Origin of the sequence: Mesorhizobium sp. M0761, from assembly GCF_040320205.1 — a bacterium.
Taxonomy (GTDB): Bacteria; Pseudomonadota; Alphaproteobacteria; order Rhizobiales; family Rhizobiaceae; genus Mesorhizobium.
On the sequence record NZ_JAMYPF010000005.1, the window covers coordinates 343,963 to 400,696 of the forward strand.

At 63.6% G+C, this 56,734-nt stretch carries 49 protein-coding genes, 1 pseudogene and 1 riboswitch (1 of these 51 cut by a window edge); of the genes and pseudogenes, 17 read left to right on the forward strand and 33 right to left on the reverse strand.

The window, feature by feature from the left end:
* Together NKI32_RS11330 and NKI32_RS11335 are read left to right on the forward strand one after the other, a co-directional pair.
* Positions 1 to 91: the 3' portion of an NAD(P)/FAD-dependent oxidoreductase gene (locus NKI32_RS11330; RefSeq protein WP_352447207.1), read on the forward strand. 1,022 nt of this gene lie to the left of the window's left edge; only the last 91 of its 1,113 coding nucleotides appear in the window; its start codon lies beyond the left edge, outside the window; it ends in the stop codon at positions 89 to 91.
* Positions 92 to 162: 71 nt separating this feature from the next.
* Positions 163 to 2,217, forward strand: coding sequence for an ABC transporter ATP-binding protein/permease (locus NKI32_RS11335; protein WP_023752420.1), 2,055 nt, complete (start codon positions 163 to 165; stop codon positions 2,215 to 2,217).
* 74 nt (positions 2,218 to 2,291) lie between these two features.
* Here NKI32_RS11335 and NKI32_RS11340 read toward each other — a convergent pair whose 3' ends face one another.
* The 5 genes from NKI32_RS11340 to NKI32_RS11360 all read right to left on the reverse strand — a co-directional run bounded on the left by NKI32_RS11340 (position 2,292) and on the right by NKI32_RS11360 (position 12,443).
* On the reverse strand, positions 2,292 to 3,803 hold the full coding sequence (locus NKI32_RS11340) for a malonate--CoA ligase (RefSeq protein WP_353002637.1): 1,512 nt from the start codon (positions 3,801 to 3,803) through the stop codon (positions 2,292 to 2,294).
* A gap of 230 nt (positions 3,804 to 4,033) precedes the next feature.
* Positions 4,034 to 4,771: a GntR family transcriptional regulator gene (locus NKI32_RS11345; protein WP_023668851.1), complete on the reverse strand. Its 738-nt coding sequence runs from the start codon at positions 4,769 to 4,771 to the stop codon at positions 4,034 to 4,036.
* A gap of 494 nt (positions 4,772 to 5,265) precedes the next feature.
* Positions 5,266 to 5,943 (reverse strand): ribulose-phosphate 3-epimerase, encoded by a 678-nt coding sequence (rpe, locus tag NKI32_RS11350; RefSeq protein ID WP_353002638.1) that lies wholly within the window; start codon positions 5,941 to 5,943, stop codon positions 5,266 to 5,268.
* Positions 5,944 to 6,319: 376 nt separating this feature from the next.
* Entirely contained in the window at positions 6,320 to 10,177 is a 3,858-nt protein-coding gene (locus tag NKI32_RS11355; protein ID WP_353002639.1) for a DUF7929 domain-containing protein, read from the reverse strand.
* Positions 10,178 to 10,187: 10 nt separating this feature from the next.
* Positions 10,188 to 12,443: an NHL repeat-containing protein gene (locus NKI32_RS11360; RefSeq protein WP_353002663.1), complete on the reverse strand. Its 2,256-nt coding sequence runs from the start codon at positions 12,441 to 12,443 to the stop codon at positions 10,188 to 10,190.
* A 202-nt stretch (positions 12,444 to 12,645) separates the two neighbouring features.
* Between NKI32_RS11360 and NKI32_RS11365 the strand changes: the two genes are divergently transcribed.
* Entirely contained in the window at positions 12,646 to 14,238 is a 1,593-nt protein-coding gene (locus tag NKI32_RS11365) for an ABC transporter substrate-binding protein (protein WP_023696926.1), read from the forward strand.
* Between the two features lie 6 nt (positions 14,239 to 14,244).
* Positions 14,245 to 15,108 carry a hypothetical protein gene (locus NKI32_RS11370; RefSeq protein ID WP_023696925.1) on the forward strand — a complete coding sequence of 288 codons (864 nt, stop codon included), beginning with the start codon at positions 14,245 to 14,247 and terminating at the stop codon, positions 15,106 to 15,108.
* 6 nt (positions 15,109 to 15,114) lie between these two features.
* On the opposite strand, the gene NKI32_RS11375 is transcribed toward NKI32_RS11370, so the two are convergent.
* From NKI32_RS11375 to bcoG, 7 genes are all read right to left on the reverse strand, one after another.
* Positions 15,115 to 16,056, reverse strand: coding sequence for an alpha/beta hydrolase (locus NKI32_RS11375; RefSeq protein WP_023696924.1), 942 nt, complete (start codon positions 16,054 to 16,056; stop codon positions 15,115 to 15,117).
* A 226-nt stretch (positions 16,057 to 16,282) separates the two neighbouring features.
* Positions 16,283 to 17,065, reverse strand: coding sequence for a carnitinyl-CoA dehydratase (locus tag NKI32_RS11380; protein WP_023696923.1), 783 nt, complete (start codon positions 17,063 to 17,065; stop codon positions 16,283 to 16,285).
* Positions 17,058 to 19,136 carry an acetate--CoA ligase family protein gene (locus tag NKI32_RS11385; RefSeq protein ID WP_023702509.1) on the reverse strand — a complete coding sequence of 693 codons (2,079 nt, stop codon included), beginning with the start codon at positions 19,134 to 19,136 and terminating at the stop codon, positions 17,058 to 17,060. The genes NKI32_RS11380 and NKI32_RS11385 overlap by 8 nt, the downstream gene beginning before the upstream one ends.
* A gap of 3 nt (positions 19,137 to 19,139) precedes the next feature.
* A complete protein-coding gene (locus tag NKI32_RS11390; RefSeq protein ID WP_023668860.1) occupies positions 19,140 to 20,303 on the reverse strand; it encodes an acyl-CoA dehydrogenase family protein in 1,164 nt (387 codons plus the stop codon).
* Positions 20,304 to 20,308: 5 nt separating this feature from the next.
* Complete coding sequence (locus tag NKI32_RS11395; RefSeq protein WP_353002640.1) at positions 20,309 to 21,403, reverse strand: carnitine 3-dehydrogenase; 1,095 nt, start codon at positions 21,401 to 21,403, stop codon at positions 20,309 to 20,311.
* 2 nt (positions 21,404 to 21,405) lie between these two features.
* Positions 21,406 to 22,029: an HD domain-containing protein gene (locus NKI32_RS11400; RefSeq protein ID WP_027049243.1), complete on the reverse strand. Its 624-nt coding sequence runs from the start codon at positions 22,027 to 22,029 to the stop codon at positions 21,406 to 21,408.
* A gap of 14 nt (positions 22,030 to 22,043) precedes the next feature.
* Complete coding sequence (gene bcoG, locus NKI32_RS11405; RefSeq protein ID WP_027049242.1) at positions 22,044 to 22,967, reverse strand: 3-dehydrocarnitine:acetyl-CoA trimethylamine transferase BcoG; 924 nt, start codon at positions 22,965 to 22,967, stop codon at positions 22,044 to 22,046.
* 76 nt (positions 22,968 to 23,043) lie between these two features.
* On the opposite strand from bcoG, the gene NKI32_RS11410 reads away from it, so the two are divergent.
* On the forward strand, positions 23,044 to 24,024 hold the full coding sequence (locus tag NKI32_RS11410) for a GlxA family transcriptional regulator (protein WP_023725900.1): 981 nt from the start codon (positions 23,044 to 23,046) through the stop codon (positions 24,022 to 24,024).
* A 61-nt stretch (positions 24,025 to 24,085) separates the two neighbouring features.
* Here NKI32_RS11410 and NKI32_RS11415 read toward each other — a convergent pair whose 3' ends face one another.
* Together NKI32_RS11415 and xylA are read right to left on the reverse strand one after the other, a co-directional pair.
* The gene (locus NKI32_RS11415; protein ID WP_023702513.1) at positions 24,086 to 24,289 is read right to left on the reverse strand and encodes a hypothetical protein; all 204 of its coding nucleotides are present in this window, start codon (positions 24,287 to 24,289) and stop codon (positions 24,086 to 24,088) included.
* Between the two features lie 205 nt (positions 24,290 to 24,494).
* Positions 24,495 to 25,820 (reverse strand): xylose isomerase, encoded by a 1,326-nt coding sequence (gene xylA, locus NKI32_RS11420; protein WP_023725901.1) that lies wholly within the window; start codon positions 25,818 to 25,820, stop codon positions 24,495 to 24,497.
* Positions 25,821 to 25,933: 113 nt separating this feature from the next.
* On the opposite strand from xylA, the gene NKI32_RS11425 reads away from it, so the two are divergent.
* Positions 25,934 to 26,296: a nuclear transport factor 2 family protein gene (locus NKI32_RS11425; protein ID WP_023668867.1), complete on the forward strand. Its 363-nt coding sequence runs from the start codon at positions 25,934 to 25,936 to the stop codon at positions 26,294 to 26,296.
* A 188-nt stretch (positions 26,297 to 26,484) separates the two neighbouring features.
* On the opposite strand, the gene xylB is transcribed toward NKI32_RS11425, so the two are convergent.
* From xylB to NKI32_RS11440, 3 genes are all read right to left on the reverse strand, one after another.
* Positions 26,485 to 27,939, reverse strand: coding sequence for a xylulokinase (gene xylB, locus NKI32_RS11430; protein ID WP_353002643.1), 1,455 nt, complete (start codon positions 27,937 to 27,939; stop codon positions 26,485 to 26,487).
* Between the two features lie 81 nt (positions 27,940 to 28,020).
* On the reverse strand, positions 28,021 to 29,346 hold the full coding sequence (locus tag NKI32_RS11435) for a tetratricopeptide repeat protein (protein WP_353002644.1): 1,326 nt from the start codon (positions 29,344 to 29,346) through the stop codon (positions 28,021 to 28,023).
* A gap of 24 nt (positions 29,347 to 29,370) precedes the next feature.
* Entirely contained in the window at positions 29,371 to 29,994 is a 624-nt protein-coding gene (locus tag NKI32_RS11440; protein ID WP_023696914.1) for a LysE family translocator, read from the reverse strand.
* Positions 29,995 to 30,223: 229 nt separating this feature from the next.
* Between NKI32_RS11440 and NKI32_RS11445 the strand changes: the two genes are divergently transcribed.
* The 6 genes and pseudogenes from NKI32_RS11445 (at position 30,224) to NKI32_RS11470 (ending at position 34,750) form a co-directional block, all read left to right on the forward strand.
* Positions 30,224 to 30,991: a L,D-transpeptidase gene (locus tag NKI32_RS11445; RefSeq protein WP_023668871.1), complete on the forward strand. Its 768-nt coding sequence runs from the start codon at positions 30,224 to 30,226 to the stop codon at positions 30,989 to 30,991.
* Positions 30,992 to 31,090: 99 nt separating this feature from the next.
* Positions 31,091 to 32,257, forward strand: a complete 1,167-nt coding sequence (locus NKI32_RS11450; protein WP_353002646.1) for a diphosphate--fructose-6-phosphate 1-phosphotransferase — start codon at positions 31,091 to 31,093, stop codon at positions 32,255 to 32,257.
* Positions 32,257 to 33,021, forward strand: a complete 765-nt coding sequence (locus NKI32_RS11455) for an MBL fold metallo-hydrolase (protein WP_031196287.1) — start codon at positions 32,257 to 32,259, stop codon at positions 33,019 to 33,021. The genes NKI32_RS11450 and NKI32_RS11455 overlap by 1 nt, the downstream gene beginning before the upstream one ends.
* Before the next feature lie 15 nt (positions 33,022 to 33,036).
* Positions 33,037 to 33,267 (forward strand): annotated as a pseudogene (locus NKI32_RS11460) (PDZ domain-containing protein); the annotation flags it as partial.
* Between the two features lie 134 nt (positions 33,268 to 33,401).
* Positions 33,402 to 34,013, forward strand: coding sequence for a sulfite oxidase-like oxidoreductase (locus NKI32_RS11465; RefSeq protein WP_023684287.1), 612 nt, complete (start codon positions 33,402 to 33,404; stop codon positions 34,011 to 34,013).
* Positions 34,010 to 34,750, forward strand: a complete 741-nt coding sequence (locus tag NKI32_RS11470; RefSeq protein WP_023745160.1) for an FAD-binding oxidoreductase — start codon at positions 34,010 to 34,012, stop codon at positions 34,748 to 34,750. Before NKI32_RS11465 ends, NKI32_RS11470 begins: the two co-directional genes overlap by 4 nt.
* Positions 34,751 to 34,795: 45 nt before the next feature.
* On the opposite strand, the gene NKI32_RS11475 is transcribed toward NKI32_RS11470, so the two are convergent.
* The 8 genes from NKI32_RS11475 to NKI32_RS11510 form a co-directional block, all read right to left on the reverse strand.
* Positions 34,796 to 36,262 carry a nucleotidyltransferase family protein gene (locus NKI32_RS11475; RefSeq protein ID WP_023745159.1) on the reverse strand — a complete coding sequence of 489 codons (1,467 nt, stop codon included), beginning with the start codon at positions 36,260 to 36,262 and terminating at the stop codon, positions 34,796 to 34,798.
* Positions 36,262 to 36,954, reverse strand: a complete 693-nt coding sequence (locus NKI32_RS11480; protein WP_245261955.1) for a glycosyltransferase family 2 protein — start codon at positions 36,952 to 36,954, stop codon at positions 36,262 to 36,264. Before NKI32_RS11480 ends, NKI32_RS11475 begins: the two co-directional genes overlap by 1 nt.
* Entirely contained in the window at positions 36,939 to 37,691 is a 753-nt protein-coding gene (locus NKI32_RS11485; RefSeq protein ID WP_023684291.1) for a glycosyltransferase family 2 protein, read from the reverse strand. The genes NKI32_RS11480 and NKI32_RS11485 overlap by 16 nt, the downstream gene beginning before the upstream one ends.
* A gap of 33 nt (positions 37,692 to 37,724) precedes the next feature.
* On the reverse strand, positions 37,725 to 38,468 hold the full coding sequence (locus tag NKI32_RS11490; protein WP_023745157.1) for a glycosyltransferase family 2 protein: 744 nt from the start codon (positions 38,466 to 38,468) through the stop codon (positions 37,725 to 37,727).
* Complete coding sequence (locus NKI32_RS11495; RefSeq protein ID WP_353002648.1) at positions 38,465 to 39,514, reverse strand: serine kinase; 1,050 nt, start codon at positions 39,512 to 39,514, stop codon at positions 38,465 to 38,467. The genes NKI32_RS11490 and NKI32_RS11495 overlap by 4 nt, the downstream gene beginning before the upstream one ends.
* Positions 39,515 to 39,665: 151 nt before the next feature.
* On the reverse strand, positions 39,666 to 40,088 hold the full coding sequence (locus tag NKI32_RS11500; protein WP_023696905.1) for a PqqD family protein: 423 nt from the start codon (positions 40,086 to 40,088) through the stop codon (positions 39,666 to 39,668).
* A gap of 161 nt (positions 40,089 to 40,249) precedes the next feature.
* Entirely contained in the window at positions 40,250 to 41,350 is a 1,101-nt protein-coding gene (locus NKI32_RS11505; protein ID WP_023696904.1) for an FAD-binding oxidoreductase, read from the reverse strand.
* 37 nt (positions 41,351 to 41,387) lie between these two features.
* Positions 41,388 to 42,635 carry an aromatic ring-hydroxylating oxygenase subunit alpha gene (locus NKI32_RS11510; RefSeq protein ID WP_023823862.1) on the reverse strand — a complete coding sequence of 416 codons (1,248 nt, stop codon included), beginning with the start codon at positions 42,633 to 42,635 and terminating at the stop codon, positions 41,388 to 41,390.
* Between the two features lie 117 nt (positions 42,636 to 42,752).
* Positions 42,753 to 42,954: riboswitch (cobalamin riboswitch) on the reverse strand.
* A 500-nt stretch (positions 42,955 to 43,454) separates the two neighbouring features.
* On the opposite strand from NKI32_RS11510, the gene NKI32_RS11515 reads away from it, so the two are divergent.
* From NKI32_RS11515 to NKI32_RS11525, 3 genes are all read left to right on the forward strand, one after another.
* The gene (locus NKI32_RS11515) at positions 43,455 to 43,661 is read left to right on the forward strand and encodes a DUF680 domain-containing protein (RefSeq protein ID WP_023668885.1); all 207 of its coding nucleotides are present in this window, start codon (positions 43,455 to 43,457) and stop codon (positions 43,659 to 43,661) included.
* 66 nt (positions 43,662 to 43,727) lie between these two features.
* On the forward strand, positions 43,728 to 43,931 hold the full coding sequence (locus tag NKI32_RS11520) for a DUF680 domain-containing protein (RefSeq protein ID WP_023668886.1): 204 nt from the start codon (positions 43,728 to 43,730) through the stop codon (positions 43,929 to 43,931).
* Between the two features lie 71 nt (positions 43,932 to 44,002).
* Positions 44,003 to 44,236, forward strand: a complete 234-nt coding sequence (locus NKI32_RS11525; protein ID WP_023715518.1) for a DUF680 domain-containing protein — start codon at positions 44,003 to 44,005, stop codon at positions 44,234 to 44,236.
* Positions 44,237 to 44,308: 72 nt separating this feature from the next.
* Here the strand turns inward: NKI32_RS11525 and NKI32_RS11530 are convergent, their stop codons facing one another.
* The 5 genes from NKI32_RS11530 to NKI32_RS11550 all read right to left on the reverse strand — a co-directional run bounded on the left by NKI32_RS11530 (position 44,309) and on the right by NKI32_RS11550 (position 50,918).
* Positions 44,309 to 45,421: an ABC transporter ATP-binding protein gene (locus NKI32_RS11530; RefSeq protein ID WP_023668888.1), complete on the reverse strand. Its 1,113-nt coding sequence runs from the start codon at positions 45,419 to 45,421 to the stop codon at positions 44,309 to 44,311.
* Positions 45,422 to 45,487: 66 nt separating this feature from the next.
* Positions 45,488 to 47,152, reverse strand: coding sequence for a beta-galactosidase BglA (gene bglA, locus NKI32_RS11535; protein WP_353002649.1), 1,665 nt, complete (start codon positions 47,150 to 47,152; stop codon positions 45,488 to 45,490).
* A 5-nt stretch (positions 47,153 to 47,157) separates the two neighbouring features.
* Complete coding sequence (locus NKI32_RS11540) at positions 47,158 to 48,312, reverse strand: carbohydrate ABC transporter permease (RefSeq protein WP_023823864.1); 1,155 nt, start codon at positions 48,310 to 48,312, stop codon at positions 47,158 to 47,160.
* 1 nt (position 48,313) lies between these two features.
* Positions 48,314 to 49,327 (reverse strand): carbohydrate ABC transporter permease, encoded by a 1,014-nt coding sequence (locus NKI32_RS11545; RefSeq protein WP_023668891.1) that lies wholly within the window; start codon positions 49,325 to 49,327, stop codon positions 48,314 to 48,316.
* A 235-nt stretch (positions 49,328 to 49,562) separates the two neighbouring features.
* Positions 49,563 to 50,918: an ABC transporter substrate-binding protein gene (locus NKI32_RS11550; RefSeq protein WP_023668892.1), complete on the reverse strand. Its 1,356-nt coding sequence runs from the start codon at positions 50,916 to 50,918 to the stop codon at positions 49,563 to 49,565.
* A gap of 364 nt (positions 50,919 to 51,282) precedes the next feature.
* Here NKI32_RS11550 and NKI32_RS11555 point away from each other — a divergent pair, with 364 nt between their 5' ends.
* Both NKI32_RS11555 and NKI32_RS11560 read left to right on the forward strand, forming a co-directional pair.
* The gene (locus NKI32_RS11555; RefSeq protein ID WP_023684299.1) at positions 51,283 to 52,305 is read left to right on the forward strand and encodes a substrate-binding domain-containing protein; all 1,023 of its coding nucleotides are present in this window, start codon (positions 51,283 to 51,285) and stop codon (positions 52,303 to 52,305) included.
* A gap of 166 nt (positions 52,306 to 52,471) precedes the next feature.
* Entirely contained in the window at positions 52,472 to 53,818 is a 1,347-nt protein-coding gene (locus NKI32_RS11560; protein WP_352807313.1) for an NAD(P)/FAD-dependent oxidoreductase, read from the forward strand.
* A 25-nt stretch (positions 53,819 to 53,843) separates the two neighbouring features.
* On the opposite strand, the gene NKI32_RS11565 is transcribed toward NKI32_RS11560, so the two are convergent.
* From NKI32_RS11565 to NKI32_RS11575, 3 genes are read right to left on the reverse strand one after another with little or no spacing between them, the layout of a single operon-like run.
* A complete protein-coding gene (locus tag NKI32_RS11565; protein WP_353002650.1) occupies positions 53,844 to 55,253 on the reverse strand; it encodes a S8 family serine peptidase in 1,410 nt (469 codons plus the stop codon).
* Positions 55,243 to 55,911 carry a hypothetical protein gene (locus tag NKI32_RS11570; protein WP_023690251.1) on the reverse strand — a complete coding sequence of 223 codons (669 nt, stop codon included), beginning with the start codon at positions 55,909 to 55,911 and terminating at the stop codon, positions 55,243 to 55,245. The genes NKI32_RS11565 and NKI32_RS11570 overlap by 11 nt, the downstream gene beginning before the upstream one ends.
* Positions 55,912 to 55,925: 14 nt before the next feature.
* Complete coding sequence (locus NKI32_RS11575; protein ID WP_023683483.1) at positions 55,926 to 56,492, reverse strand: sigma-70 family RNA polymerase sigma factor; 567 nt, start codon at positions 56,490 to 56,492, stop codon at positions 55,926 to 55,928.
* Positions 56,493 to 56,734 lie beyond the last annotated feature (242 nt).

Here is a 56,734-nt window from a genome sequence, read left to right on the forward strand (position 1 = left end):
GATCGTCAATCTGTTCGGCATCGAGAGCCCTGGCCTTACCGCCAGCCTCGCCATCGCAGAACATGTCGTTGGGCTTTTATATCCGCAATGACGGGCGTTCCTGAAACGTCGGGCAGGCGCATACCATGAAACCTTTTGATATGGAGGTCGTTGTCGGGGCATATGTCCGAGGCAAAACCCAAATCGAAACCGGCCGATGGTGTCGGAGCGCGCGATGCCACGAAGTCGCGTCGGGAAAAGCCGTCACGGCAAACGCGCGGAGATGGACCGCGCGAGGACACGCCGCGCGAGAAAAAAGCATCGGCCGCCGAAGCCACGTCCGAGCCCGTTGGCGAGGCTGCGCCGCCGCCGGATGCCGTCGAACCCGATCCCAAGCTGACGCCTGAGCAGGCCGAGCAGGCGCGCAAGAAATATCTGCTGCGGCGTTTCTGGATCAGCGGGCGCGGCTATTGGGGGAGGCATGGCGACAAGCTCGCCTGGCCTTTGACGATCGGAGTGCTGCTGCTGATCTGCATCAACATCGGTTTCCAGTATGGCATCAATGTCTGGAACCGCTCGATGTTCGATGCCCTCGAGCAGCGCAACGCCCGCACGGTCTATCTCCTCAGCGCCGTATTCGTGCCGCTGGTGATCTGCAGCGGCAGCCTTGTCGTCGCGCAGGTCTACCTGCGCATGACGATCCAGCGCCGCTGGCGTTCCTGGCTGACCACCGGGGTCGTCGCGCGCTGGCTGGCAAACGGCCGCTACTACCAGCTGAACCTCGTGGGCGGCGACCACCAGAACCCCGAGGCCCGCATGACCGAGGATCTGCGCATCGCCACCGAGTCGCCGGTCGATTTCACCGCCGGCGTCCTCAACGCGTTCCTGTCGGCCTCGACCTTTATCGTCGTGCTGTGGACCATCGGTGGCGCGCTCACCCTGCCGGTCGGCGGTGAGAGCATCACCATTCCCGGCTTTCTGGTCATCACCGCGATCATCTATGCCGCCATCACCTCGACCTCGATGGTGGTCATCGGCCGCGACTTCGTCCAGCTCTCCGAGCGGAAGAACCAGGCGGAGGCCGAACTGCGCTACACGCTGACGCGCGTGCGCGAAAACGGCGAAAGCATCGCCTTGCTGGGAGGCGAGGACGAGGAGCGCAGCGGCATCGACAGGAATTTCGGCCATGTGCTGAGGCAATGGGCGCTGCTGACCGGACAGCACATGCGCACGGCGGCGGTGTCGCAGGGATCGAGCCTGTTTGCGCCGGTCGTGCCGATCCTTTTGTGCGCGCCAAAATTCCTCGAAGGCTCGATGACGCTTGGCGAGGTGATGCAGGCGGCGTCTGCCTTTGGCATCGTGCAAGGCGCGTTCGGCTGGCTGGTCGACAACTATCCGCGCCTCGCCGACTGGAACGCCTCCGCGCGGCGCATTGCCTCGCTGATGATGTCGCTCGACGGGCTCGAGCGCGCCGAGCAGAGCGATGCGCTCGGACGCATCAACCGGGGCGAAGCGGAAGACGGCGCCATCCTCAGCCTCGACAATCTTTCCGTGACACTCGACGACGGCACCTCCGTGGTCAAGGAAACCGAGGTCGTGATCGAGCCGGGCGAGCGGGTGCTGGTTTCAGGCGAATCCGGTTCAGGCAAGTCGACGCTGGTGCGGGCCGTCGCGGGCCTGTGGCCATGGGGCGGCGGCAGCGTCAATTTCCACACCGACAGGCGCCTGTTCATGCTGCCGCAACGCCCCTACATCCCTTCCGGAACGCTTCGCCGCGCGGTCGCCTATCCCGCGGCGGCGGACAAGTGGACCATCAAGCAAATCAAGGCTGCCCTCGACAAGGTGGGGCTTGGCTATCTCACCGGCAGGATCAAGGAAGAGGCGCCATGGGACCAGACGCTGTCGGGCGGCGAAAAGCAACGCCTCGCCTTCGCGCGCCTGCTGCTGCATCGCCCCGATATCGTGGTGCTGGATGAAGCGACTTCGGCGCTCGACGAGAAGAGCCAGGACACGATGATGTTGACGGTGATCCGCGAACTGCCTGACGTCACCATCATCAGCGTGGCGCATCGTGCGGAGCTCGAAGCCTTCCATAGCCGCAAGATCACCCTGGAGCGGCGGGAGGGCGGCGCCAAGCTCGTCAGCGACGTCGACCTCATCCCGCGCAAGCGCAAACGCAGCCTGCTGAACCGCGCTTTGTGGGGTTCCAGCACTCGGGTGAAAAAGCCGCGCAGGTAAAAGGCGCCACTGCCGAACCGCGAACAGAGATGTCCAGGCGAAGCGCTTGGGCAAAGACATTAGCCGGCTATGGATTAGCCGTAGAGACCCTTGTAGGTCTCGCGCAGCAGGTTCTTCTGCACCTTGCCCATCGTGTTGCGCGGGAGCTCGTCGACGAAGATCACCTGCTTCGGATGCTTGTATTTGGCCAGCTGGTCGGCAATGGCGCCAACGATCTCGGCCCCGGTGATCTGCGATGCCGGCGCACGCACCACGACAGCGGTGACGCCTTCGCCGAAATCGGGATGGGCAATTCCGATGACGGCACTTTCCAAGACGCCGGCAACCGCGTCGATCTCGCTCTCGATCTCCTTGGGATAGATGTTGTAGCCGCCGGAGATAATGAGATCCTTGCCGCGGCCGACGATGTGGACGTAGCCGTCCGCGTCGATGATGCCGAGGTCGCCGGTGATGAAGAAGCCGTCCTTGCGAAACTCCGCCTTGGTTTTTTCCGGCATGCGCCAATAGCCGGAAAAGACATTCGGACCTTTGACCTCGATCATGCCGACTTCACCCTGGCCAAGCGCATCGCCGCTGTCAGGGTCGGCGATGCGCAGCGAAACGCCGGGCAGCGGGAAACCGACCGTGCCGGCCCGACGCTCGCCCTCATAGGGGTTCGACGTGTTCATATTGGTCTCGGTCATGCCGTAGCGCTCGAGAATGTCGTGGCCGGTGCGCTCGCGCCAGGCCTTGTGCGTTTCGGCGAGCAGCGGCGCCGAGCCGGAAACGAACAGGCGGATGTTCTTCGCCGCCTGGACATCCAGCCCGTCCTGCTGCAGGAGCCTTGTATAGAAGGTCGGCACGCCCATCAGCACTGTCGCGCGCGGCAAGAGCGAGACGATGCGGGCGCCGTCGAACTTCTGCTCGAACAGCATCGAGGCGCCGGCCATCAGGGTGACGTTGGTGGCGACGAACAGGCCATGCGTGTGGAAGATCGGCAGGGCATGGATCAGCACGTCATCCCCGGTGAAACGCCATTGCTCGACCAGCATGCGCGCATTGGAGGCCAGGTTTTCGTGGCTGAGCATGGCGCCCTTGGAGCGTCCGGTGGTGCCCGATGTGTAAAGGATTGCGGCCAGATCGTCCGGCCCGCGCGCCACGGCGTCGAAATCCGTGGGCTGTTGTGCCGCCAGTTCGGTCAGCGAGCCCTCACCATTGCTGCCAAGCGTGACGGTGGCAGCACCCGACGCCTGCGCCAACGGCGCGATAGCGCCGGCGCGGGCCGGGTCGCAGACGACCAGCCGCGGCTCGGCATCACCGAAGAAATAGCCGAGTTCGGCCAGCGTGTAGGCGGTGTTGAGAGGCAGGAAGACCGCGCCGGCGCGCAGGCAGGCGAGGTAAAGGAAAATGCATTCAGGGCTTTTTTCGACCTGCACGGCAACGCGGTCGCCCGGCTCGACGCCGAAATGCCTCAGCGCATGTGCCAGCTGTGCCGATTGCGCCAGCATGTCGCCATAGGCGATCGCGCGTCCGTCATCGGTCGCCATCAGGATGCGCTCGGAGGCTGAAATCCGGCTGCGGAACGCGTCGAACAGGTGATTGGTCATGCGCATTCCCTAGAGATGATGCCGAAAAGTGTGAAGCGGTTTTCGGAGGACATCATGCTCTATCCCTTTGATTTAGAGCCGGATGGCCTTGGAACAAAGGAAACGATTTCGCCTCCGTCCGGCAAAAACGTGAAATCGGGTTTGCCGCCGATCAGATGAAGGCAAGCGGACTTGGATAACGGGCGATTTTGGATAGCGGGCGGATTTTGGATAGCGGACCGGAAGCGCTTCTATCTGCGGCTGCGCAGCGCCTTGGTGGCGCTCACGCGTGGATCGCCGCTGTCGTTGAAGCGCTCCATGCACATGGCTGCCGTCAGACGGTAGTGGCTGAGGAGGGCTTCAACGGCGCCATCGGCATCGCCATCCACCGTGCGCTCCGCAATTAGCCGATGTTCACTGATTTCGTCGCGCTCGCTGCCGTCCTGGGAGATCAGCCGGTAGCGGGAGGCCTGATCCGAAAGCTGGTCGCAAAAGCCGGTCAGCCAATGCGAGCGGCAGCCTGCGATCAGTGCCCGATGGAAGGCGCGGTGCAGCTTTTCCCATTCCGGATTGTTCGAGGACGGATCCTCCGGCAAGCGGCGCGGGGCACGCGCCAGGCGATGCAAGGCCAGCACGAGCTGCTCTTCCCATTCACCGGTGCGGTTGGCAATGGATTCACGCAGCGCCCGCTCTTCCAGCCAGCAGCGGGTGCGCGTCAATTCCTCGAGTTCCGGGGCACTGACCGGCATGATGAAAAAACCGCGCTGGTCGTGGCGGCCGAGCAGGCCTTCCGAAGCAAGTCGGTTGAGGGCCTCGCGAACCGGTGAGGCGCCGGCGCCGTAACGGGAAACCACCCATTCGACACGAAGCTTGCTTTCACTTTCAAACACGCCGCGCAGGAGATCGTCGCGAAGCTGTTGATAGACCGTACTAGCGAGTGTGCTCTTGGGTCCCGCGCCTTCGCTCACATCGGCAGATCCGTAGGTCAATATGACTCCTGTAGCTCTCCCATGCTCCGCTAGCCCGTTCGCGAAGCAAACGATTTCCCCTGGAAAGTTACTGTAACTCCTAAGGCATCCGCCCCTCAAGCGAAAGATCACGATATTCGACTTAAAGAGGAAGGTTGACCGCATCTTATCCGCCGGAAGTAACTAAAATCGTGAAAAACTTGTTCTTCTGAAGAAAGTTTGTCTCCCTGCATGGCAGGCGCCCTCGAGAAACAGCTTCGAGATCCCGAATACGGATAATTTTTTCTTAACGCGCGTCATGCCGCCGGATTGACCTCTCCCCGCATGCAGATCCCTTCGGCAGTTATCCACTAGATTTATGGGCTAAAACTAGTGCCGGATGCCGCGATCCTGTCGCTTGCCGCGATGCCCTTGCGGCTGCCACCCGTTGACGGCCTTTTGGGAGATCGAAGGATCAGGCAGGGAGATCAGGCCGAGGAGAATCGACCAGCCGGGAACTTGCCCTGGAACTGATGTCAGCCGGCAGCCCGGTCGGCCGCGGTTCGGATGGCTTCTATATTGGCCCGGTAGGCTTCGACGCTGCCGCCCTTGAAGATGGCGGCGCCCGCCACCAGCACATCGGCGCCGGCTGATGTGACCAGGGGGGCGGTTTCCGGCGACACGCCGCCGTCGATCTCGATGCGAATCGGCCGGTTGCCGATCAGCGCTTTCACCCGCTTGACCTTGTCGACCATGGCCGGGATGAAGGCCTGGCCGCCAAAGCCCGGATTGACGGTCATGATCAGGATCAGGTCGAGCCGCTCGAGCACATATTCGATCGCACTTTCCGGCGTCGCCGGATTAAGCGATACGCCGGCCTTCTTGCCGAGACACTTGATGGTCTGAAGCGAGCGGTCGAGATGCGGTCCGGCCTCGGCATGCACGGTCATGCCGTCGCAGCCGGCATCGGCAAAGGCGGCCAGATAAGGATCGGCCGGCGCAATCATCAGATGGCAGTCGAAGAAGGCCTTGGTGCGGTTGCGGATGGCCTTGATCACCGGCGGGCCGAAGGTGATGTTGGGCACGAAATGCCCGTCCATCACGTCGAGATGGATCCAGTCGGCGCCGGCCGCCGTCACCGCCTCGACCTCGTCGCCGAGCTTCGAAAAATCCGACGCCAGCACCGATGGCGCGATCAGGGTCTTCCTGCTCATGATGCGGCCCCTTTGGGCGCCCTGTTTGCGGGCGCGATCCAAACGTCTGCCTAGACCATGATCCCGAAAAGGGAAAGTCGGTATTTGTTGTGCTAGGAGCGGCCCGGCTGATGCCTTACCTGCTCGGCCTCGCTTCCGGTTATGGCCCAATTGGCGAAAACAGAAAGGAGAGCTCAGACGGGAAAGACCGTCTCTTCCATGCTGACGTCGCTGGACGGCTTTATCGAGGGACCGTCGGGCGACAGCGGCTTGCTGGCGTCCGAGGAAGATTGCACCGGCATTTCAACGACGAGATGCGGCGGACCCCGATCGCGCTGACGAAAAAAACCCGCCGAATCGCTCCGGCGGGGTTCTGAATTTTGACTCGTGTCAGATCCTATGGCTTGAAGTTGGCCGCCGGATCCCTTTGCGGCTGTACCTGCGTCTGCGGCGTGCGCTTCGGTATGAACTGCTGAAGGACACCTGGATTGAGCAACAGGGTCGGATCGAGCGACGGCTGCTGCCGGATGGCTCTGCAGTTCGGGAACCGACCAACGGTGCCTTCGGGGCAGTGCCGCCTGATGATCGGCACGCACTGGCCGCCGACCATCTGCGAGCCCGGGGCGCAGTCTCCCACCTGCGGCCTCGGCTTGCGGCATGCGCCGTCGATCACCTGGGTGCCGCGCGGGCAAACACACTCGCCGCGCTTGTTGTGCACCTGGCCGCGTATGTCGCACTGTTCCAGCACAGGCTTCTTCTGCCGGCAGGCATTGCCTTGCACCTCGGTACCCCGCGGGCAGACACAATTGCCGTTGGCGTCGTGGACCTGGCCGCGGATCGAGCACTGCTCGGGCTTCGGCCGGATCGGCCGGCAGACCTTGCCCCTGACTTCTGTGCCGTCCGGGCAGACGCAATCGCCATTGGCGTTTTGGATCTGACCACGGATCGAGCATTGTTCAGGCTTTGGCCGGATCGGCCGGCAGGCTCCATTGCGCACCTCTGTCCCACGCGGGCAGACACAATCGCCATCGGCGTCATGAACCTGGCCGCGTATGCTGCACTCCTGAGGCTTCTGCTTGTCGCGCACGCAGGCGTTTGCCTGTCGGTCGAGATGCGTACCTTCCGGGCAGTAGCAGCCATTGCCGTCCGACGTCGGGACCGAACCGGGGATGGTGCAGCCAGGCTTGTCGGTCTTGACGCAAGCGCCGTTCTCAAGCTCGGTTCCGCGCGGGCAGACACAGCGTCCATCCTCGGTGCGGATCTGGCCCTTGAGCAGCACGCAGGGCCTCGGATCCTTCGGCTGGATGATGACGCCGCCGTCGGGCGAGCACTGGCCGTTGCGGAACGTCGTGCCTTCCGGACACACGCACCGACCGGCATCGTTCATGACGAAGCCTGGCGAGCATTCCTTCTTCACCTCGCGCTTGATGGTGAACGGATGGCAGGCATAGGCCTTGCCGCGATCGCCCTGGACGTTGGTCAGGTCGCCGGGCAGTACGTCGCCGCCGCCTTGCACCCTGGTGTCGGGAGACAAGACGCCGACGCAGTTCTGGCCGCTGACGTTGCCCCGCAGATTGACCAAGGGAGCGTCGGGAAGGACCACGGTGACCTTGTGCACATGGCTTTCCCCGGCGCCGAGCGTCAGGTTGGCAATGCAGGTCAACGGCAAGGTCGTCGGTTCGGGCGAGCAGCCGAAGGGCGGTTCGATCGAGGTGATCGCGACGCCTTGCAGCCGCCCCAGCCCGTCCACCCCGATCGCATCGCCGATGCGGACCGGACCGGAGAAGGCGGTCTGGCCATCATTGGTGATGGTGATCTCGAACGAGCAGGGTTGCCCCGGCTGGCACTCGGCATCGCCGGTCTTCTTGACGCTGATGGTGGACGTGCCGCCGCCCTTGGCGCAGGCCTGGCCGATCGGGTAGACGACGTCGTCTCCAGGGGCCGGGCCGTATGAGCCGCGTGCGCAGTTCTCGAACGCGCCATTGGCCAAGACCGTCACGTCGAAGTGCCTGGAGGTTCCGGGCGTCATCGCGGCGCCGGGTATCTGGCATGACAGCGCATTGGCCGGAACCGCTCCGCAGGCCCATTCCGCACCGTCGGGTGTGACGGTCTGGATCTGGACCGGCGCGCCACCCGATATCAGCGTGGCAGCATCGTTGACCCGCACCGGACCGGTGGGGGCAGAGGTGCCAAGGCTGATGACGGTGATGCGGCAGGAAACCACCGCCGCACCGGCGAGCGAGCCATTGCAGACCTTGGTGATGCGTAGGGTCGGCTTGCCGCCATTGGGATGACGGAAGCGTTCCTTGGCGCAGGCCTTGTTGTTGGTGAGGTCGACCTCACCGGAGACGGGCTTCAGCGCCGCGCAGTTCTCGACCGAATCCGACTGGTAGCCGGCCGGCATGACCGCCCTGACGACGATCGGCGTCGATGCGCCCGGCATCAGCACGATGCCGGCATTGTCGCAGCGGAACTGGCCGGGACCGTTCGGTCCGCATGTCCAGGGCGGAGACGGGCCGAAGGTCGAAGAGGCCGGCGCGCCGCCCGGGTAATTGTCGACAACCGTCAACGGCCCATTATAGGGGACGCTGCCATTGTTGATGATGTCGATCACGAAGTAGCAGATGCCGTCGGGCGTGCAGACCGGGATGCGGGCACGCTTCTTCAGGATCAAGTCGACCTTCTTGTCGACTGGGGGCCGGCAATCGCGGTCGCGGTCGCCACGCCGGCAGATCGGGATCGAGGCACAGCCGCGATCGTTCTGCTGGCTGCCGAACAGCGGCTTGCCGCTGGCGCCGTAATTATAGGTGGCGCAGTTGCGCAACGCGCTGCCTTGCCAACCACCCGCCGGCTTGAAGCCGAGCTTGAGGTTGATGGAGGCCCCCGGATTGAGCGTGGTCACCGGATAGGTGCACGTCATCGGGGTCACGCCGGGCATGCATACCCAGGGCGGGTTGGGCCCTGAATCCAGAGTCGAGCCGGCCGGCAGCGTCACCTCGTCGAGCACGATCTTGCCGTGATACGGCCCGTCGCCGACATTGGTGACCTTGATGGTGAAGTCGCAGCCGCCGCCCATCGTGCAACGCGTCACGTCGGCGCGTTTCTCGACCTTGAGGTCCGGTTCCTTGTCCTTGGGGGGACATCTCAAGTCACGCGGGATGACGATGTCGATGGTCTGCGTGCAGCATAGTCCCCAACCCTCCTTCGGGCCGGCATAGGTCTCGATGCCGGTGACGATGAGGTGGATGACGTCGCCGGGCGATGCACCGACGATCTTCCAGTTCAGCACACCGCCGCCCGCCGGCACCAATTGCGTGTCGGGGATGATGGTGATGCCTGGGGTCGTCGTCGATACCTGCACCCATTTGCCGCCCATCTCCGGGCCGACAGGCATGTGGTAGATGAACGCGCCGCCGCCTTGCACGCAATCGACCGTGCCGCGCTCCACCTTGAAACATTCCCGGTCGGGAGGCGGAGGCCGCTTGTCACAGTTGGTGAGGTCGATCTTGATCGAGGTCTTGGCCCCGGTCTTGTAGTCGCCGTCGTCGGGCTTGCCCGGATCCTGCGACGGGATGATGGCCCCCGTGCCGACGCCCGGCGTCACCTTGATCATGCCCTGGTTGTCGACGATGGTCGGCGAAGGAAACGCCGCATGGTCGATCTTGGCGGTGATCTTGAAATTGATGACGCGTTCATTGCCAGCCCCAGCGCCGTCGAGATCGGTGGTGGAAATCCGGAAATCGGAAACCCTTGCCGTATCGTTCGGATTAGCCGAGGTGCTGATTGTCGCACCCGGCAGCGGTCCGCCAGACGCATCCGTGCCGTCGCCGGACACGTTGACGTTGACGATCGCAAGACCGTGCGGAAGCTGATCCTTGAAGTCGAGTTGGAGTTTCTTCAGCCTGGCCGAAAAGCTTGGGTCGGCAAAGCCTTGCGGGTCGCCGCGCAGGCCAAAGCTCAGAGAGTAGACGACGTAGTCGCAGCTCCTCTGTGTGCCTGTTTTGGTGAAGAACGGCACGATCCGTTCCGGCCTCGGATTGACGATTTTTGAATTGTCGAGGTCGAGCCGCAGTTCCGGAGTGATCGGGACTGCATCTTCGGCGTGGCTTGCCACAGGGGTGAACATGGCGACCGCGATACCGGCCGCCATCAGCCAGCGCGCGCCGCGCCTGGCATATGACAGGGGTTTCATGATGGTCTCCATGACGTTGGATTGACTGCTCTTCGCGGTCGGGGAAAGTGCGAGATTTTTCATCTTCCCCTCCTCAACGTTCGCAGCTGACGGCTGGGGTTCTGAGCGGCAAAGTCATCTTGCAGCAAGGGTAGTAGCCACCCTTGTCCTTGTCGGACTGCCTGTAGAAGCAAAGTCCAACATCGACTCTGTCGCCCGGAGAATGGCCGGTGATGTCGACCGTGTAAGGCTTACCGGGAGCATGCGACTGGGGTGATGTCACCCCGACGCCTGGTGTCATGGACTGGACCTTGATCGAATCGCCGCCAAAGCCGGCATGGTCATGGAGATAGAGGTCGGCCTGGAGGCCGCGAGGCGTGCAGTAGAACTGAACATCCTCGACATCGATGCACGGAGGCAGATCGCCGGGCGGTGGGAAGTCCGGCGGATAGAACGGCGGCAGATAACCGCCGGGGATCTCTTCATAATAGCCGGCACGGCCGTCGCAGGGGTGCCAGACCTCGACGTCGCCGACATGGCCTTCCACTTCTGGGTCTTCGAAATAGCCGTCGAAGTCGACGAACCACGAGCCGAAAGGCGGCACGTTGGCCGGCTTGACCAACGGCGTCGGCGTGATCTGCACGCCGTGCACGGCAAGCGGCCCGCCGGCGGCGAGCTGGTCGGCAAGTGTCGGGTTGTCGCGCAGCTTGTCGCCGGTGTTGACCAGCGTGTCGGTGCACACGCCGGTGTCGAGATTGCCGTCGGCGTCATAGCCATATTGCAGGTCGAGCCCACCGGCCGACTGCCGGTTGCCTTGCGGGAAGCCGACTGCATATTCCTGCGGCTCTTCCACCCAGACCGATTCCGTCGCCGGATCGTCCGGGTTTTCGCGCCAGTAGCGGATGACCTCGCCCTTGCCGGAATCGGCGAACTGGCTGTAATCGTAGCGATTCTCGACCGGGCCGCGCTGCGCCAGATACATGAAGCCCTGGCTGTCGAAGGCGATGTCGGTGACGGCGTAGTCCTTGTCGGCCTTGACCGTCAGCTCCCAGCGCGGATCACCGGCAAAGCTGCCATCGCGGGCAATGCCAACCGACCAGATCTCGGCCTTTTCGCCGACCGAATAATAGAGCCGGCCGCCATGATAGGCGACGGACCAGACGCGGCGTTCGTCCTGCGTGTAGCCCCATGTGTCGGGGTCTTCCGAGTCGAAGGCAGCACCCTGTATGTCCATCACCGCACCGTCATCGGCGACGGGAGCCAGCCCATGCGCCGGCCGCCCGGCAACGCCGTGATCGAATGTGTCGATCAGCGTGCCGTTGGCGTCGAGGCGGTGGATGAAGCCCGTGTCGAGGTCGCTGGCGAAGAACTCGCGGTGATTGCTGTCGAAGCTGATGTCGCCGATGCCGGAACCGCTGTTGGTGTCAATGTCGGCGAATTTGGAGACCGCGCCGGTGATGCCGTCGATCTTCCAGATCGTGCCCGGACCGCCACCGCTTTCGGTGCCGAACTGGCCGTCCATGAAGACGGCGCCTGCGGTTCCGCGGCGCTGTCGCTCGGGCCGACCGTCGGCATCTTCGTCCGGGGTGACGATACGGATGCCGTGCAGCGAGGTCGCGCCGGCATAGAGGTTGGGGACGCCCGTGGGAACGCCGTCGCGCACACCGTCATCATAGGTAATGGCGAATACCTGGCCGATCTGTTCGGCCGTCACCTCGAAAGGCGGCGGCGTGTAGACGAGCTGGCCGGAAGCCGGTCCGCCGAGCGCCGAAACGTCGAAGACGCGCAAGGTGGCGCGCGTCGTGTCGATGAAGGTTTCGTCGACCGGGTCGACGCCGGGCGGCAGCCCCCCCCTTTCGGAATCGGCAGAGTCGAAATTGGGAATGACGGTGCCGGAAAATCCGGTGACCGCCATCGAGCCGGGATAGATGATCTGGGTTTCCTGCGCTTGGGCGGCTGTGTCCAACCAGAGCGTGGCGCTCAGCGCCAGGGCAAGCAAACCGCCGGCCAGATGGAGCGAACGGCGCAAACCGCCGCTTGGAGACGACATGGACGCGCCGCGATCGCAGGACATAAAACTCCCCCCGAAGTTTTCGGGAGGAACATCCGGTCCGGCCGCGCGAAACAGGGCAAGGCGCGGCGTTCCGGCACGTTCGTCCCTGATCGAATTGTCTGCTTTCCTCATCTTCACGATACGCCTGCTCCTGCGCAGGGTCAACGGAATCAGCCGAAAGCCCAGCGCATCGACTCCATCCCGAAGGCGGTGGTCGCGCTGAGCTTGCGTTGGTCCCGGAGACCGTGGAGCCTCTGGGGTCCTGGTCATGGGGGCATCCTTTCCGGCCCGCACCATGCGGCGCCTGGTCGTCAGTCGCAGGCTGGAGCGGAAAGGTTCATGCAAAACGGCGGCCGGGTCTGTCCGCCATTTCACAGAGGCGCGGCCAATTCCTTGTGTCAACTCAAGGTGGAAAACAGTCTTGGCGCGCGAAAGACCGGCCGGCTTACTTACCGTCAGTGCCGGCTTCTGCTAGCGTCTTCCCAACCCTGGGGGGATCATGACACGCAGGCACTTCGTTCTCTTGCTGGCGGCGCTTTTTCCATGTGCGTTGCCGGTCCATCAATCCGTAGCCAAGACCTTGGTCTACTGCACCGAGGTTAGCCCCGATACGTTCGATCCCGCACTCGCCTCCGGATCCCGCGACGCCTCGGCCACCGCTCTCTACAACCGCATGGTCGAGTTCGAGCCCGGCACCACCAAGGTGCGCCCCGGCCTTGCCGAAAGCTGGGAGATTTCCGACGACGGCCTCACCTACACATTCCACCTGCGGCACGGCGTGAAGTTCCACAGCGTCGAGGGTTTTACGCCGAGCCGCGACTTCAACGCCGATGATGTGCTGTTTACCTTCGACCGGCAGGCCAACGCGCAGAACCCGTTCAACAATTACGCCAAACGCCAGTACATTTACTTCGACGGCATCGGCATGCCGGATCTTGTCGCCGGTTGGCGCAAGCTTGACGACCATACTATGGTGATGAAGCTGAAGGCGCCGCATTCGCCGATGCTTGCCGACCTGGCGATGGATTTCGCTTCGCTCGTTTCCAAGGAATATGCCGACAAGCTCGTCGCAGAGAAGCGGCTTCTCGACTTGGCGCTGAAGCCGGTCGGGACGGGTCCGTTCCAGCTTGTCGACTACCAGCAGGATGCAGTCATCCGCTACAAGGCCAATCCGGACTACTGGCGCGGCAAGCCGAAGATCGACGATCTCGTCTTCGCCATTGCCACCGATGCCAGCATTCGCATGGAAAAGCTGCGCGCCGGCGAATGCGATCTCATGCCCTATCCAAATCCGGCCGACCTGGAGGCGATCAAGGCGACGCCCGGAATCAAGGTCATGCGGCAGGAGGGCCTCAATACGGGATACCTCGCCTTCAACACCTTGCAGAAGCCCTTCGACGATCCAAGGGTGAGGAAGGCGATCGCCATTGCCATCGACACGCAGGCGCTGGTCGACGTCGTATTCCGCGGCACCGGCGAAGTCGCACGCAATCCGCTGCCGCCAACCTCCTGGGCCTATGACAAGACGAGCCCCGATCATGTCTTCGACCCCGCTGCCGCCAGGCAGGGGCTCGCCGATGCCGGCGTAAAAGACCTGCACATGAAGATCTGGGCGATGCCGGTGCAGCGTCCGTATAACCCGAATGCGCAGCGTATGGCCGAAATGATCCAGTCCGACCTGGCAAAGATCGGTGTCACCGTGGAAGTCGTGACGTATGAGTGGACTGAATACCTTGCCCGCTCGAAGTCACGCGACCGCGACGGCGCCATGCTGTTCGGCTTCACCGGCGACAATGGCGACCCCGACAACTTCCTGTCGGTGCCGCTTGGCTGTGCCGGCGTCGGCACCACCAATCGTGCCAACTGGTGTTTTCCGGCCTTCGACGATCTGCTCAAGCAGGCAGCCGGGATCGTCGATCCCGCTGCCCGCGCAAAACTCTATTCGCAGGCGCAAACGATCTTCAGGGAGCAGATGCCGTGGGTCGCTATCGCCCACTCCGTGGTCTCGATCCCGATGCGCGAACAGGTGACGGGCTATGTCATGGACCCCTTTGATCACCACGATTTCTCGGGCGTCGATATCAAGGAATAGCGTTCGGTGTCTGCCGCAGATCTCGATGTCTATGTAGAGAGCCTGCGCAATTTCCGACTGGTGCGGAGCTATTGCATCGCGCAGTTACTGCCTTACCTGGAACAGGCTGGATTGAAAGTGCGCCTGCTCGACCGGCCGGCCGGCCGAGATCGGGCGCCGGTGGCCTTTCTGCATGTCGACCTGACAATCGTGCCGCCAACGTACCGCGGTCTCGGCCACCTCTACGACCGCACCATCAATGGCCGCGCGCTGTCCATCCACCGGCACCTTTATTCGACACTGAAGCTGGAGGCCGGCGACAGCCACAAGGGGCCGGTTGTCGTCAAGACGGTCCTCAACTCCAGGGGCCGACCAGAGCAGCGCTGGTGGCAGCATCGCAACGGCCTGACCAGGAGCGCGCATGCCATCCGCAAGCTCTTCGAACCCGGCTACAAGGACCGCCTGTGCCCGCCCTATAAGGTCTACCAGACGATCGGCGAGGTTCCGCGGGATGTATGGCGCAACAATCGCCTGATGGTGGAAAAGTTCGCTTTCGATACGCTCGACCTGCCCATCGTCAAGCACCGCTACATGTTCCTGCTCGGTGCCGAGGTCAACATGCGGCAGGTCTACGACGATGTGTTGTGCGCCGGCTCAAAAATCCTGAGCAATGAGGTGGGCGGCGCCGTGCCACCGGAAGTGCTGGCGGTGCGGCAGCGGCTCAACCTGGACTTCGGCGCCATCGACTATTTCATTGTCGATGGCAAAGGCGTTGTCGTGGATGCCAACAAGACCGTCGGCTCAAACCCTGAATGGCTGAAGAAAAACCGCTTTCGTCGGGAATTCAACGATCGCATGGCTGAGGAACTGATCGCCTTTGTCCGCGGTTGAGCCGGATCACCAGATCCAGTCGCCCTTGCCCAGCACCGACACCGCTTCGACGATACGGTTGAAGCTGGCGCGGGCCCGGCCGACCGTGTGCCTGGCCCGGAGATAGCCATGCACCAGCCCCGGCTCCTCGGACCAGCTGGCGTGTCCGCCTGCGGTAAGGATGCGGTCGCGGTAGGCCTCGCCGTCGGACGACAGCGGGTCGCATTGCGCGGTGATCAGCACGGTTGGCGGCAGTTTGGTGAAATCGGTGTCGGCGAGCGGCGACAAGGTGATGTCACCAGTACCGTCAGCGCCGCCGGTGCGGATGTGCTTGTAGAATTCGAGATCGCGCATGGTCAACATCGGTGCTTCGGCGTGCGCGACATACGAGCCCTTCGAACGGTCGCCGCCGAGGCCCGGATAGATCAGCACCTGGCCGATCGGCTTTTTGGCATGGCCACGCGTTGCGTGAGCAACAGCCGCGCAGAGATTGCCGCCGGCGCTGTCGCCGCACAGCAGAATAGGGCGGTCGTAGGTTTTGGCTGCCCATTCGAAGGCACGTAAAGCATCGTCGAAAGCGGCCGGGTGCAAATGCTCCGGCGCCAGCCGGTAATCGATGGAACCCACCTCGTAACCGGTGCGGGCGCAGAGCTCGGCGCAGACATCGTCATGGCTGTCTAGGCCGCCGAGGATGAAACCCCCGCCATGGATGTAGAGCACCATCGCCGCCGTGTTCGGGGTAGCGCTGCGATAGATGCGGATCGGGATGTCGTGTGATCGGTTGGCAATGAAAGTCGTTTCCGCCGTCACACCATTGGGATAGCCGGCAAAGAACTCGCGGCACATCCGGTCATAAATCGCACGCTGCTGGGCGATGGTGTAGTCGATCGTATCGGGCGGGTAATAGGAATTGGTCCGCTCGATGAAGGCCCAGGTCTCGGCATCGATGAGGGTTTTGTAGTCGGTCATGCAGCTCCTTTACCTCCCCCTTGATGGGGGAGGTCGCCGCGAAGCGGCGGGTGGGGGTGGGGGCGCAGACACCCCCCCCCCCCCCCGGGGGCCCGCCCCCCCCCACGAGGGGGGGGTGGTGCTGGGGGGGTCCCGGGCGCCGCGCGGGGGGGGGGGGGGCGGGTGGCGCATCACCCCACCCCGGACCTTCGGTCCGACCCTCCCCATCGAGGGGAGGGTAAAGAGGCTACTTCCCCTTCCACACCGGGTCGCGCTTCTCCGCAAACGCCCGGAACCCTTCCATACCGTCCTCGGAGCCATAAAGCGCATCGACCGTCGCCAGTTGCCGGCGCGTGACGCGGTTCATGGCATCCTGGAAGGTCAGCGCCTCGGCCACCCGCGCCGTCTCCTTGATCGCGGCAAACACCAGCGGCGGGCCGCTGGCCAGTAGCCTTGCGACCTCCCAGACGCGGTCTTCAAGCTTTTCCTTGGGCAACACTTCGTTGACCAGGCCCCAGCGATGCGCTTCCGCTACATCCATCCAGCGGCCGGTGAGCAGCAAGTCCATGGCGACATGATAGGGAATGCGCTTCGGCAGCTTGATCGTCGCGGCGTCCGCTAGCGTGCCGGCGCGGATTTCGGGCAGTGCGAAGGAGGAGTGGTCGGAGGCGAAAATGAGGTCGCAGGACAGCGCCAACTCGAAGCCGCCGCCGACCGCCATGCCGTTGACGCAGGCGATGACCGGCTTGTTCATGTCGCGCAGCTCCTGCAGGCCGGCAAAGCCGCCGACGCCATAGTCGCCGTCGACCGCGTCGCCACCGGCGGCTGCCTTCAAATCCCAGCCGGCGCAGAAGAACTTGTCGCCGGCGGTCTTGACGATGGCGACGCGCAGTTCCGGGTCGTCGCGGAACGCCTTGAAGGTCTCGCCCATCAGCCGCGAGGTCTTGAGGTCGATGGCGTTGGCCTTGGGCCGGTCGAGCGTGACCTCGAGGATGGTGCCCTCGCGGCGGGTGGAAATGACGTCAGACATTCTTCTTCTCTCCCAGCACCAGCAGCGCGTCGGCGATCCAGGCGCCCTTGCCCTCGGCGCAGACGATCAGCGGGTTGATGTCGAGTTCCTCGATCTCTCCGGCATTCGTCTGCACGAAGCCGGCAATGCCCGCGATGGCGTCGATGGCCGCGGCGACATCGGCCTTCGGCCGGCCGCGATAGCCCTCAAGCAGAGGGAACAGTTTCAGGCCGCGTAGCGCCGCCTCGATATCGTCGCGCGTTGCCGGCAGCATCAAGGTCACGCTGTCGCGCAACAGCTCGACCAGCACGCCGCCAGTTCCCAGCGTCATGACGGCGCCGAACATCGGGTCGCGGGTAAAGCCGACAATCAGTTCGGCAACGCCGTCGCGCACCATGCGCTCGACATAGAGCCCGGTGCCGAGCGGCAAGAGATCGTGCGCCGCGGTGCTGACGGATTCGGCGTCCTTGAGGTTAAGCCTGACAGCGCCGACTTCCGACTTGTGGGTGACGCCAAGCGCCTTCAACGCCACCGGGAAGCCGAGCGCCATCGACGAAATCACCGCTTCGACGGCATTGGCGGCGCGTTCGGCCTTCGGCACCGGCAAGCCGGCCTCGATCAGCCGCGCCTTGGCTTCGGCCTCGTCAGGGGTGACATGATCGCCGCCGGCAGCACCTGCAGCCGACGTGTCGATCGGCTGCGCCTGCGGCTCGGCCCAGGCCCAGCCGATGAAGGCCGCCGCGCCTGCGGCATCAATGGCCTCGGAAATGCCGAACAACGGCACCATGCCGCGCGCCATCAGCTCGGCGGTGTATTCCTCCGGCAGGTTCTCCGGCAGCGACGAGACAATCGCGCCATGCGCCTTGTTGGTCTTCAGCGCCGCCTCGAAGGCGCGCAGCGTCGCCCACCAGTCGGTGACCGAGCAGCGGTCGGGGCGCGGGAAATCGAGCACCAGCATGTTGAGGTCGAAACCGCCCGACACCATGGCGGTGAAGGTGGCGGTCATCGCCGGTTCATTGTTCCAGATGAAGGTGTGATAGTCCAACGGGTTGGCGACCGCGACCAGCGGCCCGAGCGTCGATTTGACATGGGCGCGGTGTTTGCTGGTGAGCTCCGGGAAATTGACCCAGCGGCCTTCGGCGCTGTCGGCCATGACAGAGGCTTCGCCGCCCGAGCAACTCATCGATGACAGTCTATAGCCGGGCAGTGGTCCTGTGACGTGCAGAAGCTTCAGCGCCTCGATAAAGGCGGGGATGGAATCGACGCGCGCAATGCCGAGCCGCCGCAGGAAAGCGCCCGAAGCGGCATCCGAACCGGCGAGCGAAGCTGTGTGCGAGACGGTCGCCTGCCTGGCCTGTTCGGACCGGCCGACCTTCATGGCGATGATCGGCTTCTTCAGTTCGCGCGCCCGCGCCGCCAGCTTCTCGAAGCCGGCTACCGAATCGAAGGCTTCGATGTGCAGGCCGAGCGAGGTGACGCGCTCGTCCTCGATCAGGCCGAGCGCCATTTCGGAGAGGCCGGTCTGCGCCTGGTTGCCGGCGGTCATCAGGAAGGCGATCGGCAGGCCGCGCTTCTGCATCGTCATGTTGATGGCGATGTTGGAGGACTGGGTGATGATGGCGACGCCCTTGGCGCCTTCGGGCAGCCTGATGCCGCCATGCTGGTCGGGCCATAGCAGCGCGCCATCGGCATAGTTGATCAGGCCGTAGCAGTTCGGCCCGATGATCGGCATCTGGCCCGCGGCAGCCACCAGTTCGGCCTGCAGCCGCTCGCCGTCATCGTCATAGGCCTCGGTCTCAAGAAAGCCCGCGGCAAAACAGACGGCGCCGCCGGCGCCACGCTTGGCCAGCGCCTTGATCACCTCGATGGTGAGATGCCGGTTTACGCCGACAAAGGCGGCGTCGGGCGCCCCGGGCAATTCGGCGACCGAGCGATAGGCCTTGCGGCCGGCGACCTCGTCCTTGTTCGGATGCACCGGCCAGATTTCGCCGACAAAGCCCATCTTGATCGATTGGGCGACGACGGCGGCGGCCTGGGCCCCGCCGAACACCGCGATGGATTTTGGGCGCAACAGACGCTCAAGCTTGTGCATGGGTTATGCCCCGAACGGGCGCAGCAGCGCCCGCGAAATGATGTGGCGCTGGATTTCCGACGTCCCTTCCCAGATGCGCTCGACACGGGCGTCGCGCCAGATGCGCTCCAGCGGCAGGTCATCCATCAGCCCCATGCCGCCATGGATCTGGATTGCTTCGTCGGCAACAAAGGCGAGCATTTCGGTAGCCTTCAGCTTCGCCATGGCCATGTCCTGATCGGTGACGGTGCCCTGATCGTACTTCCAGCCGGCTTCGAACACCATCAGGTCCGCCGCCTTCAGTTCCGTCGCCATGTCGGCGAGCTTGAACGACACGCCCTGGAACTTGCCGATCTGCTGGCCGAACTGCTGGCGTTGCGCCGAGTATTCGATGGCGTGGCCGAGTGCCCGCTCGGCGCGGCCGAGACAGGTGGCGCCGACCTGCAGGCGCGTGGCGCCGAGCCAGGAATTGGCGACGTCGAAGCCCTTGTGGACCTCACCCAGCACCTGGCTTGCCGGCAGGCGGCAATCGTCGAATTCGAGGATGGCGTTGGTGTAGCCGCGATGCGAGACGTTGCGGTAGCCGTCGCGCACGGTGAACCCCTTGGTGCCCTTGTCGACGAAGAAGGCGGTGATCTTCTTGCGCTTGCCGCGCGGCGTTTCTTCCTCGCCCGAAGCCATGAAACTAATTGCGAAATCGGCAAGATCGGCGTGGCTGATGAAATGCTTGGTGCCATTGAGCACCCAGTCGTCGCCGTCCTGCACGGCTGACGCCTTCATGCCGCGCAAATCGGAGCCGGCGCCGGGCTCGGTCATCGCCAGGCAGTCCCACTTCTCGCCACGAATACACGGGAACAGGTATTTTTCGCGCTGCTCGGGTGTGCCGGCGAGCAGGATGTTGGAGGGGCGCGCGACGCAGGTCCAGTGCAGCGCATAGTTGGCGCGGCCGAGTTCCTTCTCGTAGAGCAACCAAGTCACCGTATCGAGGCCGGCGCCACCGACATCGGCCGGCATGTTGGCCGCATAGAGCCCGGCTTCGATTGCCTTGACCTTGATCTCCTCGATCAACTCGCGGCGCAGCACGCCGGTGCGCTCGACCTCGCGTTCATGCGGGTAAAGCTCATTCTCGACGAACGCGCGCGTCGTCTCGACAATGAGCTTCTGTTCCTCCGAAAGACCGAAATCCATGGTCCTCAGCCCTTCTTCTTTTTCTTCGGCTTTTCCGCCTTCTTCACCGGCTTCGATGCCTTGGCCTTTTCTGCGGCCCTGGATGCGGCCGGCTTCTTCGCCGCCAGCTTGGCCAACTGCTTGGTATAGTCCTTGTGCAAGGCGCCGGCGCCCCAGCCCTTGCCTTTGTTCTGTTTCGACAGAGCATCCATGATCGCGACCAGATTGTCGTCGCGGATCCTTTCCAGTTCGCGGATCGACAGGCCGTGCGCCTGGTCGTCCGACTGGGTGGCAATAAGATCGACCAGCTCGTCGTTGAACTCCGGCACGTCCATAAGCTTGGTCCACGGCCATTTCAGGCACGGCCCGAACTGCGCCATGAAGTGGCGCATGCCGGCTTCGCCGCCGGCGACGCGATAGACCTGGAACATGCCCATCTGCGCCCAGCGCAGGCCGAAGCCATAGCGCATGATGTCGTCGAGTTCCTCAACGGTGCAGATGCCGTCCTTGATCAGCCACAGCGCCTCACGCCAGGCCGCTTCGAGCAGGCGGTCGCCGACAAAGGCCTCGATCTCCTTGCGGATCACCACCGGCTTCATGCCGATCGATGCATAGATCTCCTTTGCGACCTCGATCGCCTCTGGAAAGGTCTGTTCGCCGCCGACGATCTCGACCAGCGGCAGCAGATAGACCGGGTTGAAGGGATGTCCGACAACCAGACGCTCCGGATGCTTCTTCATCGCCACCTGCATGTCGGTCGGCTTGATGCCCGAGGTGGACGAGCCGACAATGGCGTTGGCCGGCGCGTAGAGATCGATCTCGGCCAGTACGCGGTGTTTGAGGTCGAGCCGCTCCGGCACGCTCTCCTGGATGAAATCGGCGTCAGCCACCGCCTCGGCGATGGTCTTGGCAAAGGTCAGTCTGCCTTCCCTGGGCAGGCCGCCGGGAACCATCTGCTTGTAGGCGCGGCGCGCGCCCTTCATCACTTCCGAGACCTTGCGTGACGCTTCCGGGTCCGGATCGAAGATCGACACGTCGATGCCGTTGAGCAGCAGCCGCGCCACCCAGCCGGCGCCGATGACACCACCGCCAATGGCGGCTGCCTTGTTGATGATGCTCATGGTCAGGCTCCGGTTCTTGTCTTGGCGGTTTCGGGGTCGATGAGAGGCACGCGCTCGCCGGAGCGGATCACGGAGGGGTCGTAGGCCTTGCGGGCGAAGACTTCGAGCACGAAGGGCCGGAAGAATTCGATCGGCAGCGTGTCGTAGTCCGGGTCGAAGCTCGACTGGTCCCAGCGTTCGCAAAACTGGTCGCAATCGTCGAAATAGGCATGGCCGGCGAAGCGGTCGCGAGCATGGCGGTTGCCGCCGAGATGATGCGCGTAATAGAGCCGCTGGAAGTCGCCATGCTTTTCCACCACCCAGGTGCATTGCTCGCGCACGAAAGGTTTCAGGATCGAAGCGGCGTATTCGTCGTGATTGTAGGGAGCGTAGATGTCGCCGATGTCGTGCAGCAGCGCGCAGGCGATCCAGTCGGTGTCGGCGCCGTCACGCCAGGCCCGCGTCGCCGCTTGCAGCGAATGGCCGAGCCTGGTGATCTTGTAGCCCGACAGGCCTTCGTCGAGTTGCACCAGTGCGTCGAGCAGCCGCTCGCCGGTCCTGGCGGCATAGTCGATCTCATGGGCGGTCAGGAACTCGTAGTCTTGCCTGTCGCCATCCTTCATCGCAGTGAATTTGACGGTAGCCATGATCCGCTCCCGTCTTAAGCAGCCGCTGCGATCGGCGCCCGCTTGGTCAGGTTGAGCTTCCTGCGCACTTCCTCCGGCCCCAAAATCCTGGCGCCGAGATTGGTGACGATGCTGGCGGCGCGCTCGACCAGCTGCGCATTGGTGGCCAGCACGCCCTTGTCGAGCCAGAGATTGTCTTCGAGACCGACGCGGACATTGCCGCCGGCGAGCACTGCAGCGGCTGCATAGGCCATCTGGTTGCGGCCGATGGCGAAGGCCGACCAGTTCCAGGTCGACGGCACGTTGTTGACCATGGCCATGAAGGTGTTGAGGTCGTCCGGCGCCCCCCACGGCACACCCATGCAGAGCTGCACCAGCGCGTCGGGATTCAAGACCTTTTCTTCGACCAGCTGCTTGGCGAACCAGAGGTGGCCGGTATCGAAGGCTTCGATCTCCGGCTTGACGCCGAGCGCCGTCATCATGCCGCCCATTGCGCGCAGCATGCCGGGCGGGTTGGTCATGACATAATCGGCCTCGGCGAAGTTCATGGTGCCGCAATCCAGCGTGCAGATTTCCGGCAGGCACTGGCGCACATGTTCCATGCGGTTGGTGGCGCCGCCCATGTCGGTGCCTTTTTCATTGAGCGGCAGCGGCGCTTCCGGTGAGCCGAACACCATGTCGCCGCCCATCCCGGCGGTCAGGTTCAGGATCACATCGACTTCTGCCGCGCGGATGCGGTCCGTCACTTCGCGGTAGAGATGGACATCGCGGCGCGGCTTGCCGGTCTCGGGGTCGCGGACATGGCAGTGGACGATGGCGGCACCGGCCTTGGCCGCGTCGATGGCAGAATCGGCGATCTGCTTGGGCGAGCGTGGCACATGCGGGGAGCGGTCCTGCGAGCCGCCGGACCCGGTCACGGCACAGGTAATGAAAACCTCACGGTTCATCGCGAGCGGCATGGACATCTCCTCCCATAGAAACAGACCCAACAATGACCGACTTGCCGGAAACTGTTTTGCGATTTACGAAGCTCTCATGATCAAAAGCGAAAAACCGACCATCTTTCGCGCCGAGCGATCGCCGCTCAAGGTGACGCTGCTGGTGTTTTCAGGCTCGTCCATCATGTGCGTGGCGTCGGCCGTCGACCCGCTGCGCGCCGCCAATCGCATCTCAGGCGAGACGCTGTTCGATTTCAAACTGGTCTCGGTCACCGGCGAGGCGCCGGTCACCACATGCGGCCTGCCGGTGGCGGTCAGGGGCCGCTTCGATGCGGCCGAGCCGAGCGACGTGCTTGTCGTCGTCGCCGGCTTCGGCACCCAGAATTACGCGACATCGGCTCTGCTTTCCGGATTACGGCGAGCGGCCCGCGCGGCTCGCGCCTGCGGCGGCGTCGAGGCCGGCACCTGGCTGGTGGCGCGCGCCGGCCTGCTCGAAGGCCGCAGCGCCACCACCCACTGGGAAGACATGGAGGATTTTTCCTCCGCCTTTCCCGGCGTCGACGTACGCCCGGACCGCTACGTCATCGACGGGCCGGTGTTCACCTCCGGCGGGGCGTCGCCGACCTTCGACCTGATGCTGCATCTGATCCGCACGCGGCTCGGCATGGCCGTGGCGCTCGATGTCGCCAGCGTCTTCATCTACGACCAGGCGCGCGCCGCCAACGATGCGCAGCCGCTGGTCTCGCTCGGCCGGCTCGACGGCTACGATCCGCGTCTGGCGCAGGCCATCCGTCTGATGGAATCGCATGTCGACCAGCCGCTCACCATCGACGCGGTGGCGAAACGCGCGGGCGTGACGGCCCGCACGCTGGAAAGCATCTTTCGAAAATCGATCGGCGAGACGCCCGGCGCCTACTATCTCAGACTGCGGCTGGGCGCGGCGCGTCGGCTGGTGGTCGACACGCGAATCGCCATGGCGGATATTGCCGGGCGGACGGGGTTCTCGTCCGCCGCGGCATTTTCCAGAGCGTTTTCAAGAGCGTTCGGCGAAGCCCCGGTCAGGCTGCGCCGAGGTTGATGCATGTCGCCCAAAAGTGTGTCGCGGTTTTGGGATAACGACATGCACAGACAAAGGGAGATCAGGCTGCGTTCTGTCGTTCGCCGCCGGCGTCCATCTGCGAGCGGATCTGCCTCGCCAGACGGAGTTCAAATCGGCTGCTGACAGCCCGATCCCATTCGTTTTTCACGCTGTCGGTCGGCCGCGGCAGCGCCATCAGCCGGTCGATGATCGATCCGGTCTCGCCGGATGAGAGCAGGGCGTCGATTTCGCGTTCGTATTGCATTATCGGTTCGCCTCCTTCCTTTCACCCGCCACAACGGACCTCTTATACGAGATACGTGACGGCAGTTTGAAGGCAAGAGCGAGGTCATTGAGGGGCGCCAAAGGGCAAACCCTTGTCGTCGGATAGGGTCTTGCGCAAACCCCATTCCGGGGCGGCCGGAATGTTATCCAGCCACCCTTGAGCACAACGAATCGGCTTTCCGCCCTCAGACGTAGCGGTTGACGATGTTTTCCAGCAACTCCTGGCGGCCGGAGCGTGGCTGCGGCTCGATCTTCTTCTTCACCACGCGCTCGGCGATGTCTTCCAGCGAGCGCTTGCCCGACAGCATCGCCTTGCCCTCGGCCGTGTTCCAACCGGCATAGCGCTCGGCCAGCGGACCCGACAGCGCCTTGTCCTCGACCATCTTCGCGGCTGCCTTGAGACCTCGTGCGCACGAATCCATGCCGCCGATATGGCCGATCAACAGGTCCTGCGGGTCGAGCGACTGGCGGCGCAGCTTGGCGTCGAAATTGGTGCCGCCGGTCTTGAAGCCGCCGGCCTGCAACACCTGATAATAGGCCAGCGCCATCTCCGGCACATTGTTGGGGAACTGGTCGGTGTCCCAGCCCGACTGGTAGTCGTTGCGGTTCATGTCGATCGAGCCGAAGACGCCGAGCGCATTGGCCAGCGCCAGCTCGTGCTCGAAGGAATGGCCGGCAAGTATCGCGTGGCCCTGCTCGATGTTCAGCTTCACTTCCTTCTCCAGCCCGAAGCGCTTGAGGAAACCGTAGACCGTGGCAACGTCGTAGTCGTACTGATGCTTGGTCGGCTCCTGCGGCTTCGGCTCGATCAGGATCGTGCCTTTGAAGCCAATCTTGTGCTTGTAGTCGACGACGAGATGGAGGAAGCGCCCGGCCTGCTCCTGCTCGCGGGCAAGATCGGTGTTGAGCAGCGTTTCATAGCCCTCGCGCCCGCCCCACAGTACATAATTCTCGCCCTTCAGCCGCTTGGTGACGTCGATGCAGCTTTTCACCGTCGCCGCCGCATAGGCGAAGACATCCGGATCGGGATTGGTGGCGGCGCCCGACATGAAGCGGCGGTTGGAGAACAGGTTGGCCGTGCCCCAGAGCAGCTTGACGCCGGTCTTCTTCATCTTGGCGGCAAAATAGTCGCCGATCTCGTCGAGCCGCGCGGCACTTTCGGAGAAATCCTTTCCCTCGGGCCGCACGTCGGCGTCGTGGAAGCAGAAATAGGGGGCGCCGAGCAGCGAGAACATCTCGAAGGCGACGTCAGCTTTCAGCTTGGCCAGCTCCATCGTGTCGATGCCGCCAGCCTTGGGAAACCAGGGCCGGTCGAAGGTCTGGCCGCCAAAGGGATCGCCGCCCGGCCAGGCGAAAGAATGCCAGTAGGCGACGGCGAAGCGCAGATGGTCTTCCAGCCGTTTGCCGGCCACCACCTCGTCGGGATTGTAGAAGCGGTAGGCCAGCGGATTGGTCGAATCCGGCCCCTCATACTTGATCGCTTTGATGTCGCCGAAAAATCCGCTGCTCATGATTTCTGTCCTCTCTCGAATAGTTCGCCCTGATTACCTCAGGCGTAATTGGTTTCGCTCTCGCTTGGGGTGAAAAGGCTCGTGTCAAAGCCACTCAACGAAGGAGACAGACCATGACCGACCTCAACACGATCGCCGAGAACTACATCACCGCCTGGAACGAGGCCGATGCGGATCGCCGTGCCGAACTGCTCAAGGCCACTTTCACCGAAGACGTCAGCTACCGCGATCCGCTCATGCAGGGCGACGGCCACGCCGGCGTTGCTGGGCTGATCGACGGCGTACAGCAGCGCTTCGCCGGCTTCCGGTTCTCGCTGAAGGGTACGCCGGACGGGTTTGGCGACCGCATCCGCTTCTCGTGGAATCTTGGGCCGGAAGGCGTGCCGTCGGTTATCGAAGGCACCGATATCGGTGTTATCGAAAATGGGCGCCTGAAGAGCGTCACCGGGTTTCTGGACAAGGTGCCGGCGCAGTGATCGATTAAGGGTGGCGCGAGACACCCCCCTCTGCCCTGCCGGGCATCTCCCCCGCAAGGGGGGAGATTGGCGGGCATCCACGCCTTCGCTAATCACCCACCTTACAAGACTGGCATACCCGACGCTGCCGATCTCCCCCCTTGCGGGGGAGATGCCCGGCAGGGCAGAGGGGGGTGCCTCGCGCCGACTCACGCGGTCACGCCTTTGATCGCCGGGTATAGCGCCCGGTAGCGCTGGTAGGCATCGGCATACGCCCCGCCAAGCGCAGCATCCGGCTCGATCGTCGCATCCGTCCTCGGCGCCGTACACACCGCCAGCGGATCGGCTCCGATTGCAGCGATCAGCCCAAGCCTTGCCGCCCCAAACGCCGCGCCGAAATCGCCGTCGGCCGGAATGTCCACCGGCACCTGCAGCGCCGTGGCGATCGCCTTCAGCCAGTAGCGCGAGCGCGAGCCGCCGCCGATCGCCGTCACCCGCGTCAAGATCGTGCCCGCCGTCTTCAAGGCTTCGAGACTGTCTCGGAAGGCGAAGGCGACGCCTTCTAGCACGGCCTGCGTCAGCACTGCGCGGCCGGATTCATGCGCCAGTCCGGTGAAGGACCCACGAATGGCGGAATCATTGTGCGGCGTGCGCTCGCCCGAGAGATAGGGCAGGAACGACACCCCGCTCGGCGCTTTCAGCACATCGCCAAGTTCGGCGGTCAATTCGCCGGCCTTCTTGCCTGAAATCTCCGACAGCCAGTTCAGCGAGTCGGTCGCAGACAGGATGACCCCCATCTGGTGCCAAGTGTTGGGCAGGGCATGGCAGAAGGTGTGGACCGCACTTGCCGGATTGGGCAGGTAGGAAGCGTTGGCGGCAAACAGCACGCCAGATGTGCCCAGCGACACAAAAGCGTGGCCGGCGCCGACCGTGCCCATGCCGCAGGCCGAAGCAGCATTGTCGCCGGCGCCGCCGGCAACCGGGGTGCCCGATGCTATGCCCCAGCTGGCGGCCAGTTCGGCGCGCAAGGCTCCGGCCTTCTCCGTGCCTTCGACCAGCGACGGCATCTGCCTTTCGTCGAGCGATGTCGCCGCAAGCAATTCGGGGGACCAACGCCGTTTGCCGACATCTAGCCAGGAGGTGCCGGCGGAGTCCGACATTTCTGAGATATGCTCGCCGGTCAGCCAGAACCGAAGGTAATCCTTCGGCAAAAGCACTTTTGCAACCTTGGCGAAAACCGCGGGCTCGTTGTTCTTCACCCAGGCGAGTTTCGGCGCCGTGAAACCGGGGAAGACGATGTTGCCGGTCAGTTGGCGAAAGTGCGGGTCGGCATCCAGCGCGGCGGCCTCCGCGTGGCTGCGCGTGTCGTTCCACAGGATGCAGGGGCGCAGCACCTGGTCGCCGGCATCGAGCAAGGTGGCGCCATGCATATGGCCGGAAAGGCCGATGCCCTTGACCGCGGCAAGCTCTTTCGGGTGCGAGGCTTTCAGCTTGGCAATGGCGGTCTCGCAGGCGCGGATCCAGTCGGCGGGGTTTTGTTCGGACCAGCCGGGATGCGGCCGCGATACGTCAAGCGAAGCATGGCCGGAGCCGATGATCTTCTGCCCGGCATCGATCAACAGCGCCTTGACGCCCGACGTGCCGAGATCGAGGCCGAGATACATGCATTCCTCCCATTGCCATTAATTTTTTCGGGTCTCGAAAAAATCTGGCTCGCCAGTTTTTAAAACAAGATCCGCCGCGGGTCAATTCTCTGACAAATTGGCGGCGCGTTGCGAAAACAGCGCCGACAGCGGACTGTCCGGCCGGACCAGTGCGCGCTCGGCCGTCAACGCCCAGGCAAGCGCCGTGTCGCCGGCGCGCAACGCCGCCTCGATCAGCGTGAGATCAATCACATCGCGCTGGGCGTGGCTGCCGCCAAAGCGATGGGCAATGGCGCGGATCGGTCGGATCAGGCGCACCGCTTCGCTGTAATTGCCCTCGCCGAATGCCTTGATGCCTTCCGTCAGTGGCTGGCCGACATCCCGGGTGAAGGCGGCGTTGTCGTCGCTGCCGCGCATCGCCTCGTGCTGGGCTTCGAGCAAGATGTTGACCGGCGCTTCGAGACCGGCGCCGACGAATGCCATCATCGCATGCGCATCGTTGAAGGCGTAATTGCCGGCTCCAGCCTTCGGCGCCCAGTTGGCAGCGAGCGCTGCCCAGCGGTCGCCGACATCGACACCGCCGAGATAAAGCCGCCATAGGATCGCAGAGGCGTCGACCATGTTCAGCGCCAGCGTCGAACGCTCGCCATAGATCGGCCCGTCATAGAGCTTGAGCACCTCGTCGGTCTCGCCGAGATCGTAGTGGAACAGCGCCAGATGCCACCAATTATGCACCTGCAGGAAGCTTTCTTTGGTCCACGCCTCGGGGTTGGCGCGCATCCAGGCAATGCCGTCCCGTTGCCGGCTCTGCATCTCCATGACATGGGCGACCGCGTGCTGCGCCCAGCCGTCGCGCGGCTCGATTTCGACCGCCTGCCGGCCAAGCTTTTCAGCCCTGATGTAGTCGCCCATTTCCTCCAGCCCGAACGCCCGCATGCCGAGTATGGCGTGATAACCTGGCATGCCGCTCTGCCAGGACGGTAGCGCACGGCCGATACGGTCGCGCAGCATGCGGGCATTGCCGGTGAAGAAGTCGATCTGGTGGCCGACCTGCAACGCCACCGCGTCGAGCGGGTTGTCGATGGCGATATCTTCGAGCAGGCGCGCGGCGTCATGCCAGCGTCCCTCGGCAAGGTGGCCAAGGGCCGCCACATGCGCCTGTTCGCGCGGCGTCGCGGCAAGCGGCAGTGCCGCAGCATGGCATGCCTGGGTGACCGCCGTTGCCTCGCGTTCGGTGGCGAGGCCGAACAGATACCCCTTGAAGACATGCGCCATGACGAAACCGGGATCCGCCGATATGGCGCGGTCAACGGAGCCGACCGGGTCGCCGACGAAGCATTGCAATTCATGAACGGCCTGGCTGTAGGGTGAAAACCCGGCCTCGGTCGCGCCCGAAAACATCAGGCCGAATGGATCTCTTACTGCCATATCGGCCCTGATGCTCCGCAGTTCCTAATTGCCCGAGCGCATCGCCACCGTGGCGATCCCGGCGCCGACCAGCAGCGTGCCGCCGGTGCGGTTGAAGATGCGGATCGCCTTGGGGTTGCGTACGACGTTGCGGGCGCGCGCCGCGATCAGCGCGTAGCCAAAGGCATTGGCGAAGGCGAGCGCCAGGAAGGTCGCTTCGAAGATCAGCATCTGTGTCCAGAAATCGGCTTCCCGATTGAGGAACTGCGGCAGGAAGGCGACGAAGAAGGTGATGCTCTTCGGGTTGAGTGCGGTGACCAGCCAGGCGTGCGCCATCATCTTGGCGGCCGAGACGGCATCTGTGCGTGGTTCGGCTTTGAGCGCGCCGCCGGCGCGAAACAGTTTTACCCCGAGATAGATCAGATAGCAGGCGCCGATCAGCTTCAGAATGGTGAACACGGTCGCCGACGCGGCCAGCAGCGCGCCGATGCCCAGCATCGACAGGGTCATGGCGGTGAAGTCGCCCAGCGCCACGCCGACGGCCATCGGCAAGGCGGTGCGCCAGCCCTGGCCCAGCGCATAGGACACGACCAGAAGAATGGTCGGGCCGGGAATGATGAGCAGGACGGTGGAGGCGGCGGCGAAGGCGGCCCAGTTTTCGAACGACATCTTTGTCTCCTTGAGCGCAAAGAAAAGGATAAATCCTCGTGTGCGGAGGAATGTAAAGAGCCCTCTCCCAAAAATGCACGGCGGACCATTTCGCCAGATCGCTGCGGCTATTGGCGGCACAGGCTTAAGACCGGTCGTTGGGCCTTCACCCTTTTTCAACCATGTTTGGCGAAACTGCCTGCTATCCGGCCGGACCGTGTTTCCCGCCGACAGCGTAGGGTTTGGGTGCATGCGTGAGTTGCCGCAGAATGTGACGCCGCCAGCAAATGGCGACGCAAACGAGACCGAACATCTCTATTCCCGCCGCTTCGTCCTGTCAGGGGCCGGCGCCATGACGCTGCTCGGCATGGCCGGCTGCAGCACTTCGACGCTCGAGCTGCCGCAATTCCAGCTGGATGACACGGTCACCGGCTCGGTGCGGCCGATCCGTCCGGCGATCAGCGTCGACAAGAACGTCACCGGCCCCGATGTCATGTACGCTTCGCTCAACGATGGCGGCTTCGAAGTGCCGGCGGTGCCCTATCAGAAGGTCAAGCCGGAGTTCCGCCGCCAGATCGTCGTCAACGAGACCGGCGAGGCGCCCGGCACCATTGTCGTCCATCTGCAGGAGCGAAAGCTCTATCTGGTGCAGGAGGGCGGCGACGCCATTCGCTACGGCGTCGGCATCGGCAAGGACGGCTTCCGCTGGTCCGGCCGCGCCAACATCCAGTACGGCAAGGAATGGCCGACCTGGACGCCGCCGCCGGAGATGATCCAGCGCAAGCCGGAACTGGTGAAGTGGCAAAACGGCCAGCCCGGTGGCCTCACCAACCCGCTCGGCGCACGCGCTCTTTACATCTACCAGGACGGCAAGGACACCGGCTACCGCATACACGGTTCGCCGGAATGGGCGAGCATCGGCCAGGCGATGTCGTCGGGCTGCGTGCGCCTGATCAACCAGGATATCATCGACCTCTACAGCCGCGTTTCCAAGAAGAACCCGGTCGTGGTCGTCTGATCCTGTGCGGCGGTTTGGCGCCGCTGGAAACTCCCGTTGCGCGATGCGGCAAGCTAGGCCAAGGTGCCTTGAAAACCACAGCGCCGGGAGAGATCGAGCATGGCTGGAACGTTTGTCATCGCACAGGGCGGCGGCCCGACCGCCGTCATCAACCAGACGGTTGTCGGGGCCACGCTGGAAGTCCGCAAGCGCCATCCCGGCGCCAAGGTGCTGGGCTCGCTCCACGGCGTGCGCGGCATTCGTGACGGCAACTATGTCGACCTCTCCGCCATCCCCGAGGACCGGCTGCGGCTGATCGCCGGCACGCCGAGTGCCGCGCTCGGCTCGACACGCGACAAGCCCGACGCTGCCTATTGCGAAGTCATCCTCAACGGGTTGAAGAAGGCCGGCGCCGACGCTTTCATCTACATCGGTGGCAACGACACGTCGGGCACGCAGCAGATTCTGACCGACGCCGCCGGCGGCAGCATCGCTTTCGTCCATGCGCCAAAAACCATCGACAACGACCTCGAGGAAAACGACCACACGCCGGGCTTCATCTCGGCGGCCGAATTCGTCGCCGGCGCCTTCCTGTCCGTCGATCTCGATTTCCGCGCATTGCCCGGCATCTATGTCGGCATCGTCATGGGCCGGCATGCCGGCTTCCTCACCGCGGCGGCTGCAGCCTGGCAGCTCGATCCCGACAGCGGCCCGCATCTGGTCTACGTGCCGGAACGGCCATTCTCCGCCGCCGGTTTCATCGACGACGTGCGCGCCACGCTCGACCGCCACAAGCGCTGCATCGTCGCCGTCTCCGAAGGTGTCAGCACCGCCGACGGCAAGGCGCTGGTCGAAAGCCTGGTGCCGCCGGACAAGCTCGAGCGCGACGCGCATGGCAACGTCAAACTGTCGGGCAGCGACCTGCCGTCAGCTCTGGAACGTGCGCTCGCCGAAGGCCTGCCGGGCAAGCGCGCCCGCGTCGATGCGCTTGGCTACATGCCGCGCGGCTATGTCGGCTCGATCAGTGCCGTCGACGCGCAGGAGGCTTTCGACGCCGGCGCCTTCGCGGTTGCCGTTGCCAGCGAAGGCGGTGGCTCGGTGGCGCTGCAATATGACGGCACGAAAACCTTGCTGAAGAAGGTGCCGCTGAAGAACGTCGCCGGCAAGACGCGCCATATGCCCGACGATTTCATGAAGCCCGATGTCAACCAGCTGTCGGAAGCGGGCATGGCTTACCTGAAGCGGCTGGTGCCGGAAAAATACAAGGTGGGAAATCCCTTCGTCTGATGGGCGGCCGTTTTGGCGGCACCCGTTTTGGTGGCGAGCGCGTTGTCGGCGACTGGTTCGGCAAGACGATCATCGACGACCGCACGACGATGCTGACCGAGCCGTTCGTGCATGATTTCGTGCGCGCCAACATCTGGCATTTCAGGGGACGCGACGCCGACCTGCTGGTCGACACCGGCATGGGCATCTGCCCGCTGGCGCCTGAGATCGACACGCCCGAGGGCAAGCCGCTCATCGTTGTCGCCACCCACATCCATCTCGACCATGTCGGCTCGCTGCACGAGTTTCCGCTGCGCGCCGGGCCGCGGCACAGTGCCGAGCATTTCGAGACCATGAACGATCAGGTGACCTACGCCTACATGTTTTGTAATCTCGACGGCGCCGTTTCGAAATTGCCGGCGCCGGGCTGGACGGCGGCCGACTACAAGATTCCGCCGGCGCCGCTGACGCGCACGCTGGACGAGGGCGACATCGTCGACCTCGGCGACCGGCAGTTCCGCGTCCTGCATCTGCCCGGACATTCGCCGGATTCGATCGCTTTGTTCGACGAGGCAGACGGCCTGTTCTTTGCCGGCGACGCCATCTACGATTCCACGCTGATCGACGACCTGCCGGATTCCTCCCGGCCTGATTATCGCCGTACCATGCAGCGGCTCCTTGACCTGCCTGTTCGCCTCGGCCATGGCGGCCATGGGCCGAGCTTCGACGGCAACCGGATGCGCGAGATCGCCACAGCCTATCTCAGGCGCACCGGAGGCCTCTGACGACATTGGGATTGGAACCAGCGTGGCGCCGTGGTCGAGCGCGTCAATCCGGACAAGGCAGCTGCCAATGCCGGCCTGCAGCCGGGCGACGTCATCGTCGCCGTCGACCGGTCGCCCGTGCGGGATGCGCGGCAAGCCAACCAGGCGATCGCCGAGGCCGGCAGATCGGGCCGGAAGTCGGTGCTGCTTTTGGTCGACCGGGGCGACGCGCAAATCTTCGTCGCCGTACCCTTCGCCGCCGGTTGAGTCATGATGCGGCGGGCTCGCTGAACGATCGGCAGGCCTGCCGCACGGCCCCGCCAAAATTCCTGTTGCCCGCCGCGACATCTTCGAGAACATTACGGCAGGCCGGCAATGGCCTGCTAAAAACGGACAGTCCGATGGTCACTCGCGGTTTTTCCTCCGGTCGAAAGCCTCCGACGGAGACCGATGCGCGCATTCCGCCCGGTCAGTATCTCGAACAGGGCTTTCCGGTGCTGTCGGCGGGGCCGACGCCGCGCGTGCGCACCGAGGACTGGTCGTTCACGCTCAAGCACGGGCCACGCCCGATCAAGAAGTGGAACTGGGCCGAGTTCAACGCGCTGCCCTTGACCAAGATGACGCGCGACATCCATTGCGTTACCGCCTGGACCAAGTTCGATACCGCCTGGCAAGGCGTGCTGGTCGACGACATCCTTGCCGATGCCGGTATCGAAGCGCCGACCGGCTTCCTGCTGGCGCATGGCTATGACGGCTACACCACCAACGTGCCGGCCAAGGATCTCACCGCGGGGAAGGCGATGGTGGCGCTCCTTTATGAAGGCAAGCCGATCACTGCCGACCATGGCGGCCCGGCGCGGCTCCTGGTGCCGCATCTCTATTTCTGGAAATCGGCCAAATGGCTGAACGGGCTGCAGTTCACCGAGCGCGACGAGCCGGGCTTCTGGGAATTGCGCGGCTATCACATCTATGGCGACCCGTGGCGCGAGCAGCGCTATAGCGGCGATCCATGAGCGAAGCGCCGCAATCTCCCTGGCAGACGGCGAAAATCACCCGGATCGAAAAGCGGACGCCACGCGTCACCAGTTTCTTCTTCGCGCTGTCACGGCCATTCGCCTATCGCGCCGGACAGCATGTCGACGTCAGGCTGACGGCGCCTGACGGCTACCAGGCGCGCCGCTCCTATTCCATCGCCTCGGCGCCGGAGAGCGGCGCCACGATCGAGCTGGCGATCGAGAAGCTCGACGACGGTGAAGTCTCGCCCTTCTTCCACGACATCGCCGCGGTCGGTGACGAGATCGAACTGCGCGGGCCGCTCGGCGGCCATTTCGTCTGGTCCGATGGGGATGGCGGGCCGCTGCTTCTGGTCGGCGGCGGCTCCGGCGTGGTGCCGCTGATGGCGATGGTGCGGCATCGAACCTTGCGCAAATCGGCGGTGCCGGTGGCGCTGATGTTTTCGGTGCGGGTCTGGGACGAGGTGATCTTCCGCGACGAGCTGATCGGTCTCGGTGACCGCCGCGACGGGTTCGAGCTGGTGCTTACGCTGACGCGCGAGGCGGCACGGCGCCCGTCCGACTATTCGAGGCGCATCGACACGGCAATGGTCATGCAGGCGCTCACGCGGCTGCCGCGGCCGCCGGCGCTCGCCTTCGTCTGCGGGTCGAACGCCTTCGTCTCGGCGGCTGCCCAGGCGCTGATCGACGCCGGCATACCAGCGGAAATCATCCGCACCGAGCGCTATGGCGTCTGAGAGGGCCACAGTGGTTCACCGTTTCATGGAAACAGCCACCCGCTCTCAGGTGGGTGAAAACCTTGCCGACAGCAATTGGAACGGCAGCGCGCCATAGGCGGCGACTTCGGCCTCATTGTCCCAGTTGCGGAACTGGCGCGATGGCCGTGCCTCGATCACCAGAGGCCGGCCGGTGTCGTCCACCGTTACCTTGCCGCGAAAGCGCAGCACACGTCCGCCGCCGGCGCGGCTGATCACCATGGAACGCAGGCGGGCGACATGGCCGCCGCCGGCATTGATTTCCATCTCGATGCGGCGCCGGATTGGTGGAACGACGATCCTGACGGTGACGTCCAGCACCATCTCTCCAGTCCTGTCCGGACGCGGCAGGGGCTGGGAAAGCGCGAACGGTTCCGGCGTCGCTCTTGCCTTGCGCAATGTCGGCCTGCCGCGCCAGACGGCGGGCGTCGGCTGCTGCAGGCGGCCCTTCTTGCGTTTGAGGCGCAACTGCTTGGCAAAGCCTCGCGACAGCCAAACGAGGCCGCCGAAATCGGTGCGCGGCTTGGCCTGCAGCACCGAGGACCAGCGCGACAGGCCGGCGCGGTCGGCCAACTCAATCGTCTTTGCAAGTTCGGCCTCCGGCACCGCGATGCCGATCTCCAGGCAGAGATAGGAGAGCGCCACCGCCGCGGCGACGGCGAGGCCCCGCTTGGCGACGACGTCGGCGAACACGCCCCAGTCGACTGCGCCACTCTCGATGGCGACCGCACAGTCGACCAGCCAGTCGCTGTGGGTGTGGGCATCGAGGCCGCCATGTGCGATGGCGAGCGCCATGCGGTCGGCCGGAGAGGGAACAAGCACGCGGACGCCATTGAAATCGGCTGACAGCGCCCGCTGCCAGATCGCCAGATCATCTTCCGCGCTTTGCTGCGACCCGTCATAAGCGAGCTGGTGCAGGTCGATGTCGCCGAAACTGCCCTTGAAAAAATTCATCGAACGCAAGGACGCCAGCCTGGTGCGCAGATATTGCGGACTGACGCCGGTGGCGATCTGCCAGTCGCGTTCGCTAAGCACATCGAAGGCGGCAATCATGGCCTGCGGGCGCACCAGCATGTCGATGTCATGCGCCACCCGGCCGCGCTGCGCCGACGCGTTGACGGCGATGCGGCTGGCGCCTTTGATAAGCATCACCGCGCAGCCGGCGTCGATCATGGCCTGTAGCGCCGGCTCGGCCTCGCGCGCAGCCAGCCGCGATTTGGTCCACAGCATCTTTTGCAGGCCGACAAGACGTGGATAGGCCGGATGCCCAGCGAGCTTGCGGCCGAACTTGTCGGAGATCGCGGCCAGCAGCCGATGCTCTCGGAAGGCAGCATGGTCGATGTCGTTCTCATCGAGCCAGCGCGCCGCATAGCCCCCGGCCGCCTCTTCATCGGGGAGCAATGCGGCCTTCAGCAACTGGTCTAGGCCGCCAGTGGGCCATGACCAACCATAGTCCGGAAACCGACGGCCGATACGGCGCATGGCATTGGCCATCAGTCGGCGCTCGCCTTTTTCGCTGCTCGCCTTTGCATGGCCAGCCTTACGACTTCGACATAACCGCGGTCGCGCACGGGGTCGCGTCCATAGGACATGCTGTCGGGCCGGATGCGGCGCAAGGTCAGGACATCGTCGAGCATGGCAAGCGCAAAGCCCGCCTCACGGGCACGGGCGATCCAGTCGACCATGTCGCCGCGACCGCCTTGCGGGTCGATGATCGGACCGACGGCCTCGGCCACCTCCCGGCGGATCATCATCGTCGTGCGCGACCAGCCCGCCACCGCCACGTCCTGTTGCACATCGGGCTTGTCATCGCGAAACGTCCGCCAGTGGGCAAAGACGCCTGCCGTCGCGGGAAACCGCTCGAAATGCTCCAGCTGCCTTTCGATCTTGGTCGGCAGCCACAGATCGTCCGCATCGAGCGTGGCGACGAAGGGCGTCGCCAGCGCGGCGATGCCCCTGGTGGTGGCGCTGCCTGGTCCGGCATTGTCCTGGCGCAACACCCGCACCGGCATGCCCAGCGCATTGACCACCGCGACCGTATCGTCGGTCGAGCCGTCATCGACTACGATTATGGCGTCGGGCTGGACCGTCTGGGCCGCGACCGATCGCAGCGTCTCGGCGATGGTGGCGGTCGCGTTGAAGGCCGGAATGACGACGCCGTAGCTGGCCATCACAGGAAACGCCAATTCGCAAGTTCCTTGAAATCGAAGATGCCGTCGACAGGGTGCAAGGAGCGGTCGGCCTCGCGCCGTTTCATCGACTTGTAGACGGCGCGCATGAATTCGCGAAAAGGAACATCGGCCTGCCTGGTCATGTTGCCGGGATGGCGCCGGTAATAGAGCGCAACAGTGTCGGGCATCGTGAATTTCGGCCCGCTTTCGAAAGTGCGCAGCAGATAGTCGGTGTCCTCGGCCTGGTGGAAATCCTCGTCGAAGCTGCCGATGCGTTCGACCAACCGCCGGACGAAGATAGCGGGAGACAGGTGAATGCCGCGAACCGTCACCGAGTGGCTGTCGGCTGTCGGCTCCAGCGTATCGTCATCTATGTCGTCGACCAGCGTCATGCGCGAATAGGTGAGCTCGAGGGTGGGGTCTGCGTCGAAACAGGCCAGATCCGCCTTGAAGCGGCCCGGCGGGGAAATGTCGTCGGAATCGAGAAACGATACCAGCCCGGTCTGCGGCAGCAATTGCCGCAAGCCCGCGTTGCGTGCCCGCGTCACCCCGGCATTCTGCTGCTGGAAAAGGCGAATGCACGGCGCCTCCGCGATCAGCGAGCGCACGACCGCCACCGAACTGTCGGTCGAACCGTCATCGATAACGATGATGTCGAGATCGGCGGCATCGCGCTGCCTCAGCAGCGAGCGCAGCGCCGAGCCGACATGGCGTTCGCGGTTGTAGACCGGCATGATCACGCTCAGCTTCACGCACGCATTCCAGGCTGTGATCTGTTCATTCTTTCACCACTCTGCCGGGCGCTTGATCTCGAAAAGCCCCTCGACCGGGCGCCGCGACGGATCGGCCTTGCGCCGCCGCAAGGATTTCTGAATTACACGTAGATATTCGCGCACCGCCACATCCCTTTGCTTGGTCAAATTGCCGGGGTGGCGCCGGTAGTATACCGCGACGGTGTCGGGAAAAATGTGCTTTGGGCTGGTTTCGAAAATGCGCAGCAGATAGTCGGCGTCTTCGCCCTGCCGGAACTCCTCGTCGAAAGCACCTGTACGGTCGATGAGTGCCCTGCGGAATATCCCGGCGCTAAGGCTGACGCCGCGCACGGTGGGACCTGCGCCGCCCCGTGCCGGCTGCAGGGCTTCGTCGTCCATGAGATCGACGCGCGTCATCAGCGAGTAGGTCAGCTCGAGCGCAGGGTCGGCCGCGAACAGGGGTAGGCCAGCCTTGAATCGTCCAGCCGGCGAGACGTCGTCCGAATCCAGGAACGACACCAGTTCGGTTTGCGGCAGCAACTGCCTCAGCCCTGTGTTGCGCGCGTTGGCCACGCCCTGGTTTGCCTGCTGGAACAGGCGGATGCACGACGCTTCCCGCATGATGGCGCGGACTGCTTCAACGGAGCTGTCCGTCGAGCCATCGTCGACAACGATGATATCGAGATCGGCATCGTCGCGTTGCCTGAGCAGGGACCGCAACGTCGAAACGACATAGATCTCCCGATTGCAGACCGGCACGATGACGCTCAACTTCATGCGGAGCCCCGAAGGACGAAATCCGCAATCGTGCCGGCGATCTCGCGCGGCTCGGTCCCCAGCGACAGCCGGTAGCATGGCAGATCGCGGGTAAGCTCGCTGAAAAAGCGAAAGCCCGCTTCCCGCTCGCCCGGCATCTGCACGATTCCTGACGGCGCCAGGGCGATCATGGCATCCTTGCGCGATATGGGCATGACCGAGCTTCTCGCACCTCCCCTGATATGGGGCACTATCAAAGCAATAATGTCCAGACTTGGAGGAGTTGGTCGAGGCGCGATCTCGTTGATGTGAAAGGCATGCTTGCCTTGCCAGTTCAGCGGTTGGTACGACTTTAGCCGCTCCTCCAGCTTCAGCCGCTTGAAGCCCTCCGGATCCTGCTTGAGCGTGGCAAACAGCGGATAGGCCGTCACCCCCCGGGTCCGGTCGATCAGCACATAGTCGTCGCCGACGCTATCGAGCCCATTGAGCAGGCCGGCGACGACTGTTCCCGATTTTCCGGCTCCCCCGGAGCCCGCCAGCAACACGCCCTTGCCATCGATGCCCAGCGTGCCGGCATGGGTAAGCCGCATGCCGCGCGCCGCATATTCCCAATGCAGGAAGGCGCGCAGCGGCGCCGCCTGTTCCCATGGCGGAAAGGCCTCGGCCGCCATCATCAGCTGCGCCCCGACATGGCGTTGCGGGTCATGGAACTGCCAGAAATCGAGGTCATGATAGTAGCTGCCGCGCAATCCGGCCTCTTCCAGCCGGTTGGCAAAGGCATGATGGTTGTAATCGCCTCGGCCCCAGGTGGCCGGGGCGAGGACGCCATCGATGCCCGGGTGGGCGACGAAAATGCGGCAGCCGTCAGATGCAGACGGATTTTCCGGGGCCGGTATGAAGGCATGGCTCATGGCTTCCGCCAGCGTGCCATGGTCGAGGTGGACACTCAGCTCCAGTCCCGGCAACCGCACGCTGGCGGTAACGGGATAGAATGCGGCGGCGCTTTCCGCGGCCGCCAGCACATGGCGGGCATAATCCGGCAGGGTTTGCAGCGTGATCAAAGGCATGTGTTGGTTGTTCAGCGTCCAGAATTGCGCCGGGTCGCCTGATGCATGTCGCTCGGGGTGGCCCCGGTTTTGAGACGACGACATGCATAAAATAAAAGATCTAAACCGCGTCGCCTGAGTCCTTCAAACGCGACGCGCTTTAGGGAAACGATTATGCCTGTTTCACCGCCGGCCAGCCGAGAGGTTCCTCGACCTCATGGATCGGGTCGACAATGATGAGATCGGCAAGGTCGTCATGGACATCGACCTTGAGCGGCTCATTGCTGGCAGCAAGCGCAGACGACAGCTCGCCCGAAAGCGGTTGTGCCGGTGTTTCGGCTGGCGCAAGCAACCCGAAATCGAGCAGTCGGGCAACGAAGCTTTCGAGGTCGGCCAGGCTTATTTTTGCGGCGCCCGCGGCAGCTCCGACCAGCGCTTCAGTGGCGACGCCGGACGACAAAGCCTGCCAGACCCGGCTGCCGGAATCGGAAAAGCCGAAATACTTGCCGTTCGAAAGATCGAGAACGACGGCTTCGCCATCGAATGATTCGAAAACGATGTCCTTGCTTGCGACCGCGTAGACCCGCTGTTGCATCGCTCTGTCCCCCGTCCCATGCGCCCTGAAGGGATGCGCCGGCTTCACGGTCTGCCAAGCCCTTCCTAAGTGCGTCTAAATCACTTGGCCGTTGGTTGGCAAGACAAAGACCCGCGAATACAACGCCTGCGTCGGCGACCGTTGCGGCGAAGTCGACCGGCTCAAGCCTCGATTTCGAGCGCCGACAATGGTTTCGAGCAGCAGGCAAGGATAAAACCGTCATCGATCTCGTGGTCGAGGATGCCGCCATTGTGGCTCATCTCGACTTCGCCGGAGACCTTCTTCACCTTGCAGGTGCCGCACAGGCCGAACTCGCAGGCGGCGGGAATCCGCACGCCCGAGCTGCGCGCGGTCTGCAGCACGGTCTGGCCGGCGACGCAGCCGGCGTCGACCTCCGAAAGCGAGAAGCGGATCGGCGTCACGGCTTCGACAGGTGCAGCGATGCCGTCCTCGACCGGGGAGGCAAACGGCGCCGGAATTTCCTCCACCACAGGCGCGGCAAAGCTCTCCTGATGGTATTTCGTCATGTCGAAGCCGGCGGCATCCAGCATGCCGCGCACGGCGCGCATGAACGGATCGGGGCCGCAGCAGAAGATTTCGCGCTCGCGGAAGTCCGGAGCCAGCAAGGGCAGCCGGATCGCATCGATGCGGCCCATATGGCCGTACCAGCCTTCGCGGCTGGAACGTTCCTCGATCATGAAGCCGAGCGACAGGCCGGGCATATGGCCGCCGAGCAGTTCGAGTTCCTTGCGGAAGATGATCTCTTCGGCACGCCGCGCGCAGTTGACGAAACCGACATCGGTCCATGGCGCGCAGTCGTTCAGCCAGCGCAGCATCGACATCATCGGCGTCACGCCGGAGCCGGCGGAAATGAACAGGTATTTGGCCGCCGGGTGGCTGTGCAACGAGAAGTCGCCGGCCGGTCCGTAGGCCTTGACATGCGAACCGGGCACCAGATGGTCGAACATCCAGCGCGTGCCGATGCTGCCGGCCTGCGCCTTGACCGTCACCGCGATCGAAAACGGCCGCGATGGCGACGACGACAGCGTATAGGTGCGCATCAGCGGCCCGTCCGGTGTCGGCAGTTCCAGCGTCAGGAACTGGCCCGGCTTGTAGCGGAACCAGGTCTGGTTGTCGGAGCGGAAGGTGAAGGTCTTGACGTCGGGCGCCTCGTCGCTGACGCCGATCACTTCCAGCACCTGCAGCCTATCGTTCCACGGCGCCATCTGGTCGAGATGGCGATAGAGCCCAAGATCCGTCATCGCATTCATCCTCTGGTCCCTCTTCGCCTGCTCCAGTTCACGCGACGCTGCGCAGCGCCGGCCGGCCGCCTTCGGCAAGGCGCGGGCCGATGAAGGCCGCGTACCATTCGACGAACTGGATCACGCCGCCCTCATGCAGCTCCGAATAGGGGCCGGGCTCATAGGCCGGCGACAGGATGCCGAAGGCGTTTTCCTCGACGATGCGGCGGTCCTGGTCGTTGGTCTCGGTCCAGACATGGGTGAGCTCCTCAAGGTTGTAGTCGACGCCCTCGACCGCATCCTTGTGCACCAGCCACTTGGTCGTCACCGCGGTTTGCGTGGCGCTGATCGGCAGCACCCGGAAGGTGACCGCATGGTCGATCAGGATGTGGTTCCAGGTCGTCGGATAGTGGTAGTGCATCAAGGTGCCGATGCGGTCGGCGGCAACAGTGTCGGACAGGTTCTTCGTCACCGCGCGCTTTCCCGACATCGTGTAGCTGACGGCATCGCGCAGCAGCGGCGCGCGGGTGGCGCGGTATTGCCCGGCCGGATCGATGCGGAACTTGCTCGGCAGGCCCGCCGCCTCGCATTTCGCCCAGTGCGCCAGCATCTCCGGATCGCTGTCGGCGCCCTGCACGCCGGTCACCGTCGGCGCTTCGGGGAATGTCTTGCACAGCTCTGGATGATTGCCGGCGCAGTGATAGCATTCGCGGTTGTTTTCCCAGACCAGCTTCCAGTTGCCCTTCTCGATGATGGTGCTCTCGAAGGCGACCTTGGCTTCATTCAGCCCGTGCGGCTTGAGGTAGGGCTCTATCATGGCGCGCATCGGCGCAAAGTCGGCAGGTTCTTTTGCCAGGCAGATGAAGATATAGCCGCCGACGCTCTCGCAGGCGACGGGCTTCAGGCCGAACTGGCTCTTGTCGAAACCGTCGGCCATCTGGCGGGCAAACAGCAGCCGGCCGTCAAGCTCGTAGGTCCACTGGTGATAGGGGCAGACAAGCTTTGCCGCCATGCCCTTCTCAGTGTTGCAGACACGGCTGCCGCGATGGCGGCAGGAATTGTGAAAGGCGTTGATGTTGCCCTTCTGGTCGCGGACCAGCACCACCGGATAATCGCCGATCTGCACGGTGATATAGCTGCCGGGCTTCGGCAGTTCGCAATCATGGCCGATGAACAGCCAGTCGCGATACCAGATAAGCTCCATGTCGAGCTTGAAATAGTCCGGGTCGGTGTAGAAGGGCTGTTCCAGCGAAAAGCCTTGCTTGCGGCCGTTCAGGAGCCTCAGCATGTCGTTGCGCGTATCCATAGTTCTGTCCTCGTGGGTTAAGGACTGAACTTGGTGGTGATGGAGGAAGGATCGGACGCAGGCCAGCGCGGCGCCGGACATGCACTATCCACCTCTTGACCGCCCACCGCGATCAGTCGAGTCTATGCATCTCGGGCTGGTTTCCGGGCTCTGGAGTTGTCCTTGCGGACCATCGCGACACCTTCCCAGGCTCTTGCCCAGTGGTCTCCCGTTGCGACTTCAACTCCACCACCGTTGCGGGGGCAGCGCCGGATTCTGACCGGCTTCCCAATTCTCCGCTGCGTCGTCACGAAGCGGCACCTGAGATGCGATCATCTAATCACGGCAGCGATCGCGACGTCGGCATGAAAGCGACATCATATCCATGCGGCGCGACACGCGCGGCATACGCCCCCCGCCGCCGGTCAAAGAGCTGAGACGTTTCTTGCGACGCCATCATCGCCGTTTCGAATCGCTGCGGATCCAGTTCCGATCGGGGGCAAAAAGGGCTCAACGGTATCGAAAAGTTACTATTAGCAATCTCTAATCGAACCGAACGGTTCGTTTCTGTTGACAATGCGTGCAGGACGGTGTGAACGACGGCCCGGAAACCGACACCGGAGCGAACCACTCGGTTCGACATAAGCAACTGAAAACAATGCGATAAATGACCATAGAGGAACTTCCTGGCACAATTTCAAGGTGCAGGACCGTGGTCCACACGGAACAACTTCGTGATTGGAAACCAGCCTATGGCTTTCCCACATCGGGGCTGTCCGAACGACGCGAATTCCTCCCAAGACACGCCGCTAGACGGACAGACAAACTGGAGTACTAAAAATGAAAAAGATCATCCTCACTGCCGCAGCCGTTTTGGCGATCACCGGCAGCGCCTTCGCCGGTAGCGACAATTACGGTTCCAATGGTGCGAACCAGCCAGCCGTCTCGGTCGACAGCTCGTATACGGCTTCCATTCAGAAGCCGGCGCACGCTGACAAGCAGCCTGTCGTTCAGGGCGCCGACCGCGACCTCTACGGCAATCGCTGATCCCGACCAAAGAAGGGCGGCTAACCCGTCGCTCTCGGGATCCCAAAAAATTCAGGAGTATTTGAAATGAAAAAGATCATCCTTGCTGCCGCCGCCGTTTTGGCCATCTCCGGCAGCGCTTTCGCCGGCAGCGACAACTACGGTTCGAACGGCGCCAACCAGCCTGCGATTACGTCGACCGATAGTGGCCATACGGCTTCGGTTGAGAAGTCGGCTCCAGCCGAGCAGGCGCCTGCCCACGGTGCCGACCGTAACCTTTTCGGCCGCTAAAAGCCGGTTTCCAGCACGTGGCGGGCTTATCCGCTGCAGCTGGCGGCATCAGAAAAATTCAGGAGACTAAAATGAAGAAGATTGTTCTTGCCACCGCAGCCGTTCTGGCTGTTTCGAGCGCTGCCTTTGCCGGCAGCGACAATTATGGCTCCAATGGCGCCAACCAGCCGGCCGCTGCCGTCGACACCACCCGCACTTCGTCGACCGGCACCAACTCGGCGGTCTACAAGCTGCTGAACTCGTCGAACGACCAACAGAAGTTCGTTCCTCAGAGCAGCGACAGGGATCGGTTCGGCAACAACTAACAGCCGAAGCTTAAAAAAGAGCGGCGGGCCTGGCCCGCCGCTCTTTTTTCATGCCTGTACGACGCAGCTATCTCAAGCCGCCTTCACTTCCACCGGCTTGAGCGAGAAGGAGTGCCCATCGGCGTCGAAGATGTGCAGGTCCCCGGCATCCGCGGTCAGTCGCAGCTTTGCCCCGCGCTTGACCTCGACATTGCCGGGCAGCTTGGTCACCAACGGCAGGTCAGCGCGGCCGATATCGACATAGACAAGCTGCACCTCGCCGAGTTGCTCGACATAGTCCACCACGCCCTCGAAAAGATATTCCGCGCCGGTGGCGGCCGACAGATCCTCCGGCCGCACGCCGAAGCTGACTGCCGCACCCTTTGCTGACGCCGGCGTTGCGATCGGCACCGTTGCCTTGCGGCCGCCGACATGGCTGACGATTGTCGGGTTGCCCGTCCTGTCGATTGTCGCCGGCAGGATGTTCATGGCCGGCGAGCCGATGAACTGGGCAACGAACAGATTGCCGGGCTTCTTGTAGAGGTCCATCGGCGTGCCGACCTGCTCGATATGGCCATCCTTCAGCACGACGATGCGGTCAGCCAGCGTCATCGCCTCGACCTGATCGTGGGTGACGTAGATCATCGTCGTGGCAGGCATCGATTCCTTCAGCTTGGCGATCTCGATGCGGGTGGCGACGCGCAGCGCCGCGTCGAGGTTCGACAGCGGCTCGTCGAACAGGAACACTTTCGGGTTGCGCACGATGGCCCGGCCGATGGCGACGCGCTGGCGCTGGCCGCCCGACATGGCCTTGGGCAGACGGTCGAGATATTTGGTCAGCTGCAGGATCTCCGCTGCCTGCCGCACCCGCTTGTCGATCTCGGCCTTGCTTTCCTTGCCGATCTTCATCGAGAAGGCCATGTTGTCGTAGACGGTCATGTGCGGATAGAGCGCATAGGACTGGAACACCATGGCAATGCCGCGCTTGGAAGGCGGCACGTCGTTCACCACCTCGCCGGCGATCTTCAGCTCGCCGGAGGTGATCTCCTCAAGCCCGGCGATGGACCGCAGCAAGGTCGACTTGCCGCAACCCGACGGGCCGACGAAGACGATGAACTCGCCCGACTTTATGTCGAGGTCGATGCCGTGGAGAATGTGCAGATTGCCGTATGATTTCTTCACCTGTCTCAGCGTGACATCGGCCATAATTTCCTCCCAGTGATTTCCCTAGAGAACCTGGATTTCCTCAAAAAATCCAGTTTCGTCAAAAACTCAGTCGATGCGCCCGAACCAGGCGCCGTAGCCGCCGAGGCGGATGGAACCTGTGCCGGATTGTCCCGAAAAACCGTGCCCGGCCAATGGCAGCAGCGCCTGACCACCGAGATCGACCTCGGCCGGCTTGCTGGCCAGATTGAAGACGCAGACGATCTGCTCATTGCCCTCACGGCGGGTGAAGGCGACGGTGTCGCCCTCGCTTTCGATGAACTCGATGTCGCCCTTGGCCAGGGCCGGATGCTGGCGGCGGAAACCGAGAAAGCGCCGGTAGTGCTCGAGCAGCGAGGCCGCGTCGCCCTGCTGAATATTGACCGCTTGCGACAAATGCTTGCCCGGCACCGGCAGCCAGGGCTTGGCCGTCGAAAAGCCGGCATTGCTTGCGGTTGCATCCCACACCATCGGCGTGCGGCAGCCGTCGCGGCCCTTGAATTCTGGCCAGAAGCGAATGCCGTAGGGGTCCTGCAGATCCTCGAACTGCAACTCGGCTTCGCCCAGCCCAAGCTCCTCTCCCTGATAGAGGCAGACCGAACCGCGCAGCGACATCAGCAGCGCCGAGATAACCTTCAGATAGGCAGCCGGGTCGGCCTCGTCGGCGGCCCAGCGCGAGGCCGGACGCATCACGTCGTGGTTGGAAAATGCCCAGCACGACCAGCCGTCGCTGGCGACCTTGCCGAAGGCTTCCAGCACCTGGCGCACCTTGGCGGCGCTGATCTTTTCCGGCGCCAGGAAATCGAAGGAATAGCACATGTGGACGCGTTTGCCGCCGGCGGTGTAGGCGGCGACCACTTCCAGCCCGCGTTGCGAATCGCCGACTTCGCCGACTGCGGCGGTTGCCGGATATTCGTCGAGCAGCGCCCGGAACCGTTCGAGGAAGGCAAGGTTTTCCGGCCGGCTCTTGTCGTAGATATGGTCCTGGTAGTTGTAGGGATTGACCGCGGGTGCTGTCTGGTCGTTGCGCTCTTCGGGCGGCAGCGGCGGATTGTTCTCCAGCCCCTGGCTGTGGAAATAGAAATTGATGGTGTCGAGGCGGAAGCCGTCGACGCCGCGCTCCAGCCAGAAGCGGGTGACGTCGAGCAGCGCGTCCTGGACTTCCAGATTGTGGAAGTTGAGGTCCGGCTGCTCGGACAGGAAATTATGCAGATAATATTGCTGGCGGCTGGTGTCCCACTGCCAGGCCGAGCCGCCGAAGATCGACAGCCAGTTGTTGGGCGGCGTGCCGTCCGGCCTGGCGTCGGCCCAGACATACCAGTCGGCCTTCGGATTGCCGCGGCTGGCGCGGCTCTCCTTGAACCATGGATGGTTGTCGGCGGTGTGCGACAGCACCTCGTCGATCATCACCTTGAGGCCGAGGTGATGGGCTTCCGCAACCAGCGCGTCGAAATCGGCGAGCGTCCCGAACATCGGGTCGACGTCGCAATAGTCCGACACATCGTAGCCGAAATCCTTCATCGGCGACTTGAAGAAGGGCGAAATCCAGATGGCGTCGACGCCGAGCGAGGCGATGTAGGGCAGCCTGCGGATGATGCCCTTGAGGTCGCCGATGCCGTCGCCATTGGAGTCCTGATAGGAGCGCGGATATATCTGGTAGATCACCGCGCCCCGCCACCAGTCGCGACCGACGGCGAGATCGGGCTTCGAGGTCGCCTTCAAAGCGGCTTGCATAAGTCTCAACCTCCTTTGACCGAGCCGGCCAGCAGCCCGCGGACGAAATAGCGCTGCAGCGAGAAGAACACGATCAGCGGCACGATAATGGTGACGAAGGCCGATGTCGTCAGGATTTCCCAGTCGCCGCCGCGCGAGCCGAGCAGTGCGTTGAGCTTCGCGGTCAGCACGATCTGATCCCCTTCGGTACCGAGGAAAACCATTGCCACCAATAAGTCGTTCCACACCCACAGGAACTGGAAGATCGCAAAGGACGCCAGCACCGGGAAGGACAGCGGCAGCACGATCTTGACGAAGATTTCGAAATCGCTGGCGCCGTCGATGCGCGCCGATTCCATGATCTCGCGCGGCAGGCCGGCAATATAGCTGCGCAGGAGATAGATGGCGAAGGGCAGGCCGAAGCCGGTATGCGCCAGCCAGATGCCGAGATAGGTTTTCGACGGCACACCGAAGAAGATGCCGACGCCGTTGTAGATTTTCAAAAGCGGGATCAAGGACATCTGCAGCGGCACGACCAGCAGGCCGATGATGGTGGCGATCAGCAAGGCGCGGCCGGGAAAACGCATCCAGGCCAATGCATAAGCGGCGAAGGCGGCGATCAGGATCGGGATGACCGTCGCCGGGATGGTAACGGTCAGCGAGTTTATGAACGAGCGGCCGATGCCCTCCGAAAACAGCACGGTCTTGTAATTGTCGGTGGTGAATTTCGGTGGCGCCGACGAGGCGTAATAGACGCGCTGGCCACGGTCGCCTTCGAAAGCCTTGGGCGAACTCATGACGAACGTGCCGTCGGCATTGAGCTGCAAGGTCACGCCGTCGCCGAGATCGGCAGTGGTGCCGGCCGGATATTGCGTCGGTGCCGCCGACTTGACGCCGAAGGCGCTGATGTTGCGCGCAGCACCGTCGCCGAAGATGTTGCCGGCAAGCACGAACTTGCCGTCCTTCTCGACCTGCGCCGAGGCCGGCGGCAGGCGGCCAGCTTCAGTCTGGCTGGAGCTGGAGAACGAGTTCCACCAGCCCGAGGCGATGATCTGGTCCTTGTCGCGCAGCGACGAGACCAGGATGCCGAGCGTCGGCACGGTCCAGATGGCGACGAAGAGGAGCACGGCGATGTGGACGCCGAAGCGGCTGGCAAAGGACTTCCCGGTCGCGACGGCCATCTCAATGTCCTCCCGTCTCTTTGTTCGCCTGGCGGATGTTCCAGACCATGATCGGGATGACCGCGATCATGATGATGATGGCGATGGTGGCGCCGCGGCCGAAATCGCCGCCGCCGCGGAACATCCAGTCGAACATCAGATTGGCCAGCACCTGGCTGTTCCACTGGCCATTGGTCATGGTCAGCACGATGTCGAACACTTTCAGCACCAGGATGGTGATCGTCGTCCAGACCACGGCGATGGTGCCCCAGATCTGCGGCACCATGATCTTCCAGAAGATCTGGAACGGATTGGCGCCGTCGATGACCGCGGCTTCAAGCGTCTCTTCGGGGATGCCGCGCAACGCCGAAGACAGGATGACCATGGCAAAGCCGGTCTGGATCCAGATCAGGATGATCATCAGGAAGAAATTGTTCCAGAACGGCAGCGATATCCAGACCTGCGGCTGGCCGCCGAAATACTGGATGATGGCGTTGAGCAGGCCGATCTGCGTCTGGCCCTCGCCGCGATATTCGTAGATGAATTTCCAGATCACGCTGGCGCCGACGAAGGAGATCGCCAGCGGCAGGAAGATCAGGCTCTTGGCGATTGTGCCCCACCAGATCTTGTCCGTGAGCACGGCGATTATCAACCCTAGAAAGGTGCAGGCGGCGGGCACCACCGCCAGCCAGATGATGTTATTCAGGATCGAGTTGCGGAACTCGCGGTCGCCGAACGCCCATTCATAGTTGGCGAAGCCGACAAAATGCTGGCCGCCGCGGTCGAGGAAGGACAGCCAGAGCGTCGCCACCACCGGATAGATCAGGTAGACGGTGAGGATGATCATCGCCGGGCCGACGAACAGCCACGGACGGACCAGTCCTTGCCGGCGCAGATTGTCGATGGCCGCAGCCCCGGCCACGCCGCGCGACGGGAATATCAGGTCGACCAGCTTGTTGGCGCCCCAGAAATAGGCGACGCAGCCGCCGACGCCGATGATGATGACAAAAATGGCCGATAAGATCTGAGCAGCCATGGGTCCCTCTTCCCTGCGCATGATCGGCCGGGCCTTGAACAGCCCTGGCGATGTGGCTCTGCGCCGATTTAAGTTATTCTGAAACGAACGAACGCAAATCGGTCCGGCGTAAGGCGCCGGTCGGATCCGGGCCATAGCGGCCCGGACCCAGTCTGTGGAGGAAGTCCTGAATTTGCCGCCAAAGCGGCTGATTACTTGGCAGTGGTTACTTGCCAGCTGACTGCTTGCCAGCTGACTACTTGATAGCGTCCCAGCTCTTCTGGATGTCGGTGGCGACATCCTGCGCCGACTTGCCGCCGACCAGATCGATCATGCCGGTCCAGAAGGCGCCGGCGCCGATCTTGCCCGGCATCAGGTCCGAACCGTCGAAGCGGAAGGTCGAGGCATTGGCGAGGATATCGCCCTGCTTCTTCAGCGCGTCGCTGGCATAGGCATCCTTGTTGACCGACTTGAGCGGCGTGACGAAGCCGCCCTGGGCCATCCAGATTTCATGTGCCAGCGGCATTTTCAGGAATTCGATGAACGCGCGTGCACCCTTCGAATCCTTGGTGATCATGGCCAGCGTGCCGGCGCCGAGCACAGGCGTGCCCAGCTCGGGCTTGGATGCATAGGGCGGGAAGTAAAAGAAGTCGGCGTCCTGTCCAACCTTTGTGCCTTCCGGGAAGAAGGTCGGGATGAACGATGCCTGATGGTGCAGGTAGCATTTCGGCGGCACCGAGAAGAGGCCCTTCGGGCTGTCGCGGAAGTCGGTCGCGGCAACCGCCTTGGCCCCACCGTCGACCATCTTGTCGTCGGTCGCGATCTTGCCGAAAATGTCGATGGCGTTGACCACCGCCGGATCGTTGAACGGGATCTCGTTCTTTACCCACTTGTCATACACGTCGGGCGCCTGGGTGCGCAGCATGATGTCTTCGACCCAGTCGGTCGCCGGCCAGCCGGTAGCGCCGCCTGAGCCGAGGCCGATGCACCACGGCGTGCCGCCGTCGGCGATGATCTTCTTCTCGAGGTCGGCGAGCTCTTCCTGGGTCTTGGGAACCTTGTAGCCGGCTTCCTCGAAATTGTCGGGCGAATACCAGACCAGCGATTTCACGTCGGCCTTGTAGGGGAAGGCGAAGAAGCCCGGCTTGCCGTCCTTGTCCTTGAAGGTGCCGAGATCGACCCATGACTGGCCGGCGCCGTAATTGTCCTTGATCCATTTGGCGGTGTCGTCGCCCAGCGGCGTCAAAAGGCCCTTGGACGCCAGATCCTGGATCAGGCCCGGCTGCGGCAGTACGGCGATATTGGGCGGGCTGCCGGCCTGGGTATCGATGACGATCTGCTGTTCGTAATTTTCCGACGAGGAGTATTTGATCTCGGCGCCGGTGGCTTCCTGAAAATATTCGAGAACAGTGCGGATGAGGCCTTCGTCCTCGCCGCGCCAGGGCCCGAAGATGGTCAGTGTCTCGCCCTTGAGATCGACCTTCTTCAGTTCTTCGTAATTGGCCCAGTTGAAGCGCTTGTCTTCCCCGGGCTTGAACTTCAGTTCGGCTTGCGCCGGCAGGGACAAGGCGAGCGTGGCAAACGCTGCGCCAAGCAGAAGCATCTTCTTCATCGGTATTCCTCCCAGTGTGGACACATACACCCGGACGGAACCTCCATTCCGCCCGCCGACGCTGCAGGACTGTGACTCGTTCAGAAAGGAACCGCAACCTTTCGAAGAGTCTTCCAAAGCGCTTTGGTCTTTTTGATCTCGCCATTGAATCGGCTGCAAGTCAAGAGGGCGGTGAGCTAATCGATTTAATTTCGAGCTGGAAGACTTGGTAAAGTGCACTGCAGCATAGTTTTACGGCGGTGCAGCAGCGTATTAAGCTTCAAACTGGCCGGACCAGTGCGTATGGTCGACCAGCTTGGCCGCGCCCGTTGTGGCGCCGCCTGGCTTCAAAATCAAAAGCGCTTTGAGGCTTGGAGGCCTCCCAGTGAACCTGAAGCAGCTCTCTCATATGCTGGCCCTGTCGCAGACAACGGTAAGCCGTGCGCTAAACGGCTATCCCGAGGTCAACGAGGAAACCCGCCGGCGTGTGGTGGATGCCGCCAAGCGCCACGGCTACCGGCCCAACCCGAGCGCGCGCCGGCTGGCGACCGGCAAGACGGGCATGATCGGGTATGTGCTGCCGACGGGCGCCTCCGTCGACATCGACCCGCATTTCGTCGAGTTCCTGTCGGGTCTCGGCGACTATGCCCGCTCGCACGAGCTCGACCTGGTGCTGTCGCCGGCCGATGCCGACGACCAGGAAACCACCTATCGCCGCATCGTTGCCAACCGCCAGGTCGACGCCGTCTACATCTCCTCGCCGCGCCCGGCCGACCGGCGGGTGGCGCTGGTCAACACGCTCGGCATTCCCTTCATCGTCCATGGCCGCAGCGAAGGCTTCGATTTCGACTACCCCTTCACCGACATCGACAATGAGGGCGGCTTCCACGACGCCGCCCGGCTGCTGGTTCAGCTCGGCCACCGGCGGCTGGCGCTGATCAATGGCGACGACCGCGAGACCTTCGCCATCCACCGCGAGCGCGGCATGCGCAGGGCGCTGGCCGCGAGCGGCCTGACGCTCGGCGAGCGCCATGTCTGTTCACTCACCATGACCGAGGAGAACGGCTACCGCGCCGCCAGGCGCCTGCTCGAACAGAGCGAGCGGCCGACGGCGATCGCCTGCTCCAGCCTGATCATGTCGCTCGGCGTCGTGCGCGCGGTGCGCGACCTTGGCCTGACCATTCCCGGCGACCTGTCGTTGATTGCCCATGACGACGTCTTTCCATGGCTGAAGCCGGAGAATTTTTCCGTGCCGCTGTCGACGACGCGCTCGTCGATCCGCCTCGCCGGCGCCCGCATCGCCGAACGCCTGGCAGCGCGCATTTCCGGCTTGGAAGAAGGGGCGCGGGGCGAGGTCTGGCCTGTCGACCTGGTGGTGAGAGGCTCGGTCGCCGGCGCGCCGGTTTAGGGATTAATCCAATTGCTCCGCTGGGCAAGTTCACCCATGTGGATGTTGCCCGCAGATAGATTGACTTCGTTGGGACAACGGTCTGCCTGGACCTGTCCTTGATTTGGCTTCGAGTGGGTGGCAACCAGTAAGCCAGAGCCATCAACCAGTCCTCAGGGTGCGCCACTTGCCCATATTCCCGTTCTCCGAAACGGATCCAATCCGGCATCCTGGCCCACCGCCGAAAACGTCGGAGGTGGTCATTGTCGGTGGCGGCATCATCGGTGTGACGACGGCGCTTTTCCTGGCACAGCGGAACATCCCGGTGACGCTGCTGGAAAAAGGACGCATTGCGGCCGAACAGTCGTCCCGCAATTGGGGCTGGATCCGAAAGCAGGGACGCGACGCCGACGAGTTGCCCATCGTCATAGAGGCTATTCGCCTGTGGCGGCAACTGGCTGAGGAATGCGGCGAGGACATCGGCCTGACCCAGACAGGTGTGACCTACCTGGCGAAGACCGACAAGGACATGGCCGGCTTCGAAGCATTCATGAAGATCGCTGCGACGCATGCGCTCGACACCCGTCTCCTGGATGCAGACGAAACCGCGGCACTCATCAAAGGCATGTCGCGCAAATTCAAGGGCGCGATGACGACGCCCTCCGACATGCGGGCGGAGCCTTGGCTGGCGGTGCCCGCACTTGCCCGGCTCGCCGCGCGAAAAGGCGTCAAAATCGTCGAGAATTGTGCGGCGCGAACCCTCGAAATCTCAGGCGGCAAGATCAAGGGCGTGTGGACCGAGGCGGCGTATGTCGAGGCCTCCAGCGTGCTGGTCGCCGGCGGCGCCTGGTCATCTCTGTTCTTGCGCAGACACGGCATCTCCATCCCCCAGCTCAGCGTCAGAGTAACCGCAGCCGCAACGGAGCCCATGCCTGAGGTCTATGCAGGTGCGGCCGCCGACGAACACATCGCGTTCCGGCGCAGGCACGATGGCGGATATACGCTCGCCGCGGGCGGCAGCCATTTGCTTTACCTGGGGCCAGACGCATTCCGGCACGCCACCAATTACCTTCCCGCCCTCAGGGACAATCCGTTCGGGACACGCTACTTTCCGTTCGCCCCGTCAGGCTACCCTGACGCCTGGTCGACGCCGCGCGATTGGGCGCCGGATTCCGTCAGTCCTTTCGAAAAAATGCGGGTGCTGAACCCGCCCCCTGAACGAGCCGGTCTGCGTTCCATAGAACGCAATTTCGGACGTCTTTTTCCACAGCTCGAAACAGTTCGCCTGAAGGCAGGCTGGGGCGGCATGATCGACGCCATGCCGGACGTCGTCCCCATCGTGGATCATGTGCAGGCCGTCGGCGGTCTTTTCGTCGCGACGGGAATGAGCGGTCACGGCTTCGGCATCGGGCCTGGCATAGGCCGCGTCGTTGCCGACCTGATCCAGGGAAACCAGACCGGGCACGACCTCAGCCGCTTCCGGCTGTCGCGCTTCTATGATGGCAGCCCTGTCCGGCTGGGCCCGGCGCTCTGAATTGGTGGCGCGAATTTCGCCCGGTTTACTTGTTCGCCGCCGCCTTCGTATCCAGCAGCCCATAACCGAAATCATTGTCCCGTCCCTTCGGACCGAGATCCCTGGCGGTGGCGGCCAGCGCCTTTTCGATATCGTCAGCCGAGCGCTCGGGTGAGGCGTGGATCAGGTTGGCGATTGCGCCGGACACGATCGCGGCGGCAAATGAGGTGCCGGTGACGACGTCAGAGCCGGCGCCGCTCGGCGCCACCATCTCGACGCCGGGCGCCGAGATGAAGACATAAGCGCCGCGATTGGCCTGCTGCATCAGCCCGTCCTTGGCGTCGGTGGCGGTGACCGCGATCACGCCGTCATAGGCGGCGGGGTAGCCATAGGGCGCTTTCGGCCCGTTGTTGCCGGCAGCAGCGACCAGGATGATGCCGAGCCCGCGCGCATTGCGGCAGGCGGTGGCGAGCAGATCGTTCTTGGGGCCGACGAAACTCATATTGATGATGCTGACATTCTGGTCCGCCGCCCAGTCGAGAGCCGACAGGATGACATCCATGGTCGACCTGCCGTCCTCGAAGGCGCGGGCGTGATAGATCCTGGCGCCGGGCGCCATGCCTTCGAGCGCGCCGACGCCGGCGATCAGCCCGTCGACCGAGGTACCGTGGTCACGCTTTTCGACCGGCACGTTGGGCATGGCGTCGAACTGGTCGGCAATGACGCCGGACAGCGCCGGATTGGTGTCGTCTATGCCGGTGTCGATGACGGCGATGCGCACGTTTTCGCCACTGGCTTGCTTGTTGTCGAGCTGAATGCGCTCGAAGGCATAGTTGACGATGCCGGCCGCCTGCTGCAGCGAATAGATATGGTTTGGCTCGCGCCGCAGGGTGCGGCCATCGGCGGCCAGCTGCGCCAGCACGGCGCCGACCGGGCGGCCGTCGGGAATGCCGAAGCGCACCAGTGTGGTGCCGAGCAGCCGCGACTGGCGCTGCGAGCGCACTTCAAGGCCGAAGGAGGCGGCGATCTGCTGGACGGCGCCGGCATCGCCGTCGACGGTCACCAGCACCTCGTCGGGCACGAACTCGCCGGCGATGGCACGGCGCGGCGCGGTCGCGACAAGATCGGTCGGCGAAACGATCGCCCCGCCGGCGGGTGGTCCGGCCTGCGTGTCGGCAGGCGGCGCTGACGGCCGTGGCGTCGGCACGGGCGCTTCGGGAACCGGTGGGTTGGGAAACAGGTCGACGATCAGGGCCGGAAGGGTAACTGCGCCTGGTTCGCCGACGTTGGCCTCATTGCCGTCTTTCGGGCAGTCGGCAGCCGCCGCTCCGGCCGCGTCGGTGCAGTCGGCCCGGCCGGCATTGGGATCATTGGTCTGCGCCGACGCCGGCACGGCGACGATTGTCGTCGCCGCCACCAGGATCGCCGCAAATCGAATGACCGCCCTAGCTGCCATCAACCGGTTTCCTTCCCTCGATCACAGTCTCCGCGAACGGCTGGGCGGCAATAAGGCCGACGAGCCTGGTGTAGTCTGCTCCGGTCTTGACCGGGATGGCAATGCGGAAGACGCCCGAGGCGGCCGGCCCGCCGGCGATCTTCAGCGCGTTCTGGTCGAGGAAAACAGCGATGTCGGACATCTTCGCATCCGGCTTGAACTTGACCAGCGCGAACGGCAGTTTGGCCAGATCATCCTCGGCGCCGGCAATCTCGAAATCATGGCTCTTGCCGCCGGTCTGCACGTAGGACTGCACCACGACCAACGCCAGCAGCACCGCCGCTGCCGCCCAGGCGACACCGACCGGCACCGCCATGAAACGGCCGAGTGCCTGCGCCAGCCAGGAACGGCCCGCGGGAGCGCGGACCGGTCCGGCTTCGGCGTCGAGCGCCCTGGCAAAGCGGCTGAGCGCATCGGCCGGTGGCCGGATCGCCTCGTTGGCGGCGGTGGCGCCGGAGAATTCCGCCTCAGCCTCGCCAAGCGCCGCCGTCGCCGCCGGATCGGACGCCAGCCATTCCTCGACGGCTTCGAGGTCCGAGCCTTCCAGCGAGCCGTTCAGGTAGAACGGCAGCAGCGTTTCCATTTCGTCACGGCGCGACATTTTTTCAGCGGCGCTCATGTCTTCAGGATTGCTCATGGCCACCCCCTGTCGTAACCGGCGGCCTTGAGGGCTTCGCCGAGTTTCTTGCGGGCGTAGAACATTCGGGTCTTGACAGTGGCGACCGGGATGCCGAGCACCTCGCCGATCTCCGTCACCGACTGTCCATGGTAATAGGCAAGGTCGATCACCGAGCGGTGTTCCTCCGGCAAGGCATCGACGAAGCGCCGCAAGGCGGCGCCCTTGTCTTCCTTCATGGTGGCGACTTCCGGCGTGTCGGCGCCATCGGGAACCTGCGCCGCATCATCGTCATCGATCCAGTCTTCTTTTTTCTTGCGCAGCATCGACAGCGCCTTGAACCGGGCGATGCCGAGCAGCCATGTCGAGACTTCCGAGCGCCCTTCGAAACCGGGCGCCTGGCGCCACAGCTCGAGAAAGACCTCGTTTGCGATATCGTCGGCCATCATTTCCGATCCCGTCTGGCGCACCACGAAGCGGTAGACCCGCGCGTGGTGACGCATGAACAGCAGCCGAACAGCGGCACGGTCGCCCTTCGCGACCCGGTCGACAAGCGCGCGATCAGTCTCGGTCGCTGCCGTCATGGCCGGTCGAGCCGCCTGGCTCCTGTCTGCTCTGTCGCCGATAGGTTCAAAAAGGTTCATCCTTCCGCCAAGGAATTTTGGCGAAGCTAACCGAAGAGAGGGAGTGTTGCCAGAGCGTCTCCCTTCTCCCCGTCACTATACGGGGAGAAGTGCCCGGTGTCCGAACCGGATAGATAGGTAACAGAATGGACCGATAGCATGGGTGACAGTTTTCTTGTCCGCCGGAGGACCGGCGATGGTTT

Excerpts from the sequence above, each read along its gene's own strand:
- NKI32_RS11475 (WP_023745159.1), bottom strand. The coding sequence starts at position 36,262 with ATGGCCAATGCCATGCGCCGTATCGGCCGTCGGTTTCCGGACTATGGT.
- NKI32_RS11415 (WP_023702513.1), bottom strand. The coding sequence starts at position 24,289 with ATGCAATACGAACGCGAAATCGACGCCCTGCTCTCATCCGGCGAGACC.
- NKI32_RS11450 (WP_353002646.1), top strand. The coding sequence starts at position 31,091 with ATGGCTGGAACGTTTGTCATCGCACAGGGCGGCGGCCCGACCGCCGTC.
- bcoG (WP_027049242.1), bottom strand. The coding sequence starts at position 22,967 with ATGCCGCTCGCGATGAACCGTGAGGTTTTCATTACCTGTGCCGTGACC.
- NKI32_RS11530 (WP_023668888.1), bottom strand. The coding sequence starts at position 45,421 with ATGGCCGATGTCACGCTGAGACAGGTGAAGAAATCATACGGCAATCTG.
- rpe (WP_353002638.1), bottom strand. The coding sequence starts at position 5,943 with ATGAGCAGGAAGACCCTGATCGCGCCATCGGTGCTGGCGTCGGATTTT.
- xylA (WP_023725901.1), bottom strand. The coding sequence starts at position 25,820 with ATGAGCAGCGGATTTTTCGGCGACATCAAAGCGATCAAGTATGAGGGG.
- NKI32_RS11400 (WP_027049243.1), bottom strand. The coding sequence starts at position 22,029 with ATGGCTACCGTCAAATTCACTGCGATGAAGGATGGCGACAGGCAAGAC.
- NKI32_RS11455 (WP_031196287.1), top strand. The coding sequence starts at position 32,257 with ATGGGCGGCCGTTTTGGCGGCACCCGTTTTGGTGGCGAGCGCGTTGTC.
- NKI32_RS11435 (WP_353002644.1), bottom strand. The coding sequence starts at position 29,346 with ATGGCAGTAAGAGATCCATTCGGCCTGATGTTTTCGGGCGCGACCGAG.
- xylB (WP_353002643.1), bottom strand. The coding sequence starts at position 27,939 with ATGTATCTCGGCCTCGATCTCGGCACGTCGGGCGTCAAGGCGCTGTTG.
- NKI32_RS11335 (WP_023752420.1), top strand. The coding sequence starts at position 163 with ATGTCCGAGGCAAAACCCAAATCGAAACCGGCCGATGGTGTCGGAGCG.
- NKI32_RS11390 (WP_023668860.1), bottom strand. The coding sequence starts at position 20,303 with ATGGATTTCGGTCTTTCGGAGGAACAGAAGCTCATTGTCGAGACGACG.
- NKI32_RS11575 (WP_023683483.1), bottom strand. The coding sequence starts at position 56,492 with ATGACGGCAGCGACCGAGACTGATCGCGCGCTTGTCGACCGGGTCGCG.
- NKI32_RS11425 (WP_023668867.1), top strand. The coding sequence starts at position 25,934 with ATGACCGACCTCAACACGATCGCCGAGAACTACATCACCGCCTGGAAC.
- NKI32_RS11570 (WP_023690251.1), bottom strand. The coding sequence starts at position 55,911 with ATGAGCGCCGCTGAAAAAATGTCGCGCCGTGACGAAATGGAAACGCTG.
- NKI32_RS11495 (WP_353002648.1), bottom strand. The coding sequence starts at position 39,514 with ATGCCTTTGATCACGCTGCAAACCCTGCCGGATTATGCCCGCCATGTG.
- NKI32_RS11470 (WP_023745160.1), top strand. The coding sequence starts at position 34,010 with ATGAGCGAAGCGCCGCAATCTCCCTGGCAGACGGCGAAAATCACCCGG.
- NKI32_RS11355 (WP_353002639.1), bottom strand. The coding sequence starts at position 10,177 with ATGAAAAATCTCGCACTTTCCCCGACCGCGAAGAGCAGTCAATCCAAC.
- NKI32_RS11440 (WP_023696914.1), bottom strand. The coding sequence starts at position 29,994 with ATGTCGTTCGAAAACTGGGCCGCCTTCGCCGCCGCCTCCACCGTCCTG.
- NKI32_RS11375 (WP_023696924.1), bottom strand. The coding sequence starts at position 16,056 with ATGACCGACTACAAAACCCTCATCGATGCCGAGACCTGGGCCTTCATC.
- NKI32_RS11465 (WP_023684287.1), top strand. The coding sequence starts at position 33,402 with ATGGTCACTCGCGGTTTTTCCTCCGGTCGAAAGCCTCCGACGGAGACC.
- NKI32_RS11500 (WP_023696905.1), bottom strand. The coding sequence starts at position 40,088 with ATGCAACAGCGGGTCTACGCGGTCGCAAGCAAGGACATCGTTTTCGAA.
- NKI32_RS11520 (WP_023668886.1), top strand. The coding sequence starts at position 43,728 with ATGAAAAAGATCATCCTTGCTGCCGCCGCCGTTTTGGCCATCTCCGGC.
- NKI32_RS11410 (WP_023725900.1), top strand. The coding sequence starts at position 23,044 with ATGATCAAAAGCGAAAAACCGACCATCTTTCGCGCCGAGCGATCGCCG.
- NKI32_RS11505 (WP_023696904.1), bottom strand. The coding sequence starts at position 41,350 with ATGACGGATCTTGGGCTCTATCGCCATCTCGACCAGATGGCGCCGTGG.
- NKI32_RS11515 (WP_023668885.1), top strand. The coding sequence starts at position 43,455 with ATGAAAAAGATCATCCTCACTGCCGCAGCCGTTTTGGCGATCACCGGC.
- NKI32_RS11360 (WP_353002663.1), bottom strand. The coding sequence starts at position 12,443 with ATGGTGCGGGCCGGAAAGGATGCCCCCATGACCAGGACCCCAGAGGCT.
- NKI32_RS11545 (WP_023668891.1), bottom strand. The coding sequence starts at position 49,327 with ATGGCTGCTCAGATCTTATCGGCCATTTTTGTCATCATCATCGGCGTC.
- NKI32_RS11540 (WP_023823864.1), bottom strand. The coding sequence starts at position 48,312 with ATGGCCGTCGCGACCGGGAAGTCCTTTGCCAGCCGCTTCGGCGTCCAC.
- NKI32_RS11490 (WP_023745157.1), bottom strand. The coding sequence starts at position 38,468 with ATGAAGTTGAGCGTCATCGTGCCGGTCTGCAATCGGGAGATCTATGTC.
- NKI32_RS11340 (WP_353002637.1), bottom strand. The coding sequence starts at position 3,803 with ATGACCAATCACCTGTTCGACGCGTTCCGCAGCCGGATTTCAGCCTCC.
- bglA (WP_353002649.1), bottom strand. The coding sequence starts at position 47,152 with ATGCAAGCCGCTTTGAAGGCGACCTCGAAGCCCGATCTCGCCGTCGGT.
- NKI32_RS11395 (WP_353002640.1), bottom strand. The coding sequence starts at position 21,403 with ATGAGCATCATCAACAAGGCAGCCGCCATTGGCGGTGGTGTCATCGGC.
- NKI32_RS11550 (WP_023668892.1), bottom strand. The coding sequence starts at position 50,918 with ATGAAGAAGATGCTTCTGCTTGGCGCAGCGTTTGCCACGCTCGCCTTG.
- NKI32_RS11385 (WP_023702509.1), bottom strand. The coding sequence starts at position 19,136 with ATGCACAAGCTTGAGCGTCTGTTGCGCCCAAAATCCATCGCGGTGTTC.
- NKI32_RS11510 (WP_023823862.1), bottom strand. The coding sequence starts at position 42,635 with ATGGATACGCGCAACGACATGCTGAGGCTCCTGAACGGCCGCAAGCAA.
- NKI32_RS11525 (WP_023715518.1), top strand. The coding sequence starts at position 44,003 with ATGAAGAAGATTGTTCTTGCCACCGCAGCCGTTCTGGCTGTTTCGAGC.
- NKI32_RS11565 (WP_353002650.1), bottom strand. The coding sequence starts at position 55,253 with ATGGCAGCTAGGGCGGTCATTCGATTTGCGGCGATCCTGGTGGCGGCG.
- NKI32_RS11445 (WP_023668871.1), top strand. The coding sequence starts at position 30,224 with ATGCGTGAGTTGCCGCAGAATGTGACGCCGCCAGCAAATGGCGACGCA.
- NKI32_RS11365 (WP_023696926.1), top strand. The coding sequence starts at position 12,646 with ATGACACGCAGGCACTTCGTTCTCTTGCTGGCGGCGCTTTTTCCATGT.
- NKI32_RS11380 (WP_023696923.1), bottom strand. The coding sequence starts at position 17,065 with ATGTCTGACGTCATTTCCACCCGCCGCGAGGGCACCATCCTCGAGGTC.